This is a genomic window from Pontibacter brevis (assembly GCF_054779655.1).
In genome coordinates this window covers 57672-115342 of record NZ_BAAGXV010000032.1, presented here as the reverse complement: position 1 = coordinate 115342, position 57671 = coordinate 57672, and the positions used below count along the sequence as shown (strand labels likewise).

The window sequence follows — 57671 nt, the reverse complement described above, 5'->3', positions numbered from 1 at the left end:
CAAATCCTGAACGTGCCAATTTCCAGAGCTACTGGTTACAATGCACAGTGGATTAATGCCGGAGAGGTGGTAAACAGAGGTTTTGAGGTGTCTGCTTTTGGTAGACCAATCCAAACAGATGCTTTCTCCTGGACAATCAATGCTAACTGGACAAGAAACAGAAGTGAAGTAGTGGACCTTGGCCCAATCCAGAACTACCAGATTGCTTCCTTCCAGGGTGGTGTATCTCTGAACGCAGCTGAAGGTGAGCCATTTGGTATCATTAAAGGTGCTGGTTTTGTTTACAACGACCAGGGGCAGCGAGTAATAGGTGAAAACGGTTTGTATTTATCTAACAGAAACGCAAACACTAGTATTGGCGATATCAACCCAGACTGGGTTGGTGGTGTGTCTAACACTTTCAGATTTAAGGGTGTATCACTTAGCTTCCTGATCGACATGAAGAAAGGTGGCGATGTGTTCTCTCTTGATCAGCGTTATGGTGAGTACACTGGTATTCCTGACAACACGTCGTTCATCAACGACCTTGGCAACCCTGTACGTAACCCGATTGTGCGTAATGCAGATGGTACTTATGCCGCGAACAGTGGTGGTATGATATTGCCTGGTGTTAAAGAAGATGGTTCTCCAAACGATACCCGTGTAGAAGTGTTCTATGCCATGGGTTACAACAACCCTCCTGAGATGCACGTGTACGACGCCAGCTATGTGAAACTGAGAGAGGCTACATTAGGCTTCGCCCTGCCAGAGTCTGTGGTGTCTAAGCTAGGTGTATTCCAGGGTATCGACCTGTCAATCTACGGTAGAAACCTGTACATCTTCCACAAGAACACACCATATTCTGATCCGGAAGAAGGCTTGAGCGCCGGTACCCTTTCACTTGGTTACCAGAGTGGTGCATATCCTACAATGAGAAATGTAGGCTTTAACGTAAGAGCAAGATTTTAATTAAACATCATATGAAAAAGATATTTGCATTTTTGATTCTCGCCTTGGCCTTTGTCGGGTGTACAGATGACTGGGATGAGGATTTGAGAGACCCTAAAAACCCTACAGAGGTTCCTGCCGCTATGCTTTTTGCTAATGCGCAGCGTAACCTCGTAGACCAGATGGTTACACCTAACGTAAACTCGGGCATCTTCAGGCTGATATCTCAGCACTGGGCTAACACGACCTATCCTGAAGAAAGCCGCTATGACTTGGTTAGCCGTAACATACCGCAGAACTTCTGGTTCACGCTGTACCGTGATGTGTTAATGGACTTCAGAGAAGCCTCTACAATCATACAAGAAGATCAGGTGCTTAATGCCACTATGAAAGCTAACCAGTTAGCTGTGATTGAAGTGATGGAAGTGTACACGTGGGCTGTATTGGTAAATACATTCGGAGACATTCCTTACTCTCAGGCACTGAACCCAGACATCATCTATCCGACGTATGACGATGATGCTGCTATCTACAGCGACCTGTTTACAAGGCTGGATGCTGCTATTGCTACGTTGAACCAGGGTGCCGGTTCTGGAAGCTTCGGTGGCGCTGACCTGATCTATAATGGAAATGTTGCAAATTGGCTTAAGTTTGCCAATTCACTAAAGCTGAAACTGGCTATGACGGTAGCGGATGTAAATCCAGAGCGTGCCAGAACTGCTGCCAGCGAAGCTGCGTCCAATGTGTTCCAGTCAGCTGCTGATCAGGCTACATTCAGATATACAGCTACTACGCCAAACGTAAACCCTGTGTGGACGAACCTTGTGCAGAGTGGCCGTAATGACTTTGTGCCTGCCAACACGCTGGTAGATGTGATGAATGAACTGGATGATCCGCGCCGTGCCGCTTATTTTACGCAGCACAATGGTGCTTACGTGGGAGGTATCTATGGTAATAACAACACTTACGCGAACTTCTCTAAGGTTAATCCTACAATCACCGCTCCTGATTTTCCAGCCATACTACTTGGATACGATGAAGTAGAGTTCTATCTTGCAGAAGCCGCTGCGCGTGGTTTCATCGATGCAGCGCCTGCTGAACACTACAGAAGAGCTATTACTGCTTCTATGCAGCTTTGGAATGTGCCAGAAGCAGAGATTACGGCTTACCTAGCTCAGCCAGAAATTGTGTCCTTCATTGCAGCAATGTCAGTGCCTGGTACTTCTAACACCTTAACTGAGGCACAGCGTCAGGCACTGGGTGTGCAAAAGTGGATTGCGCTTTATGAGCGTCCGTTCCAAGCCTGGACAGAGTACCGTAGACTGGACTATCCGCAACTACAGGCGCCTGATGAGCAGTATAGACCGGCGTATTCAACTGTACCAGTGCGTTATCCTTATCCGCCAACTGAGCGTACGCTGAATCCAGAAAACGTTAATGCTGCAGCTTCAGCCATAGGTGGAGATGAGGCAACTACAAGAATCTTCTGGGACGTTAGGTAATTAGAACTGACAAATAGAAGAGTAGATTAATTAAGTATTAATCTACCTCATTTTAGAAAGGCCCCCGGTTTCCGGGGGCTTTTGTTTTTACAAGTTCTGTTACAGCAGAAAGAAAGCTTTTTAGTGTACACTTCTCAGGAAAGTGATAAGCATCAAGGTGTGGTGCTATATCACATTTTAGGTTATATGTGTCTTCTGTTATAAAGAATGCGTCTTTTGCTATCTTAAAAGTCTTGTTTGTACGAATTGTGATGTGGTAATATTCTAAAAATGTTTATATATTGAGAGAGTAGGCCTAAAGTCTCACGCTGCTCATGTTCAGAAAATTTTGCTGCTACCTGCTACCTGTACTAGTTGTTTTGCTGCCGGGCATCAAGTGCTTTGCTCAAGGCAAAACGCATACACTTGCAGGAGTGGTATCAGATCTGTCTGGTGTTCCTTTGGCTGGAGCTTACTTGCAGATCAACCCCGGCAGCAAGACAGTGGCTGCCGATGAGAAGGGGCATTTTAGCGTGCAACTGACAGAAGGCATTTACCAGGTTGAATGCCAGTATCTGGGTATGGAGGTGTTTTCCACAAAAGTTACGCTAAGCAAAAACACACAGCTGCGGCTTAGGTTAAAGCCCAGGACTACGAGCCTCAAACAGGTGGAAATATCTGCAAAGAGCTCGATGGATGTGAACTCCACCAACATGGGCAGTACCTACATGGACGCGAAGCTACTTTCCCGGATGCCTGCTCTGCTGGGTGAGGTGGACGTGATCAGGTCAGTAGCCAGCTTGCCGGGGGTGGTGAGCGCAGGAGAGGGAACAGGCGGCTTTTATGTGCGCGGCGGCAGCGCCGACCAGAATCTGGTGCTTTTAGATGATGTGCCGGTGTTTAATGCCTCACATTTGTTCGGATTCTTCTCCGTATATAATCCTGATGTGCTAAAAAGCTATACTTTGCATCGCAGTGGTATATCGGTGAGGTATGGCGGCCGCATCTCTTCTATACTGGATGTGGAAATGCAGGAGGGCAACAGCGAGGAAATACGCTATCAGGCCGGCATATCCCCTGTTTCGGCCAAATTCAGCCTGGAAGGGCCACTTAGCCCGAAGCTGACTGTAGTGCTGGCAGGCCGGGGCGCTTATCCTACTTACCTGTTAAGAATGTTTAAGAGCGAGAACATCAGGAACAGCGCGGCACATTTTTATGACGTTAACCTAAAAGCCAGTTATAAGGTTAGCGAGAATAGCAGCCTTGCCTTCTCGTCCTACCACAGTGCCGATGGCTTTAAATTTCCTTACGACACCACCTATAGCTGGACAAATACACTTGGCAGCCTGAAATGGAAGCAAGTATATGGCCAGAGCCTGAGCAGTACCATTACCCTCGCCAAAAGTATTTACGACAACAACACAGAGGGGACAGCCACCGGAGAGGAGTTTAACTTGAACTCAGGTGTAGATTTTACGCAGGCAAAAGCCGACTTTGGCTACTTCGGGCTTAAAAGCCACTCTTTTGACTTTGGCGGCGGAGTGTCTAATTATACTATCCAGCCCGGTAAGCTGGAACCTTATGGCACATCCAGCCTAAACCCCCGGACACTGCAGGAAGACAAGGGGGCAGAATACCACGGCTACGTTAACGACGAGATTCGCTTCAACGACAGGCCGTCTGTGTCGGTAGGCTTAAGATATTCTTATTTTGCCAAGCGAGGCCCCACTGATGTGTACCTGTATGAGAACGGGAGGCCGAGGAGCGAAACCTCTATCACAGACACGCTGGTGTATGGTGATAACACAACGGTGCAGTCGTATCAGGGCCTGGAGCCCCGTGCCGCTGTAAAATACTCTGTTGGTGCTAACAGTTCGCTGAAAGCCAGCTACAGCCGCATGCGGCAGTACATACAGTTGGTGTCGAACACGGCTGCTATCACTCCCGTGGATGTATGGAAGCTATCTAATAACTACCTGGAGCCCCAGGTGGCGGACCAGTGGTCGGTAAGCTATTTACATGTAGACCGGAACAATGCGTATGAGCTGAGTTGGGAGCTATACTACAAAGCACTCAGCAACCAGCTGGATTACAAAGATGGAGCTGTGCTGCTCCTAAACCCGGTTTTAAAGGCAGATATATTGTCGGGCGACGGGGTGGCCTATGGCTCGGAATGGCTGTTAAAGAAAAACACGGGCCGCCTGAGTGGCTGGCTAAGCCAGACTTATTCCCGGTCGTTCAGAAAGATTGACGGGGAAACGCCGGAGGAAACGATTAACGGCGGAGTGTGGTACCCATCAGATTATGACAAACCTCTTAACCTGAACATTTTCACAAATTATCAACTGTGGCCTAGGTGGACAGGCTCTGCTAACTTTACCTATACCACAGGCAGGCCCATGGCCGCATCAGACTCGTGGTACAGGTACTACGGCCATACCTTTGCGAACTACACCGGCAGAAACCAGCCACGGATGTCTGACTACCACCGGCTGGATGTTTCGCTGAACTACAATTTTAACGGAGGCAGGAAAGTAGAGTATACCGGGAGTGTCTCTGTGTACAACTTGTATTCCCGGAAAAACGCATACTCAGCCTTTTTCCGGGAATACTATGGCAGCATCCCCGGTGCATCCTGGGCATAAAGCATAAACTAAGGGTCTATCAGCATTCCCTCACTGAGGATGCCTATAATTTCTTCCGGATGATGGAGCAGCAAAGGCAAAGTACGGGTACCGTATTCGACCCGCCTCCTGCCCAGGTGAAAGGAAACATGTTCAACGTGGAAGATGAGGAGGAACAGGTGATCGGTTTTTTCGATGCCTCTGCTGTAAGTATGAAAGAGGTGATTATCCAGGCAGAGGATATCCAGTACCCCGTTCCTCCTTTCCAGTGGCCCGACGATTGCCGTACCATACCTGGCGCTACTACCGGGGTGCCGGCAGGCTGGTAACGTAAAGCTAAGTTACTTATAAATCAGAAACACCGCTGGTTGCTTGTGTATGTCCGGTAGCTTACCGTGCCACTGCTGTATTGTCTTGGTCTGGATGAACTCGTGCTCCGGTGAGGTAATGTTGGCGGCAATACACAGCCGTGTTTCCGGGTGTAGTATTTGTAATAGATCTTCCAGCAGTTTATTGTTGCGGTAAGGCGTTTCCATGAAAATCTGAGTCTGGTTACGTTGCTGCATCTCCTTTTCCAAGTTCCGCAGCGTCTGAATACGGTCCCGCTTCTCTATTGGCAGGTAGCCATGGAAGGCGAACTGCTGTCCGTTAAACCCACTGCCCATCAGGCTCAGTAAAATGGCGGAGGGGCCGGCAAAAGGCACTACTCTGACGTTCTTCTGGTGCGCGTGTTTTACCACCTCTGCGCCCGGATCGGCTATGCCGGGGCAACCGGCCTCCGAAATAATACCGGCATCTTTTCCTTCGTCTAATAAGGGTTTCAGCGATGCCTGCACCTGTGCCGGAGTGGCATCTTTATCTACCTGCACAAAAGTGAGTTGTTCTATCACCAGCTCCGGGCAAATGCTTTTCACGTAACGGCGGGCTGTGCGGAGGTTCTCCACTATAAAATACGTCAGGTGCTGCACCGTTTCCTTCACCTGCGGCGAAATTACCTGGTCAGCTGTGCCCTCAGCGAGGATGGTCGGGATTAAGTAGAGTGTGCCGGTCTTTTTCATGGTGCAAAAGTAGCGCTTAAGTTGCTAAATGTTGATTTTTAGATGTAACGCAGTATTTAAAAGAAAACTGCCACGGCTGTTTTGCGGTGGCAGTTTTTGTTATCATAGACTGGGTTTCACAGGCCCTCTCCGTGCGTAGAGAAGCTTTAAGAAAAAATCAGTCTGTACTCAGAAACCGGGTAACCAGGTCGTACACCTTATCTGGTGCCTGGGCGTGCACCCAATGTCCGGCCTCTGGTATGGTTTCTACCTCTACCAGCGTAAACAGGTGCTCAATACTGCCATATATATCTTCTGGCTGTATGTACCTCGACCTGCCGCCTTTGATGAAAAGGGTGCTCTTTTTGAAAGGCACGTCTGCCGTGATGCCGGCAGCTATATGTTCATAGTTCTTCTCAATGGCATCCAGGTTCATGCGCCAGGCAAAGGTGCTGTCTTCCGTGCGGTAGAGGTTTTTCATCAGGAAAAGCCGTACATCAGGTTCCGAGATATACTTTGCCAGTTGCTCGTCTATTTCGTTGCGGCTCGTAACACCTTCCAGGTTCACGGACTGCAAGGCCTCTATAATCTCATCGTGATGCGGAGGATAGGCTTTGGGGGCAATGTCAACTACAATCAGTTTCGTAAGGCGGGTGGGGTACTTCAGGGCAAATTTCATGGCTACCTTGCCTCCCATGGAATGTCCCATGATGGCTGGTGTCGAAATTTTTAAATCATCTATGAGGCGCAGCACATCATCGGCCATTACATCATAATTATGCTCCTCGTTGTGTGGTGAGCGTCCGTGGTTGCGCAGGTCTACCAGAAAGACATTGTAATGCTCCGCTAAACGCTTTGCCAGTGTTTGCCAGTTATCTAATGTGCCAAACAAACCGTGCAGAATAAGCAGCGGCTGCCCATGGCCCATTTCTTTATAGTGTAGTTTCATGTTCAAATTATCAGTTAACAATTAACAGCTTTTTCAGCTTACGGATGTACAGGCGAAGTTGATGAAAGTGGTACGGCTGAATCCTTATAATACCTTTATCAGCTTCTCCTCCGCTTCACGCTCTTTGAGTATGCCGAAAGGCTGCAGCTGCAATCCGAATTCCTTGAATACCTGCAGGACTTCTTCTTTTCCGGCCGGGTCTACGGCCACTAAGAGACCGCCGCTGGTTTGTGGATCACAGAGGAGGTGTTTCTGGTCTGGCGTAAGGTCGGCTATTTTGTGTCCGTAGCTGTCGAAGTTGCGGTGGGTACCACCGGGTATGGCTTTTTGTGCCATATACTCCAGCGCCTCCGGCAGCACAGGCACTTTATCAAAGTAGACTTCAGCAGATACACTGCTGCCTTCGCACATTTCAGAAAGGTGCCCTAGTAAACCAAAGCCGGTCACGTCGGTCATCGCTTTAACCGCCTCCAGCAGCCCCAGCGTTGCTCCTATCTTGTTCAGCTGCATCATGAGCTGTGGCGCAAGTTGCGCGTGCTCCGGCTTTAATATGCCCTTTTTCTGCGCTGTGGTAAGCATGCCCACGCCTAAAGGCTTCGTCAGGTACAGTTCGCAGCCTGCGGTGGCGGTGTCGTTTTGCTTCAGGTTTACGATATCTACCATGCCGGTTACTGCCAACCCAAAAATCGGCTCAGGGCTGTCGATGCTGTGCCCGCCCGCCAGGGGGATACCGGCTTCGTGGCAGATGCTGCGGCTGCCCTCTATCACGCGTTTAGCAACTTCCGGTGCCAGTTTATCTACCGGCCAGCCCAGTACCGCAATCGCCATCATAGGCGTGCCGCCCATGGCATACACATCCGAGATAGCATTGGCAGAGGCAATACGGCCGAAGTCGTAAGCATCATCCACAATTGGCATAAAGAAGTCGGTAGTACTGATGGTGGCACGGCCATTCCCAATATCATAGACAGCGGCATCATCGCGGGAGCTGTTGCCTACCAGCAGGTTCTTGTTCTCAGGGTAGCTGATGTCCGTGTGCAGGATAGTGTCAAGTACTTTAGGTGATATCTTGCAGCCACAGCCTGCGCCGTGGCTGTACTGGGTTAAGCGTATTTCTTGTTCAGGTGTATCTTTCATGGTTGAATTAAATTTTTCTGAAGGGCAAACTCCAGTACCCGTTGCGCATTTTCCTGTGGGTCGATGCTGTTTAAAGCTAGTGGCAGTACCTGCCGCTTATCAGCAAGCTGGTAGGTATACGCCTTGTCGTAATAAGTAAGGGCGATGTCTACCATTTTCTCCATATCGCCTGCAGTAATGGCTTCCAAAGCTTCTTTTGTGGCCAGACCTCCTAATCGTTTTTTTATCTTCAGGATGGAAGCCTCCAGCAAGGTTTTGTCGGTGCGGCAGTACTCTTCGGCCAGCTTCTGTACACGCAGGTGTTTGGATATTTCCAGCACAATAGTCGGCGCTTCCTGCATCCGGTCGAAGAGCGGTTTGGGCGTGACTACGCGGCCAATGGTGATACTTTCGTCCTCCAGCCAGAGTGTCTGCTGCTCGTTTACTTTTAACAGCTCCATACCCAGCAGATTCTCAAAATGCTCTGTGCTGGGTTGGGGTGGCATGCCGATGCTTCCAAAAGCGGAACCTTTGTGGTTAGCCAGCCCTTCCAGGTCTACAATTTGCTGGCCGAGTTGCTGCAGGTGGGGGAGAAGGTCTGTTTTTCCGCTACCGGTCAGGCCGCTGATTATCAGCAAAGGCCATGGCTTCCGGAACTGCTCCTGCATGAGGTGGCGGTAAGCTTTGTAGCCGCCCTGCAACAGGTGTACTTTAAAGCCGGAAAAATCAAGCAGCCAGGCCATTGCCCCGCTGCGCATGCCGCCGCGCCAGCAATGCACCAGCAGCTCTTTGTCCTGTGCCAGCTTACCAGCTTTCTGCACAAAAGCTGACATCTTGGGGCCGAACAGGTCCAGGCCCAGGAGCACTGCCGGGTCATGGCCCTGTTGCTTATAGGCTGTGCCGATAACAGCACGCTGAGAATCATCAAAAATAGGGAAAGAGTGCGCCTGCGGAATGTGCCCCACCTCGTATTCTTTAGGAGCGCGCACATCCAGCACCGGCAGCTGCGCTGCCTTCTGCATGAACTCTTCTATGGTTATCGTATTCACCATTTGTTACTTAAGCTGGCGAAGGTACAGCTGGATAGTATTCTCCAGCCCATAATAGAGTGCATCGCAGATAAGGGCATGGCCAATACTCACCTCTGCCAGTTCAGGCAGGTTATTTTTCAAATATTTCAGGTTGTCCAGATCCAGGTCGTGGCCGGCATTAATGCCGAGGCCAAGCTGCTGTGCTTTTAATGCTGCCTTTGTATAAGGGGCAATAGCCTGCTCCGGGTTAGCGTGGTAGCCCTTGGCGTAGGCTTCTGTATAAAGCTCTATCCTGTCTGTGTTAACCCGTGCGGCGCCTTCCACCATTCCCTCATCCGGATCAACAAAAATGGAAACGCGCATGCCGCTTTCCTGTAACTCTAATATGGTTTGGGTCAGAAAGTCCCTGTGCCGGATGGTGTCCCAGCCTGCGTTGGAGGTAATGGCATCGGGAGCATCAGGCACCAGTGTCACCTGGTCTGGCTTTACCTCCTTTACCAGTTTCAGAAAGTCTGGTGTTGGGTTGCCTTCTATGTTGAATTCTGTAGTCACCACTTCTTTCAGGTCATACACATCGCGGTAGCGGATATGGCGCTCGTCAGGGCGGGGATGCACCGTAATGCCTTGTGCCCCGAAGCGTTCACAATCTTTAGCTGCCTGTACAACATTTGGTCGGTCGCCGCCACGGGCATTCCGTAAAGTGGCTATTTTGTTTATATTTACACTCAGTTTGGTCATGGGTATAAGATTTTTTCTGACGGTGCGCTTAAGCACCTCTTTTCAAATGACTAAATTAAGCGAATTTTGTTTAAGATGCTTTAAATGGCGCTGCGCCTGGTAGCGTATACCCAGGCATTGGCGGTTTAAGCCGCTTTACTTAAAAGATAAAACACCAATAGAAAGAACTATGACATTAAAAGAACGCATCGACGCTGACATTAAGCAGGCCATGCTGGCGAAGGATAAGGCCCGCTTGCAGGCGCTAAGAAGTATAAAGTCGCAGATATTGCTGGCAGAAACGGAGAAAGGCGGCACAGAAGGCATCTCACAGGAAACAGAACTAAAGCTTTTGACAAAGGCTGCCAAGCAGCGCCGTGAATCAGCAGAGTTGTATGCCAAGCAGGGCCGCGCAGATTTAGAAGAAGTGGAGTTGACAGAACTGGCTGTGATAGAGCAGTACCTGCCACAACAGCTGGATGAAGGCGACCTGCGCACGCGCCTTCTGGAAATTATATACCGTGTTGGTGCCACCGGGCCATCAGACATGGGCAGGGTAATGGGCGTGGCCTCTAAAGAGCTGGCCGGTCAGGCAGACGGACGGGCTATTTCAAGTGCGGTTGGTGACCTGCTTAACAATACTGATTTTTAATGATTCCATCACCAGTGCCACATTGCAGGTGGCGCTGGTGATGGGGTATATACATTGTAGTGCTGCTAGTAGGAATATTTTTTGAAGTGGCATACAGAGAAGCATCATGCTGCCTTTTGTCACGGTAACAGCTGGTCTGGTTTATGTTGGATTCTAATATAAACCGCATTCCGGCTTTTTCTGTCTTGGCCATATTGCCAATGGCTTCATTTCTGGCATCTAATATCTTGTATCGTAATGAGCACATTTGATTTTTTTCTGGCTATTCCCATTGCCTATGGCGCGTTTCAGGGTTTTCGGAAAGGCCTTTTGTTGGAGCTGGTGTCGTTGGTGGCGCTGGTGCTGGCTATACTGGGCGGCTTAAAGCTGCTGGACACCGCGCTGCCCATGATGGAAGGTGTAGTGGGAGATGCACATGGGCTGCTGCCCTACGTTACGTTCCTGATCGTGTTTGTGGGGATTATCCTGCTGATACACCTGGGAGGCTTACTGCTGAAAAAGGTAATCGACTTTACACCCTTTGGGTTCTTTGATAATTTTTTAGGAGGTATCCTGGGTGCGCTGAAGTGGTGTGTGGCGCTAAGCCTGCTGCTGTACGTATCTGATATGGCTGGTATCAGTGTTTCCGCTGACACGGCAACAGCCTCGATGGTATACCCGGTGGTGCTTAAAACTACGCCTTACGCACTCGATATTCTAAGTTATGTGCTTCCTTTCGTAAAAGCGCTCATCAGCTCACTTAAACACCATTTTTAGAAGTTAGAAAGTTAAAAAATTAAAGAGTTAAAAAGTTGAAGAATAAAAGTCGTTCTAAAGTTTACAGACTTCAGCCTCTACTGGAACTGAACTTTAAGTACCTAGAAATTTGTGTTCATGCTATTGCCCAATACACTTTCTAACCCTCTAACTTTTTAACTTCAACCATGCTCCTCCTGCTTGACAATTTTGACTCCTTTACCTATAACCTCGTAGACTATTTCGGGCAGCTGGGGGTAGAAGCTAAGGTAGTGCGGAATGATGTGCCATTGGAGGAGATACAAAAGTTACCCATAGAGGCCATTGTGCTTTCGCCGGGGCCCGGAGCACCAGGGACGGCCGGTAACTTGCCGGAGGTAGTACGCTATTACCACGAGCAGGTGCCTATGCTGGGAATCTGCCTGGGGCACCAGGCCCTGGGTGAATTCTTTGGGGCTACTCTGGAAAAAGGTATCCGGCCAATGCATGGGAAGGTATCGGAAATAGTCTGTGAATTGGATCCTATTTTTGAAGGGCTTCCACAGAAAGTGCCGGTAGTCAGGTATCATTCTCTCATATTGCGCCACACCCCGGAATGCATTGTTCCGTTGGCACATACACAGGATGGTGAGCTGATGGCGTTCCGGCACAGGGACCTGCCGCTTTATGCCTTGCAGTTTCACCCGGAGGCAGCTTTAACCACATATGGTTTGCACATGCTCCGAAATTGGCTTACTATTGCTAATATTGCACATTAAATTGATCGTATACCTCGGAAATACGTTTCTCTAAAAAGTTTTTAAAGTTACATGAATTTACAAGTCAGGCAAGAAGGCGATTTTCAATACATTGACGAAGGAGAAGGAGAAGTGCTACTGCTGTTGCATGGCCTGTTTGGTGCGCTAAGCAACTGGAATGGTGTCGTAGACTACTTCTCAAAGAACTACCGTGTGGTGATTCCGCTCATGCCTATATATGAAATGCCGCTGCACAAGGCTGGAGTATCAGGCCTGGTTTCGTTTGTAGAAGACTTTGTGAAGTTTAAGAAACTGAAAGAACTGACGGTGCTGGGGAATTCTCTCGGGGGGCACGTTGGCCTGGTTTACACGCTGAAAAACGCCGCCATGGTGCAGCGCCTTGTATTAACCGGCAGCTCCGGTTTGTTCGAAGACTCTATGGGAGGTTCTTTTCCGAAGCGTGGCAACTACCAATATGTACAGGAGCGTGTAGGCTATACGTTCTATGATCCAAAAACTGCCACAAAAGAACTGGTGGATGAGGTTTTCTCTATTACGAACAGCAATGCAAAATGCCTGCGTATTATTTCTATCGCAAAATCAGCGCAGCGACATAATATGGCCAAAGATGTCACAAACATTAAGGTGCCAACGTTGTTAATCTGGGGACTGAACGATACAATTACTCCTCCGCTTGTAGGGCATGAGTTTAACAGGCTCATCGAGAATTCAGAATTATATTTCATTGATAAGTGCGGACATGCTCCAATGATGGAACATCCGGAGAAGTTTAACAGTATCTTAGAAAGGTATTTAATTAAAACACCTATAACCGCGACAGCTACATGATTGCAGAAGAACTCATCAACCAAATGATCCCGCCGCTGAAGCTCTACGATACCGTAGACAAAGCTTTGCGTTGGATGGATGAGTTCCGCGTGAATGAACTGCCCGTGGTGAGCAACCGCAAATACATGGGGCTGGCCACAGAGTTGAGCCTGATTGAACTGCACGACCGCAACCAGGCCCTGAAAGAACTGGAACTGGAGTACCAGGATGTGCACGTGATGCAGCGCCAGCACTTTTATGATGTGATGGAGGCGGCTATTAAAAACCGGATACAGGTGGTGCCCGTGCTCGATGATGATCAGGAATACATGGGCATTATCACGATAAATGATACTTTAGCAGCGTTTGGACAAATGTCGGCGTTGCAGGGGCAGGGAAGTATTCTGGTGCTCTCTATGCCAGAGCGCGACTACTCGCTTAGCCAGATCAGCCGCCTGATTGAAGAGGAAAACACCAAAATCCTGAGTGCCTACGTGTCGCCGGATGAGATGGATCCTTACCAGATAAAGCTTACCCTGAAGCTGAATACCACCGATCTTTCCCGGATTATAGCCACTCTGGAGCGTTTCGAGTACCGAATAACGGCTCAGTTCAACGATAACAGCACAGATAACGACGTAGGGCGCGACAGGTTAGACATGCTGCTCAAATACCTCGATATTTAATCTGGCGCGGTGATGCAGCTGCGTTTCCTCTTTCTTTTTCTTTTTTTGTGGATAAGTGTGGCCACACAGGCCCAAACCTGCGAGGATCCCCAGCTGGTAATAGCAGGTATTACGCTTGCTGGCAATGAAGTAACTAAAAAGCAGGTCATGCTGCAGGAACTCACTTTTGCTCCCGGCGATACAATGCGCGCCGATGAGTTGGAGCAACTGCTGGAGGCAAACCGGAAGCGCTTGTTTAACCTGCGACTGTTTCATTATGTAAACTATAAGTACACCTGCAATCATGGCTTGGTGCAGGTGCAGTACGAAGTACAGGAGCGCTTCTATCTTTACCCTGTTCTGATTTTCGATTTTGCGGACCGTAATTTTAATGCCTGGCTGGAGAAAAAGGACTGGGGCCGCATAGATTATGGCGCCAGTCTGGTGCGCCGCAACTTCAGGGGCCGAAACGAAGACGTGCGGGTGCGGGTGCAGCGGGGCTTCAACAAGCGACTGGAGTTTTCTTACCGTATGCCTTACATCAGCCGCAGGCATAACCTGGGTGCTGAGTTTAGTGTGGCAGACTATAGAAGCCGTACCATCAGCTATACCAACCAAAACAACAGGCAGTACTTTTATGAGCAGGAGGAGGGGTTGCCAATAAAGCGCTCCTCGCTTTCTGTGGGGCTGATGCACCGGCAAAATGTACAGCGGCAGGAGGGGGTGCGGTTGTCGTACCTGAAAGAAGGCATCTCTGACTCAGTGGTTCGCCTGAACCCGGAGTACTATCACAGGGCAGGAGACGAGCGGCAGTATCTGCGGCTAGAACTCTACAAAGTAACCAACCTGCGTAATAATTTTGTATACCCCCTTTCCGGGAGTTATTTTGAGGCCGGTGTGGCACAAAGCTTTTTCTTAAGGCAGTCAGGAGCACCTTTTACCATGTTGCGTACAAAATACGTGAGTTACAACAGGTTTGCGGACAAATATTCCTACATGGTGGGGGCGGAGGGGCAGTTGCGGCTGTCATCTGATTATGCCTTTGCAGACAACCTTGCTCTCGGCTTCAGGTCACTTGTGAGGGGTTACGAGCTTTATGTGGTGGGAGGGCAGCATTATGGCCTTTTTAAACAGAGTTTAACAAGAGAGCTGCTTCATATTGAAAGCATAAAACTTAAATTTATCCGGAACCCTAAGTTTAATAACATACCTTTGTCTTTGTACCTTAACGCTTTTACAGATGCCGGCTATGTGGTGGATAGGGTATTTCAGGAGAGCAACCCACTAACAAACCGCCTGCTACTGGGCGGAGGTATGGGCGTGCACCTGGTTACCTTCTATGATATTGTGTTGCGGCTGGAGTATTCTGTTAACAGGGAAGGAGGTAAGGGTTTTTACTTCAGCACAGGGTTCCCCTTTTAACCTACAACGATGAGAATAGCTATACTTGGAAAACCTTTTAGTGATACCATCGCACCTTTTATCCAGATGCTCTTCGATGAGTTGCAGCGGCGGAAAGCTGATTTGTTGCTGGTGGAACACTTCCACCTGTTTCTTAAAAACACCCTGAACCTGCCTACCGGTATTCAAACCTTTAGCAGGGGCGACAAACTCGAGGACGTGGATGTGGTGCTCAGCATTGGAGGCGACGGCACTCTGCTCGATACAGTAACGTATGTGGGAGAGCAGCAGATCCCGATCCTGGGTATCAATACAGGGCGTTTGGGTTTTCTGGCTACCATACCATACGATAGCATAAATGTTGCACTGGATGCGCTTTACAAAGGGCACTACACCCTCGACGACAGAGCTTTGATACGAGTGGATTCTGACCAGGAAGTGTTTGACGGTATCAACTTTGGGCTGAATGAGTTTAGTGTACTAAAACGAGACACCTCATCCATGATAGTGGTACACACGTACATAGATGGAGAGTACCTGAACTCGTATTGGGCTGATGGTTTAGTGGTCGCAACACCAACAGGTTCCACAGGGTATTCCCTTAGCTGCGGAGGGCCCTTGGTGCTCCCCCAGACCAACAATTTCGTGATCTCACCCGTATGTCCACATAACCTCAATGTTCGGCCCATGATAGTGTCAGACAGGAGTGTGATATCTTTTGAAGTGGAAGGACGCAGCAGTGCTTATCTTGCTTCGTTGGATTCACGTTCTACTGCTGTTGACATGAATGTACAGTTAGCGGTGCGGCGTGAGAACTTCTCAGCCCGGCTTGTAAAGCTCCATCATGTCAACTTTCTCTCGACGCTGCGCAGTAAACTCAATTGGGGGTTAGATAAAAGGAATAATATTATGAAGTAATATTAAATATATTTAATATAAATTTACTTAATTCAGTTTTATCCTTATTTTTGTTACACCCCAGGTTGGTAAACATCAACCTGAGGCAGAGTGATAAAGCTGATACCATACTTTAGATTTCGATTACTATGAAGAGATTATGTACTCTTGTGCTTTTGCTTGTTTTTACGCTTACCCTTGTTGCCATTGATGCCGAAGCACAGCGTTTTACACAACGTAAGCGGTACGCTTCTGTGGGTTTAACGTTGGGCGCTACGAACTATTTCGGTGACATTGTGCCGGAGCCGGATTTTACAAGCTTTCGCTTCAAGTCTACAAGGCCCAATGTTGGCATCAGCTATACTTACCGCTACTTTCCCCGTGTGTCCTTCAGAGGGGCTTTCCATTGGGGGCGCATTATGGGCGATGACAGGTTAAGTGCTTCTTTGGACGAAGGTGAGAACGCGGGCCGTTTCATGAGAAACCTTTCGTTCAGAAATGACATCAAGGAATTAAGTGCCGTTGCCATCATCGACCTGTTCGAGAACCGCCAGACATATCGACGCCGTCCGGACTTTGTGCCTTACGGATTTTTTGGCGTAGCTGTTTTTCATCATAACCCGAAAGCATACTATGAGAATGGGTCGCGTGAAGGCTTATCTCCAGCGGACGATATTCCGACCGGATGGTACGAATTACAGCCTTTAGGTACCGAAGGACAGTATGCCCTGAATGGCGAGAATTATCCAGACCCATATAGCCGGGTGCAAATCGCTATTCCATTTGGTTTGGGTGTGCGCTACAAGCTCGACAGAAACTGGGACTTGAACATTGAGATAGGCTGGAGAAAGACCTTTACTGATTACCTGGATGATTCCAGCGGATCTTTTGCCAATAAGTCCGATATCCTGAACGGTGGCGGCGAAAACCCGGTGGCAGCAACTATCCTGCATGACAGGAGCGGTGAGTCCGGTTTTAACACTATTCCGGACCCAAGTGGTACACCTTATAGAATTGTGCCGGGTTTTGGTACTGCTAAAAACAATAAGCGGGGCAACGCCTCAGACGATGATTGGTATATCACCACAGGCATTACGCTGAATTATATTTTAACACCTCGTATCAGAAGTCCGAAGTTTAGATAATATATTTGGGGACGCTTCGTTGCTCAACTAAACCCGGCTAATAATTACATGGCATTACATAATTTTAAAGGCGCACTCCTTATTTGTCTTATACTGCAAATAGGGAGTGCTTTTTTTGGCTACGCTTCTTATGCACAAAGCAAGGATCCTGTTACTACCTCAGAGATTGGAGTAGGTATCGGGGGGGCAAATTATAAAGGAGAACTCTCCCCTAACTACCGTGTGCTTAACAACCAACCTGCACTCACCGTATTTTACCGTCGTGATATGTCGAACGCCATTACGCTTCGAGGCGGGTTAATGGGAAGTCATCGCATTGTAGACAGCAACACCTTTACTGATGAATCCTATGCGGATGACCGTCCCTACCATGCGTACCGGCAGGCAGAGCTCCGCCTCAGCCTGTTAGAGCTATCAGGAGTAATGGAGTATAACTTCCTTGACTATTACGACCCTAAGATGAAGCCGCGCATTTCTCCCTACCTCTTTATCGGGGTGGCAGGCCTGGTTTACAATACAAAGCTTTACTCCGATGAACACACAAAAGGCCGTAGCGAGGAAGGGAATGTGCTGAATCAGCCTTTCGACACGAGAATTGCCGTTTCTGTTCCTTTCGGATTGGGGATAAAGTATGCCCTGAGTAAGCACTGGAACCTGGGTCTGGAGTTCGGCGCGCGTAAGCTTTTTACAGATAATATTGACTCCCTCACAAAGGATGAACCAGCCCACCTGGCTAACCCCTACGACAACGATTGGTACTACTACAACGGTGTCAGCATCTCCTATACATTCTACCGCAACAACTGCCCTCCCGTTTACAAGAAAAAGCCCGGTCTCTTAGATTAAGTTGCAATGTGTCACAAAATTATGATGCTTTTTGTAACTTGCGAGGAAAACGGGTTTTAATGAATCTTAAGGAGAACGTAAACTTAGGCAATTTACCAAGGCATATAGCCGTTATCATGGACGGTAACGGGCGTTGGGCAAAGCAAAGAGGGGGGCTGCGGATATTTGGCCATCAGAATGCTATCAAAGCAGTGCGCGACACTGTGGAAGGTGCAGCTGAACTGGGGGTAGAGTATCTTACCCTCTATGCTTTTTCCACAGAGAACTGGTCACGTCCTAAGGCAGAAGTAACTGCCCTGATGACGCTGCTGGTGTCTACCATTCGCAAAGAAACCGCTACCCTCAATAAAAATAACATTCGCCTGCAAACGATAGGCAACACAGCTAGTTTGCCACAGGCTTGCCAGCGCGAGTTGTTGGAGGCCATAGAGCTTACCAAACAAAACACGCGCATGACGCTGGTGCTTGCCCTCAGCTACAGTGGCCGTTGGGACATTACACAGGCCATGCAGAAAATAGCTGGAGAAGTGGCGGAGGGTAAATTACAGACCAGCGAAGTAAATGAAACTACTGTGGCTGAGCATTTATCTACGGCAGGAATGCCTGACCCTGAGTTGCTTATCCGCACCAGCGGGGAACAACGTATCAGCAATTTTCTGTTGTGGCAGTTAGCTTATACTGAACTTTACATTACAGAGTTGCTTTGGCCTGATTTCAGGAAAGAGAAACTTTATGAGGCAATAATATCTTATCAGAACCGTGAGCGACGCTTCGGTAAGACAAGTGAACAAATTATAAAGTGATAAAAACACTAATGACAAGATTTATCTGGGTGCTCGTATTTATGCTTTTGGCAGGTACGGCCACTTCTCAAGTATTAAATAACCCTGCTCAAACATCTCCCCTTGATTATTCCGAGCCAAAGCAATACCGCATTGGGGGCGTTGAGATAAGTGGGGCCAAGTTCTTAGAGCCTGTAGCGCTGCTTTCTGTTATAGGCCTGAAGGAGGGAGATGAGATTACAGTACCTGGGGAAGATATCAGCCGCGCCATCCAGAAATTGTGGCAGCAAGGCATCCTGGGTGATGTGGAAGTGCTCGCCCGCACAGAAGGAGACCTGATTTACCTCACCTTTGACCTGAAAGAGCGACCACGTTTGTCTGAATACCGTTTTTCAGGCATAGGTAAGTCTCAGGCAGAGGCCCTCCGTGATAAAGTGCCGTTGCAGAGAGGTAAAATTGTTACGGATGCGGTTTTGAACAGCACCCGCAATGTTATCCGCAACTATTACCTTGAAAAAAGCTTCCTGAATGCGAAGATAAATATTACGCAGCGTCCTGACCCGACACTGCCTAACAGTGTGATGCTGAACATTCATGTTGACAAAGGCAACAAAGTAAAGATTGCTGAAATCAACTTTGAGGGCAACGAGGCATTCGCTGACAAAAAACTGCGCCGCCAGCTTAAGAAGACCAAAGAGAAGAAGTGGTATAAAATCTTCACCTCTTCTAAGTATAACCGCACCGAATACGAAAACGACAAGCAACTCCTGCTCGACTTCTATAGCAAAGAAGGCTACCGTGATGCAACCATTGTTTCAGATACTGTGTACCGCATCAGCGATGACAGGCTCGGTATCCGCATTACAGTAGAGGAAGGGCAGCAGTATTACTACCGTAATATCACCTGGAATGGTAACTACATCTACGACGATGCTTACCTGTCGCGGGTACTAGGCATCTCGAAAGGGGATGTGTATAACAAGCAGGAACTGGACAAGCGCCTGAACTACAACCCGGCAGGTATTGATGTGTCTGCTCTGTACCAGAACGACGGCTACCTGTTCTTTAACATCGACCCGGTAGAAGTACGCGTGGAAGGTGACTCGATTGACATTGAGATGCGCGTAACGGAAGGCCCACAGGCAACTATCAACAAGATAACCATCACAGGCAACGACAAAACCAGTGACCATGTGATTCTGCGCGAAATACGCACGCTGCCGGGCCAGAAGTACAGCCGCGACGACCTGATTAGAACGCGAAATGAACTGGCTGCCTTAGGTTACTTTGACCCGGAAACTATTGGTCTGAACCCGGTTCCAAACCCGGCAGAAGGTACAGTAGATATTAATTACAGTGTTGTAGAGCGCCCGAACGACCAGATAAGCCTTTCAGGCGGATGGGGTGGTCCGATTGGTGCCGTAGGTACGGTAGGCCTTACCCTGAACAATTTCTCTACCCGTAAGATGTTCAACCTGTCTGAGTGGAGGCCAGTGCCAACAGGCGATGGGCAGCGATTATCGCTGAACGTGCAGGCAAACGGTAGATATTACCAGTCCTACTCACTTTCTTTCACGGAACCATGGTTGGGTGGCCGCAAGGCGAACTCTCTAACAGCCAGTTTATTTAAAACGATAAGAAGATTCCCTGGTGCGGAGGTAGAAAGCCGCCTGAATGTAGACGGTGCAGCTCTGAGCTTGGGTAGAAGGTTGAATTGGCCGGATAACTTTTTCTACATGAACCATTCCCTGTCTTACAACCGCTACGATGTGAGTAACTACAATATCGGTGGTCTGACAAATGGTTTATCCAACAGTATTTCGCTTACCAACACCTTAGGGCGCTCCAGCATTGACAATCCTACTTTCCCTAGAAGAGGATCTTCGTTTACGCTGAGCGTTAACATGACGCCACCTTACTCGCAAATTGCAGAGAATATAGACCCTACAGAGTACATTGAATTTCATAAATGGATGTTTGATGCCTCTTACTTCATAAACTTGGCAGGGAATTTGGTATTGAATACACGAGCACATTTCGGATTCCTTGGTAGCTATAGCCAGGATAAAGAGCTTGGGCCGTTTGAGCGATTTAAGTTAGGTGGAGCCGGTTTAGGTGGAGGTAATATTTTTGTGGGAACAGAGTACATCGGCTTACGTGGTTATGATGACGAAAGAGTTGTCAACACAAACGAGACAGCACTGCTGAATGCTGGTGGTATAGCTTATAACAAGTTTGTGTTTGAAGCGCGTCAGTTGATTTCACCTAACCCAGCTGCAACGATTTATGGTTTGGCGTTTTTGGAGGCAGGTAACAACTTTGGTTCTTATGCGCAATACAATCCATTTAAGCTTTATCGTTCAGTGGGTGTAGGTGCTAGGATTTTTATGTCGGCCTTCGGATTGCTTGGGTTTGACTATGCCTGGAGACTAGATGATTTGCCAGCTGGAGTTGGGGATCCAAGCAAGCGGGGCATGTTCCACTTTATTATTGGACAGCAGATACGTTAATCCAAAGGAATTAGTATGAGAAAGTTTTTGTTCGTCTTTGTAGCAGGCTTTTTATTAGCGTCAGTTTCGCATGCACAGAAGATTGGCTATATTGACTCAAACTTTATCCTGAGTAAAATGCCTGCTTTTAATAAAGTGCAGCAGGAAATGGACAAATACGCCGCTGCCTGGCAAAAAGAAGTAGAACTGTTGCAGCAGGAATCAGACAAGCTGAAGCAGGATTATAAAGCGGAAGAAGTGCTGCTTACAGAGCAGATGAAGAAAAAGAGGCAGGCTGAAATAACCAAAAAAGATAATGAGCTGCGTGACTATCAGCGAAAGGTTTTTGGATATGAAGGCATGATGTTTAAGCGCCGGCAGGAGTTGATGCGGCCGGTACAGGACGAAGTGTTCACAGCTGTCGAAAAAGTATCGAAGTCGAAAGGTGTTCAGATAATGTTTGATAAATCAGGCGATTTAGTGATGATTTATACAAACCCGGTACACGACTATACAGAGTATGTATTAGAGGAGCTAGGCTTAGCATCAGACAGAAAAAACCAGCCGGGCCAGACACCGGCAAACAGTATTGTAGACGATCCGGCTAACTTACCGGATGTAGGTACTGAGGAACAACAGGAAACGCAGCCTGCTGTAAAAGGAAATAAAAAGAAGTCTAACAACTAACTAAAACTAACATATTACTAATTTTCCAACCAATGATGAACAAGATTAAAACATTAGTAGCAGCGTTCTTACTGATAAGCTTTGCGTCTTTCGCACAGACCAGCGACCAGCCGCTTAAAATTGGTTATACAAATGTAGAATACATCCTGCTACAGATGCCTGAAAGCAAGCAAATCGAGTCTGAGCTGAAAACACACAGCACACAGCTTGAAAATCAGCTTAAGACAAAGTATGCTGAATACGAGACAAAGCTGCAGGCTTATGAGAAAAGTGCCGCAACAATGGATAAAGTAGTGCGCGACGACAAAGAGAAAGAGTTGATGAACCTGAACAGCTCTATCCAGGAGTTTCAGCGCAGTGCGCAGGCCTCTTTACAGCAAAAGGAGAAGTCTCTGGTAGATCCTGTAATCGCTAAGATTGACAAAGCTATCAAAGACGTAGCAAAAGAGAATGGCTATACTTACGTTATCAGCAACCAGGCATTACTTGCTGGTCCGGAAGATGGCGACATTTCTCCAATTGTTCTAAAGAAGTTAGGTGTTGATCCTGCTAAAGCGCAGCAGACGCCAGAGCCAGCTGCGACAAAGCCAGCTGCCACTACTACTCCAGCTAAAACGAACACAGCAAAGAAGAAGAACAAATAAATTTAACTTCTTTAATAAGTACAGGAAAGCCGATGTGTATACTTCGGCTTTCTTTTTTTGTTTGAACCTTTCGTATACCTGATTCACGTGATAGATTATACTGAAACAGAAGAGAATGCAGAAGACTCGGACGAGCTCTATGAGCATCACCGCATTGTAGTGGACAAGGGGCAGGCACTGCTGCGCCTGGACAAGTTCCTGATGGACCGCCTGCCCAACGTAACCCGCAATAAGTTACAAGGTGCTATTCGCTCTGAGTCGGTGCAGGTAAACCAGAAGCCGGTTAAGGTCAGCTACAAGGTAAAGCCACAGGATGTTATAACCATTACCCTGGCAGAGCCGCCGCGTGATACCGATGTAGTACCGGAGAATATTCCGCTGGACATTATGTACGAGGATGAGGAGTTGCTACTGGTGAATAAGCCGGCAGGAATGGTGGTACATCCCGCTTATAACAACTGGACCGGCACGCTTGTAAACGCATTAACCTATTACCTCCAGAACCTGCCTACATCCCGAAACGGAGAAGGGAGGCCGGGACTTGTCCACCGCATCGATAAAGATACTTCAGGCCTGCTGGTCATTGCCAAGACAGACTACAGTATGGCTTACCTGGCAAAACAGTTTTTTGACCATAGCATTGAGCGTACCTACTATGCATTAGTCTGGGGGGTTCCCAAAGATAATCAAGGTACTGTTACAGGCCATGTAGGACGCAGTGCCAAGGATAGGAAGGTAATGGCTGTTTACCCTGAAGGAGACTATGGCAAACATGCTGTAACACATTATAAGGTGCTGCGCAGCTTTAAGTATGTATCGTTGGTACAATGCAACCTGGAAACAGGGAGGACGCACCAGATACGGGCGCATATGAAGTACATAGGCCATCCTCTTTTTTCAGATGCCATGTATGGTGGCGATAAGATTCTGAGCGGCTCCCCAACTGGTACCTATAAATCATTTGTAGAAAATGCTTTCAAGGTAATGCCAAGGCAGGCCTTGCATGCCAAGTCCCTTGGTTTCAAACATCCTGCTACCAAGCAAATGATGCAGTTTGAAACGGAGCTACCTGAGGATTTCGCTGCCGTACTGGCTAAATGGGAGTTGTACGAAGGGCAGTAAGTTCTTTTGTATTCCACATCTTTTGAGCCATTTGACCTTCCCGCCTCGTGCTGCGAATTTGAAGCTGCCGGGGAAGGACACCTCTTTGGCTCATGTGTGCGGTGCTGAGTTAGCTCAGCACCGCAGCAACTACAGGGCTCTTAACAGAAAAGCTTTAAACTATCTTTCTTTCAAGTTGTAATTAATGGTTGTCATAAATGGCTAACCATGAATTGTGATACGGCATAATTGGGGTTTAATTTTTCTGGAAAGCTAGGTCAATTTGGGAAGAATTGTAGAGCGGCGTATGCATAGCACAAAGTCTAAAATGGTATAAGAGGCCTGTGCTTTTGACAGATACTTACTTCTTCTGGCCTTGTTTGTGGGTTTGCCCATCTCGCTTACACCTTTGTGTGCGCCTGCTTTTTTCTCTGTCTTCTGTTTCCATTTTTAACTGATTCAGCTAATTAATTTCAGGACGGGACATAAAACAAAAAAGCCTGCTCAAGTTGAGCAGGCTTTTTTGTTTTTGCTAACGGTTATTACTTTTTCTTCGCGCTTTTCCCAATTTCATTAAGAGCGGCTTCTGCCTGAGGGTTAGCAGGGTCTAAGGTTTTCACTTCCTGCCAATACTTGATAGCATTATCTCTTTCACCTTTCAGGTAGTAGTAGTAACCTAGGTAAGAGTTAGCCTCAATCAGGTCTCTCTTATACTTATCTTTATCTTCACCGGCAATTTTGATGAACTCCTCGTAATGAGGTCTCGCCAAACCTTGTTCAGTTTCTGGGTCCTGGCTGGCCTGCGCCCGCGCTCTCCACAAGTGGCCGTAAGCATAGGTAGGGTTAGCTTCCGTTACCTTACCATAGGTCTCATCAGCCTTCTTGAAGAACTCATTTGCAGCGGCTCTATCGTTTGCTGCTGCTTTTTCTTCACCGGCCATCATATAGATGTTACCCATGTAGTAATAGTCTGCGTTGCTAGGTTCTACGTTCGCACGCTTTCTCTCGTAAACCTCGATAGCCTTGTCGTACTGGTTGTTTTTTGCATACGCATTAGCCAACTCAGCATATAATTCTACATTTGCATTATTCATTTGCAGCGCTTTCTCGAGGTTATCAATAGCTTTCTGCGACTGGTTATTCTTGTTCAGAATTCGGCCATAGTATTCATAGTCCTCGGCGATCAACTTGCTCTGGTCCACCTTCTGCATATACTCCTCTATTGCCTGCAGCGCTTTTTCTGGCTGGCCTAACTCCATGTAAGAGTAAGCTCTTAAACGGTTCATTACCGTGTTATTTGGCTGCTTCTGCAGTACCTGCTCTGCTTCCTGCAAAGCTTTATCGTAGTTCTTGGTCAGGAACAGGAAAGAAGCATACTTAGCACGGGTTTCCGGAGTATCTTCTGCCATATCTACATATTTTTGGAAGGTAGAAAGGGCCTTGTCGTACTGACCAGCGAAATAATATAGTTCACCAAGGTCGCCGTAAGCAGGAGCGAAGTTAGGGTCAATTTCAATTGCCTTCTTAAATGCTTCTTCTGCTTCGTTGTAGTTACGTGAGCTGGTATATAACTGTCCCCTTCTCAGGTAGGCAGTTGCATACTTATCATCCAACTGGATAGCCCTGTCATAGCTACTCATAGCCTCGCCACCTTTTTTAAGCTTTAGGTAAGCATCTCCTAAAATAACGTTGGCTAGAGCATTATTACGGTCACGCTCCAATGCTTGCTTTAGATAATCAATGCCTTTGTTGATTTCTGCTTCAGTAGCATTTGGTGCATTTACGTAAGCATCGCCTACCATAGCAAGAACATAAGCGTCTTTCTTACCTCTACCGCTGAGGGCCTGGTTGAACTCCTGCTCAGCTTTTGCTTTGTTACCCTGCTGTAAGGCAAGTTTACCAAGACCTACGTGGTTAATATAAGACCGTTTGTTATTGGCAATACCCTGGTTAAAGTAGTAAGCTGCCGAGTCTGTATTCCCAGTTCTCAAATAGATATCACCAAGAGCAAAATGAGCTCTGTCTGCTGCATTCTTGTCTCCTAGTTGTCTCTTATAGATAGATTTTGCTTCTTCGTAACGTTCCAGGTCAACTGCTCTTCTACCAGCATCTCCTGTTTGCGCGAAAGCTGCTGTAGCAGGAAAAGCAGCCGCCATAAGGGCAATATACTTCCAGTTTTTTGTCATCAGTATTAAAGTTTAGTTGTTTGTTGCTGTTTAATTATCAATTTCTATGCCGTTTCTACTGGTTCCCTAATCCAATTACCCGTACTGGCATAGTGGCAGGAACAAGTCCTGATTTCAATATAAGGCGTTGTCCCTGGTCTCCTCCAAGGAATGATGCAAATCCTGTGCCAAGGCCTGTACGGCCCTCAGTACTAATCACGTACAGGTAACGTCGAAGAGGGTAAACCTGTTGTGCTATGTATGCCTGATATGGCTGATAAAAGCTTTCTGTTGTTAAAGGAGCTGGATCTTCGCTTATGCCTACTACTTTTATTCTTTTCAGGAAGCCGATAGCTGTTGAATCATCAAGGTCGCTGATCCAGTTCACACCGATTACGCCCAATGCATTTTCGTTTTGTGCCACATAGTCAATCAAAGCCTCATGTGAGTTGGCGGCGAAAGTGTTCTGTGGGAGCTTACCGTCTGTTATCAGCGAATCGCGTACATAGCGAGCAGTGCTTGAGTTGTTATTATCAAATACTATCGTGATTTCACCTGATTTAGTACCCCTTTCAATTTCATTCCAGTTCTTCACCCGCCCGTTAAAGATGTCTTTTACCTCATCTAATGTTAGCAGTGAGTCCGGGTTGTTTGGATTGGTGATAAGTGCAACGGCATCAACGGCTATGCGGGTAGTGCGCGGAATACGTTTCTTCTGCTCTATTGCTGCCACTTCTTCACGTGTCAGTTCCCTTGAAAGTATGGCTATTCTGGTGGTATCGTTCACCAGGTCTTTTACGACTTCGCCTTCTGGCTTATAAGCAGCCTCAATATCGGCACGGTTATAAATACCCTCAAATGTGTTTACCTGCGATTCTATAATAGGCTGGAAAGACTCATCTACACTTATGTTTGTGTAGCCTGAGGTTGGTGTACTTAACGTAGTATCAGAAGAATTACCACAAGAGAATAACCCAGCCACACTCGCTGTTAGTAGGATAGTATATGCTTTAATCTTCATATCTGTTGTTTCTGTTCCGTGTTGAGTTCTGATATACCCTTACAAATCTCACAATTCCATATAATATCAAGATCGCACCTAAAAAGTATCTCACCTCAACGCCAATACTCCGGTTTAGGTTTTCCGCGGCAAACAAGATAAACAGGCCGAGCGCAACGTAGACCAGTGTCATCAATAGGCCAAAGATGCGGGCAAATTTACTATAAAAGCTTCTTGGTGGTTTGTTATCGTCTCCTTTTGGTCTCAGCATGTTTTACGTTCCTGTAGTCGTGCTTATTATTTAACCCATAAAAATAAATCAATTGCATATAAAAAGAAAGCAGAAGCTAACAAAACTCCACTTGTTGCTTCTGCATCTTCTCTGTTTTTTGCTGCTTACTGTATGCTAAACCTTATTGGTAAAGTATATCTTACAGGTACAGTTCTTCCGTTCTGCTTTCCGGGCTTCCAGTGTGGCATGCTGTTTATAACGCGCAGCGCTTCTTCTTCAGTTCCGTACCCTAAGCCCTTCACAATCTCTGCTTTAGTAATGGCACCATCCTGCGCTACAACAAATGTTACCACGACTATACCCTCTATTCCTGCACGCTGCGCCTCGCCAGGATACCGCATCTTTTTGCTCAGATAGGCAAAAAGTGCTTTGTCTCCCCCAATAAACTCCGGCATGTCTTCCACGTGTATAAATTCGGCAGGTTCTTCTATTGTCTCTCCTGTTCCGGTTCCTGCTGTTGGCATTTCATCTATAGTTGTAGACGGTGTTTCAGGAATGTCTCCCTCTATGGTATTCTTACCTATATTTACCTTACTCAGTATATCCTGATCGGGCATTGGCGAAGTTTTTACCTCCTCATTGTCTTCTACAACTTTGGGAGTGACAAATCTTTCTGTCTTTACCTGTTTCTCTTGTTCTGCTGCTACAGGTGCCACTTCCTCTTTAGGCAACTCTGGCGGTTTTGGCAGGTTTGGTATTTCTATAACAAAGGGCTCGTTAATATCATAGGTGGGCTTTACATATGTAACCTGTTCAGAAAAAAAGATGCTTTCCACTAGCGGACCGACCAGTGCCCCTAAAAATATAGCTGTTGCTATTATGGCTGCAAGTGTCATGTGCTTGCTGTAGACCCGGCGCAATACATAGGCGCCATACGCCTGATTTCTTCCCTCGAACACAACGTTGTTAAAGGTCGTGCTTAAAAAATAGCTCTTTTTCATGGGCTGCTGGTTTTAGGTTAAAGTTTATATTCTTAATCGCATATGTCTCTTTCGTTCTGTTTCTTTATTTTCTTTAGATAATATACGTTTTATATTTTAAATAGTATGCATGTCGACTATTTATTCTGCAGACACAAAAAAAGCCCAGTCAGAAATGACTGGGCTTCTTCTTAAGCTTATATGCTTATTTAATTGTATAACGAACCGGAAGGGTATAGCGCACTGGTACAGTTCTACCATTTTGCTTACCTGGTGTCCACTTCGGCATTGACTTCACAACGCGCACAGCTTCTTCGTCAGTTCCTCCTCCAAGTTTCTTGATAACTTCGATTTCGGAAATCTCTCCTGTTCTGCTTACTACGAAAGAAAGTACAACGATACCTTCAATTCCGGCACGCTGTGCAGCAGCAGGGTAACGGATGTTCTTACCTAAGTACTTAAGCATTTCACTCTCTCCACCTGGGAAAGTTGGCATCTGCTCAACATACGTGTAAGGCTTTTCCTCTACAACTTCTGCTACCACATCGCTGGTACCGTCTATCTCGCCAAGGTCTACTGGAGCATCTGGGTCTCCTTCTACTGTTTCTATACCCGCGTCTACCTCTTCTAGTACCTCCACATCAGGTATTTCTTCTTCTTCCGCTACTTCGTTATCACGCTTCACTACCGGTGGCGTGTATTTTACTGTAGCACGCACTGGTGGTGGCGGTGGTGGAAGATCTGGTGGTGGCGGCGGCGGCGGCGGCGGCGTAGCCTCATCTATTGGTGGCGGTGGAGCCAGGTCTACTTCTGTTACAATACGCTCAACCACTACTTCCTCTTCTTCGCCCTCTATCATCTTCGCTATCAGTGGTAAACTGACAAAAAGAAGGAATAGAGCTGTGGCAATGATAGCGGCTTTCGTGATATGATTGTTGTACAGTTTTCGAAGTAGGTAGGCACCGTATGCTTTATTTCGTCCTTCAAAGACGATATCGTCAAGCGATGCTTTAGCTGCTAAGTTACTGTCCATATCTTATTGTTGTATAATATTTTGTTGAGCTAATAATTCTTTGTCTGAATCTGCTATTTCAACCAGTGCAAACTTTCTAGTATCTGTAATCTTTAACTCATCCAGCACATCTACCACGTTTTTGTAGCGTGATGTTTCCATTGGTTTAATCATCACAGTCATCTTTTCGTTAGACTTCACCCGAGGCGACACTAACACTTTTCTGATGCCGTTTGCAGAATAATCAGAACGTTCTACTGTTGGATTATCTGCTGCAAGACCGAAGTAATAATATACTTCATCGTTCTCACCCAATATGATGGTCAAAGCGTTACTAGCCTTCAGTGCAATCTGCTCTTCCGGGTTATCCGGTTCCACAGGCATGTTAATTTCCATGGTCTGCGGTTTGCTGAAGGTTGTTGTAAGCATGAAGAAAGTAAGTAGAAGGAAGGCAAGGTCCACCATTGGTGTCATATCCAAATGAACGGACATTTTTTTGGCTCTTTTCTTACCTCCTTTACCGGAGTCAGCTTTTTCTTGTATTTCTGCCATTTCTTATCTCCTTTCTAATTATAAGTTATTTGGTCTTGCTTCCATATCAGTAATCAGGTTAAACCTGTTCACCTTTTTGTCTTGCAGGATATCAATAACTCGCTGAACTGTTGCATACTCAGAGTCTACATCTCCTTTGATGGCAATTACCACCTTCGGGTTAGTAAGTCGTGTCTGTAACACCCAGTCACCAAGCTCATTATTAGTTGAGTCAATTGGAATACCTGTTTGCTCTACGTTTTTACGTGCATTAGGCTCCATGGCTAAATAAGACTTCAACTGGTTAATCGGTACACCGAAGTTGGTTAACAGGGAGAAAGTTCTTTTCTCTTCTTCTGTGAAACCGATACCGTATTTACCTGCCATCTTATCCAGGAGTACTTCCTTTGTTTGCTGACCATCAACTCCGAAAAACACACGGTTGTTACTACCAATCGTTAATGTAATTACGTTAGTTTCAGGCAGTTTGATTTCCGAAACAGAAGAAGGAGTATCTACAACCACCGACTCCTCAGGAGCAAACTTTGTTGTTAGCATAAAGAAAGTAACCAGCAAGAAGGCTAAGTCCACCATTGGCGTCATGTCCAATGAGGGTTTCGTTCTTTTTACTTTTACTTTAGGCATATTTTATTTTTTGATACTGTTTAACTATACAGTTTGTGTTTTCACAGGAGCTGTGTCATGCTGAGCTGCAAACGTAGAGATGATGCTGAAACCGGCTTCATCAATGCTATAAGTAAGCTCATCGATTTTGCTTGTAAAGTAGTTATAAGCAACGATTGCAAGGGCAGAACCTGTAATACCAAGTGCTGTGTTAATCAAGGCCTCAGAGATACCGTTTGCAAGACCTACCGCATCTGGTGCACCACCTTGTGCAAGGGCCGCGAACGCTTTAATCATACCAAGTACTGTACCAATCAAACCAACCAGTGTAGAGATAGAGGCGATTGTAGAGATGATCACCAGGTTTTTCTCAAGCATTGGAAGTTCCAGTGAAGTAGACTCCTCAATTTCTTTCTGAATAGCAGCGATTTTCTCAGCTTTCAGCAATTCAGGCTCGTTCAGCATTTCTTTATACTTCAACAGACCTGACTTTACTACGTTTGCTACAGAACCTTTTTGTGCGTCGCAGGCAGCAATAGCGCCATTGATATCACGCTGGTTAAGCTTAGCAGAAATAGTTCTCACGAAACCAGCTACACTCTTGTTACCTTTTGCTTTGCTGATTGTAAGGGCACGCTCAATAGCGAAAATGAATACCATCAGTACTAGTGACATCAGGATAGGTACTACCCAGCCACCTTTGTAAACAATACCTAAATAATTGCCTGGAAGTGGATGGCTTTCAGGGTCACCACCTTCGAAGTTAGCAGGGTTACCTAATACAAACATATAGATAAGCACACATACTATAATAGATAGCGGAATAACAATTGTTGCGAAAATGCCACCTACCGGACTTGCTTTTTTCTCAACGTTAGCATTCTTGCTCGCTACTGCAGTCTTTTTTTCCATTTTTTTAAAAGTTTAAAGTTTAGCTGTTTGTGTTGTAATTAATTGTTTGTGTAATGTGAAATGTAATTCTTTTGCTTTTAGTTCTTTATTGAATTCGCAATTTCTGCTTTTTCTCAATTTTTCAAACTATCAGAGCGCTTATTATTTGTAAAAAGTATCAGGTTCTGCCTCTTCAGCACCCTAATTTAAGCTTTTCTCATTTGAAATTCCTAATCTTAACCTCTCTTCTATCAGAAAAAAATAAACCCGGCTTTAAATCATTAAAGTATAAACATCAATAAAATAAAGCAACTTATCTTTTGTTTATGCTGCTGATTAATACCGCGGGGCAGCACAAATCAACTGTCCTTTTAAAGCATAACTCGCTGTTAATGGGGTGGTTATGCTTTAGAGTAACAACGCTTTGCTAGAAAATGGTTGCATGTGCAGCAACTAACTTAAGCAAAATTGTTTTGATTGATAGCCTTTTTATTGAAAAAAGTGGGTTAAACATACTAAATGTTTTCGATAAATAGTATGCATGCCTAACGTGTTTTTGCTTTGTTCCAGTAAAAATCCATCTCCGTCAGGGTCATGTCCTGAAGCCTTTTCCCATCTTTGGCTGCTTCTGTCTCCATGAACCGGAACCGGTCTATGAACTTCAGGTTTGTGCGCTCTAATGCTTCTTCAGGGTTAATGCCGGCAAAGCGGGCAAAGTTTATGAGCGAGAACAGCAAGTCTCCGAATTCGGCGTTTGCTTTTTCTTGGTCGATTGTAGCGGTGTCTGCTACATTGAACTCCTCTTCGAACTCATTTAGTTCCTCCTGCACCTTCTCCCACACCTGCGACTTATCATCCCAGTCAAAACCAGCGCCGCGTGCTTTCTCCTGAATACGCATCGCCTTTACTAGTGCAGGCAACGAGGAGGGTACGCCACCTAGCACGGATTTGTTCCCTTCTTTTAGCTTGAGTTTTTCCCAGTTTTGCTTTACTTCCTCTTCTGTGTCGGCTTTGGTGTCGCCGTAGATGTGCGGATGCCTGAAAATGAGTTTGTCACATTGTGCGTTCAGAACGTCAGCTATATCGAAGGCATTGTGTTCAGAAGCAATTTTCGCATAAAAAACCATGTGCAGCATCACGTCGCCCAACTCTTTCTTTATTTCCTGCATGTCGGCTCTCAGAATGGCGTCTGAAAGTTCGTAGGTTTCTTCTATAGTGAGGTGTCGAAGGCTTTCAAGTGTTTGTTTTTTGTCCCAGGGGCATTTTTCACGCAGATCATCCATCACATCGAGCAGGCGGTTAAAGGCCTGCAATTGTCTGCCTCGTGGGCTATCGTCAAAATTCATCTTATCCATAAAGGCAAATATAATAAAAACAATGGCAAGCAGCCTGAACAGCCACGGGAGGCAGGTTGTCAGCGTATATGCTGACGAAAAATTCTGAAAGTATAAGTTAATTACTACTTTTGCCTACGAAAAAATTATTGGACAAGTGGCTTTAATAAAATCAATTTCAGGAATACGTGGAACGATAGGGGGGCAGGCAGGTGAAGGACTTACGCCTGTTGACATCGTAAAATTCGCTGCCGCTTTCGGTACATGGGTGCTTCAAACCAACGGCATAAGCAAAATTATAGTTGGTCGGGACGCCCGCCTCTCCGGCGATATGGTGAACAAGCTGGTTTGTGCTACCCTGCAGGGGCTTGGTATTGATGTAGTAGACGTAGGGCTTTCCACGACACCTACTGTAGAAATGATGGTGCCGGCTAAAAAAGCAGGCGGTGGCATTATACTCACAGCCAGCCATAACCCCAAACAGTGGAATGCGCTGAAGCTGCTAAACCAGAAAGGGGAATTTATCTCTGATGAGGAGGGTAAACTGGTGTTGGAGATTGCAGAAAAGGAGTCGTTTAACTTTGCACAGGTAAATGACCTGGGCAAGTACAAGCAAACCGACACCGCTCTCAAGAAGCACATTAAAGCTATTCTGGAGTTGCCACTGGTAGATGTGGAAGCCATAAAAGCCAAGAACTTTAGCGTGGTAGTTGATGCCGTGAACTCAAGTGGGGGCTTTGCGGTGCCCATGTTGCTGGAAGCCTTAGGCTTAAAGAAAATAGAGAAGCTGTTCTGCGAGCCGGACGGAAATTTTGCCCATAACCCGGAGCCGCTGCCAGAAAACCTTCGGGAGATTTCCAAGATAATTGAAAAGGGTAAGTTTGACCTGGGTATTGTAGTAGACCCGGATGTAGACCGCCTTGCGCTTATAAACGAAGACGGCAGCATGTTTGGAGAGGAGTACACGCTGGTGGCTGTAGCTGATTACGTGCTCAAAAACCAGAAGGGCAATACTGTGTCTAACCTGTCCTCTACCCGTGCACTGCGTGATGTTACAGAAAAAGCCGGTGGCACATACTATGCCGCTGCCGTGGGAGAAGTAAACGTCGTGAACATGATGAAGGAGCAAAATGCTATCATTGGTGGCGAAGGCAACGGCGGTATCATCTACCCTGAGCTGCACTATGGCCGCGATGCCCTCGTTGGGATTGCATTGTTCCTGTCGCATTTAGCTAAGTCAGGCAGTAGCATGACGCGCCTGCGTGCTTCATACCCGAACTACTACATCTCCAAAAATAAGATTGAACTGACGCCGGAAGTGGATGTGGATAAAGTACTGCGCCAGATGCAGGAGCGTTATGCCAAACAACCTGTCAACACCATTGACGGCGTGAAAATAGAGTTTGGAAAGGAGTGGGTGCACCTGCGCAAATCAAATACCGAGCCTATCATCCGTATCTATGCAGAGTCAGACAGCAACGCGACAGCAGAGCACCTGGCGAATAAAATTATTGCAGATATCAAAGAGATTATATCTGAGAAAGCATAGGCGCATGTGTTGTAGTCCTCTTTATAAAGCATAAGAATCAAATTTGCGCCAGCGGAGACAGGTGATTCCTTCTGCTGGCGCAACTTTTTTTTATGCTAAAACAGTTCAGAAAGAACAGATTCAGAATTCTTTAACTTATCTCTATGCGTGTTTATTTAGATAATGCAGCCACCACTCCACTGGACAAAGAGGTTTTTGATGCTATGGCTCCTTACATGCTGGAGCATTTTGGCAACCCGTCTTCTATCCACTCGCACGGGCGTGAGGTGAGGTCGGCTATCGAGAAAGCACGAAGAACAGTGGCCACTTTGCTGAATACTTCTCCCGCGGAGATTTTCTTTACTTCAGGGGGCACGGAGGCCGATAATATGGCCATCCTCAGCACAGTTCGCTCGCTGGGCATCAAGCATGCTGTTTCCACAAGGCTGGAACACCACGCCGTGCTGCACACCATGGAGTTGCTGGAGAAGGAGGGAGTGCTGGTAAGCTACCTGCGCCACGATGAGCGCGGTAACCTGGACCTGGAGCATCTGGAGGCATTATTGGTTAGTCAGCCGCAGACGCTGGTATCGGTGATGCACGCTAACAACGAAATTGGCAACCTGAACAATGTGGAAGAAATAGGGCGTATCTGCAAAAGGTACAATGCCATCTTTCATTCTGATACCGTGCAGACAATGGGCCACTACAAGCACGACCTGCAGACCTTGGGCGCTAACTTTATTGTGGGGTCGGCACACAAGTTCCATGGCCCAAAAGGGGTAGGGTTCTTATATGTGGATGCCGGTGTGAAGATTCAGCCGCTCATTCAGGGTGGGGCGCAGGAGCGCAACATGCGGGGTGGTACTGAGAACGTGTACGGCATCATTGGCCTGGCGAAAGCCTTAGAGATTGCCTGCCGCGATATGGAGGAACACCAACGCCACATACAAGGCCTGAAGGACAGGATGATTTACAAGCTGAAAGAGCAGGTGAAGGATGTGAGCTTCAACGGCATGTCAGAGTTTGGAGATAAAAGCCTGTATACAGTGCTGAACGTAAGTTTGCCTGCTTCTGACATCAACGAGATGCTACTTTTTAGCTTGGATATCAACAAAATCTCCGTTTCCGGGGGCAGTGCCTGCAGTAGTGGAGCCAATACCGGGTCTCATGTGCTGCGTGCCCTGGACTGTGATCCGGAGCGTGGCTCTGTCCGCTTCTCCTTTAGCAAGTTTAACACGCCGGAAGAAATTGATTACGCCGCCGAGACACTGGCTAAGATGTACAGGAAGACTCCGGCTTAATAGCACAGGCTGTTGCAATCCATAAAAAGGCTTTGGCAGAAATACCGGAGCCTTTCTTTGTTTCAAAATCAAAAGTAAAAAGACAGATGAAAAGTATAGGTGTTTTCTGCGGAGCGAATCATGGGCAGGGAGAGGTATACCAAAAGGCAGCTGCCACCTTAGGAAGTATGATGGCAGCGCAAAACATAGCCTTGGTGTTCGGAGGTGGTAAAGTAGGCCTGATGGGAACTATCGCCGATGCTGTGTTGGCGGGCGGTGGACAGGCCATCGGCGTGATACCGCAGAGCCTTGTGGACAGGGAAGTCGCGCATGCTGGTTTGTCGGAGCTACACGTGGTGCAGACCATGCACGAGCGAAAAGCTTTGATGGCAGCCCGTTCAGATGCTTTTATAGCCATGCCAGGTGGCTTCGGTACATTGGACGAAGTAAACGAGATTATCACATGGAACCAGCTAGGCATCATCCGTAAGCCTGTTGCCTTTTACAACGTGAATGGCTACTTCAATAAGTTTATGGAGATGGTTGACCACGGCGTAACAGAAGGCTTCATCAAAGAAGTTTACCGCGACAGCCTGATAGTAGAGGCAGATGCGGAGATCTTGCTCCGGAGGATTACAAGTTACGCGAATGCTGTCTCAGACGATCAGGTAGATTTTAAGCGTATCTAGATCAGGATTTGCAGGATGTGTGAATGACCATAAAAAAGAAGGGCCGCTGCAAGTACGCAGCGGCCCTTCTTTTTATTTCCTGCAGAAATTGTCTTCAAATCTCCAGACTCCAGATCATTTTAATGCTGCAGCACCATTTCCTTTACAGCCTCTACCCACATGGGTTCGGAGTTCAGACTTTCTACCAGCTGCCATTTCTCACCGCCGGCTTCCAGGAACATCTCCCTGAATTCTTCGCCGACTTCTATGGTTGTCTCCAGGCAGTCTGCTACGAAGGCGGGGCTATAAGCCAGCACTTTCTTGATACCTTTGGCAGGGAGATCTTTCAGTATAAAATCGGTGTAAGGCGTCAGCCACGGGTCTTTGCCCAGGCGCGATTGGAATGCCACCATGTATTGGTCCTCACGCAGACCCAGTTCAGCTGCCAGCAACCTGGAGGTAGCATAGCAGGAGGCGCGGTAGCAGTACTTGTTCCGCTTGTTATAGGTATTGCAGCAGGCACCCAACTGGCAGTAGCCCTTGTCGCTGCCCTTCAGTACATGCCGCTCCGGCACACCGTGGTAGCTGAACACTACAAAGTCGTAGTTGTCTTGGGCCATGTGTCGCTTACCTAGTTCAGCAAAAGACTTAATAAAGCCCGAGTCGTCGCAGAAGCTGGAAATAAAGCTGATGTTTGGGATAACCCACCAGTCCTTTACAATTTCCATAATCTTGTCCTGCACAGAGCCTGTAGAGGCAGAGGCATACTGCGGGAACAGCGGCAACACGATAATGCGATCTACGCTTTGCTCGCGCAGTTCTTCTAGCGCTGAATTAATGCTAGGGCTTTGGTAGCGCATCCCGAAGGCCACATGATAGCGATCTCCGAGAGAAGCCTGCAGCTTTTGCTGGAGGTCCCGGCCATGGTAAAGCAGGGGAGAGCCCCTTTCCGTCCAGAGTTCCTTGTAAACCTTTGCTGACTTTGGCGCTCTGAACGGGGCAATGATGCCATTGATCAGGGCATAACGCGCAACGGGATTTATATCAATCACGCGTTTGTCCAGCAGGAACTCACGCAGGTATTTTCTTACATCAGGAGTGCTAGGACTGTCCGGTGTACCAAGGTTCACCAGCAGAACGCCTATTTTACCAGTGGCTTTCTTACTCATTTATCTTCAATGCTTTTCAAATACAAAGATACGAAGTATAATCCTTTTGTTTTTATCTAAAGCTTCTATGGGACATAGAGGGGTGTTCAGAGAGTAAAAGCAGCAGGTTCCGGAAATGTTTTCAAAGGATTGGAATTACTTAAACTTTCCAAGCCTGCCAATCCCTTGCAGCGTGCGCAGCCCCTGCTGAACGGTGTTAGACAGAGCAGGAATTGTGCACGCTGCAAGGTCGTGGTTCTTCTTCATTCACAATTATTTATACTTTGCGCCGCCGTCTCGTAAAAAAGAAGTACTTTTGCAACCTCAAATTTTAGCGTATGGCCGAAACATCACATAAAGCTGGTTTTGTAAGTATCGTGGGCAAGCCGAACGTGGGCAAATCTACGTTGATGAACGCGTTGGTGGGGGAGAAACTCTCTATCATCACGTCTAAAGCGCAAACCACGCGGCACCGTATTATGGGTATTCTGAACGGCGATGATTTCCAGATTGTGTATTCCGACACTCCTGGAATCATAAAACCGCAGTATGCCCTGCATGAGTCTATGATGAGTTTCGTGCGTACCTCGCTCGAAGATGCCGATGTCATCCTGTTTGTAACGGACATTTATGAGAAGCACGACGAGGACGATGTCATCAAGCGCCTGCAGCATGCGGAGGTGCCTATCCTGCTCCTCATCAACAAGATTGACCAGTCTACGGAAGAAGAGGTAAACGATAAGGTGGCTTACTGGCAGGAGAAGATGCAGCCAACAGAGATACTTCCTATTTCGGCATTGCATGGGTTTGGGTTGGAGCATCTGTTCTCACGCCTGCTGCATTACCTTCCGGAACACCCGGCTTATTTTCCGAAAGATGAACTGACGGACAAGCCGGAGCGTTTCTTTGTGTCGGAGATGATCCGGGAGAAAATTTTCCTCAACTATAAAAAAGAAATCCCCTACAGCTGCGAGGTAGTGGTAGAGGAGTTCAAAGAGGAAGAGGACATTATCCGCATCCGGGCCGAAATCAGTGTGGAGCGCCGCAGCCAGAAAGGCATTGTGATCGGCAACAAAGGCGAGGCACTGAAGAAAGTGGGCACACAGGCCCGCATCGACATGGAGCAGTTTTTCCAGAAAAAGATTTTCCTTGATTTGTATGTGCGCGTGAACGAAAACTGGCGAACCGACCAAAAGCTGCTTCGGCGCTTCGGCTACAGCGAGTAAGTAGGCGCACAGCATAAAGCTTCGGGGCACGGTGCTCCGGGGGCACTTTAACTATTTTATTTTTATTTCGATGTCATCAAACATCATTGCAATTGTAGGCCGCCCCAACGTGGGCAAGTCTACCCTTTTTAACCGCCTGATTGGCCAGCGCAAAGCTATTATGGACAATGAGAGCGGTGTTACAAGAGACAGAAGCTACGGCCACGGCGAGTGGACGGGCAAGTATTTTACCGTAATCGATACCGGAGGCTATGTACATGGCTCTGAAGACATTTTTGAAGAAGAGATAAACAAGCAGGTGGAGCTGGCCATTAAAGAGGCCGACGTTATCCTGTTTATGGTGGATGTAGATGCTGGCCTGACCAGCCTGGATGAGGAGTTCGCCAACGTGTTGCGCCGCACCGACAAGCCCATCTACATTGTAGCCAACAAAGCAGACACTACTGCCCGTGCCCACCAGATGAGCGAGTTCTATTCATTAGGAGTAGGCGAGGAGATTTACCCGATATCGTCACAGAACGGCTCCGGCACCGGCGACCTGCTGGACGTGGTGGTGAAGCATTTTGAAGACGAAGGCGTAGAGGATCCGGATGCCGGTATTCCAAAGCTGGCCGTATTAGGCCGCCCGAACGTAGGTAAGTCTTCATTTGTGAACCTGCTGCTGGGTGAGGACAGGAACATTGTTACCGACCAGGCCGGCACTACCCGCGATGCCATCCATTCGCGCTACAATGCCTTTGGCAGAGAGTTTATCATTGTAGACACTGCCGGTCTGCGCCGCAAGAGCAAAGTAAGCGAAGACATTGAGTTTTACTCTGTGATGCGCTCCGTGCGTGCCTTAGAGGATGCAGATGTGTGTATCGTAATGCTGGATGCCACGCGAGGTATTGAGTCGCAGGACGTGAATATTATTACGCTGGCCGAGAAGAACCGCAAAGGCATTGTGATACTGGTGAACAAGTGGGACCTGGTAGAAAAAGAAACAAACACTACAAAGGAGTTTGAGGAGGAGATACTGAAGCGCATCGCGCCTATCAAGTATATTCCGGTCATCTTTACTTCGGTGGTTACGAAGCAGCGTATCCTGAAGGCGGTGGAGAAGGCGATGGAGGTATATGAGAACAAGACGCAGAAAGTACCTACGTCTAAGCTCAACGACCTGCTGCTGCCGGATATCGAGCGCAACTCGCCGCCAGCCATCAAAGGCAAGTTTGTGAAGATTAAGTACGTCACACAACTGCCGACGCATAATCCTACGTTTGCGTTCTTCTGTAACTTACCGCAGTACATCAAAGACCCGTACAAGCGCTACCTGGAGAACAGCATCCGCAAGCACTTCGGGTTTGAAGGTGTTCCTATCAACTTAGTATTCCGGAAGAAGTAATTCTGGCAGGACTGGAGAAACTGGAGGCGCAGACATAATATGTCTGCGCCTTTTTGCTTTTTAACACATGGCGGTTCACTTGTATGCCTTGTTACAGAGTTAGCGATATACCCCCTGACTTGCACCTCTTATCTTGTGCTCATACTGATGCTTAGCCATAAAACCGAAAAGGCACCCTGAGGAGGTGCCTTTTCGGTTTTAGTATATTTTATAAACTATATCTAAATAATGACGTATTCGTTGGCATGTCACTCGTACAACAGGTGATTTGTGCTGCATAAGCAGCACCTGAAACAGATTCATGAATATCAATGCTTATGAAAAAGATAGTAGTTGCATTTGCCATGGCCGGTGCTCTTGGCTTCAGTTCCTGTAGCTCACCCTCTGAAGAGGGAGTGCAGGACAGAGATGAAAGAGTAGAGGAAATGGAAGACAGGGCTGAGGAAAGAGCCGACAAAATGGAAGAATTGGCGGAGGAAGAGTATGATACTTCTGCTGTTATTGAATAGGTGAAGATAATGCAGAACCTATTGCTTAAAAGTAAGTATTACATGTGAAATCAATTTAAAAATGTATCAATATGAAAAAGCCAATTTTTATGCTGCTGGCAGCTGGTTTATTTACCTTTGCTTCCTGTGAGTCTACTTCAGAAAACAGAACAGAAGAGCGAACTGAGGAAGTAGGAGAGAACATCGAAGAGGGCGCGGAAGAAGTAGGAGACGAAGTTGAAGAGGGTGCCGAGAGAGTAGAGAATGAAGTTGAAAACCATTAGTAGATAGAGAGTTGAAAACCATTAGTAGATAGAGAATACATCAAAACAAAGGGGCATGCAGTAGTGCATGCCCCTTTGTTTTTCCAGGCGGTGGCAACTCAAGGTCCCAGCCTTTTCTGAATCATACCGTTTACCAGGGTATACAAGCGCTTGGGTGTAAAGGTGCGCCATGGTATATCATCCAGTGTGCCTCCATAGTTAATGTAGTAGTCTAGGTTATAGTTTCTCATCTCGCTCATTACAAATTCCTGGAATCCGAGCGCCGCAATCCAGCCATCTTCAATGTCCTCAAACCACTCCTCATAATACGAGTCGTCGGAACCATGAAAGTTAAACACATTCTCTCCTATAATGATGAACCGGTGGATGCCCTCGTTTATGAGCGGGTCGATGATGTTGCGCTTTAACTGCATGATGTCGTTGTGGAGCGCATCATTCCATTCCCCGATAAACTCGATGATGGCAAAGCCTAAGTCGTAATCGGCATACAGTATCTTCAGGAAGAGCGTCTCAGATTCTATGTCATCCCATTGCGGATGGATGTAGTATCCGTAAATAGTGTTGGTATAATGTGTGAGGCTGTTTTCGGCACCGAACAGCGGTGAGCGCGGATCTTCGGCAGCAGAGTATTTGTCTAGCCAGTTATAAAATGGTTCTATGGTATGCATAAGATTCAAGCGTAATGGGTGGGGCCAGTACAACAGCCGTTGCTTCGTGTACTAGGAAGGTTGCTGCAAAGTTGAGGCTTTTCCTCCTCTTTTACAGCCCTCTGAACCCCGGAACACAGAATTAGCCAAAAAAGTCTTTCGTTATTATATTTGATAATGTAATTTACTGATACAGGAACTGTTTCAGGATAGTGTGCGATATAGAAAATTTGTACGTTATACTTTTGGTTCCCTTAACTGACTTCAAGCTTTATGTTTCCGAGTACACCCCAAACAAAACTACTGTTGCTACCCACTCATTTTTATCGGACAGCCCTTTTTTTATTGCTGGTGCTTTGCCTGCAGGCATGCGCCTCCTCCGGAGGGCAGAAAAGTGAAGATGTGCCGGATTATGTACAGGTGTACCACCCGGTGATTAACGTAGCGGAATTAAGTATTGTAGAAGGAAATTATAAAGAAGCACTGACGGCCTATAAGCAGGCTTTTGCTTCTGTGCCCGCACCCTTCGCCCGCGATTACTACAATGCGGCCGTGGTTGCTGTAAAGCTTGATGATGAGAAGCAGGCCTTTAACTTCCTGGAGCAATTAGTAGCCAAAGGAGTGAGTTTGCCTTACCTGGAGCGTCAGCAAGTGTTCGATACGTTGCGGACAACATCCAGGTGGAAAAAGTTTGAGAAGAAATACCCTAAGCGGCGAAAGAGATATGAACAGGCTGCAAATCTTGACCTGCGTGCGGACCTGGATGAGCTTTATGCCCGCGACCAGTACTTTCGGCAGGCAAAAGGAGGCCTGCGTGTGCATGGCGACACCATCCGCCAGATTGAGATAGACAATGTAACAAACCTCCTGAACTGGATCAACGACTATGGGTACCCGGGAGAGACACTGATTGGAGTAGCAGACACCCTAGAAGAGCTGCCCCGCTTCAGCATTGTGATTCAGCGGCAGACGGCAGCCCGCAACGGCTATAACTTTAAAGGTATACTGGCAAACGCGGTGAAAGAGGGACGTATAGCCCCGCAGGCCGTGGCCTATTTACTGGACCAGCAGGCAGGGAAGACCGTGTACGGCTCGAAGGCTTTTGCAAAGATTATTTGTACAAAATGCAAAAAAGACAAGAACCACAAAAAGATACAGAGCCTCCTGGTGGAGAACATGAGTGAGGATGACCTGATACAGATAGATAAAAGACGCAAACAATTGGGGCTGGAGCCACTGCATGATTACAAAAGGAAGGTGTTGTACAATGCAGACAATGATCAGTTTAGACTGAATTACAGCTGGTCAGTGGTAAATTATGTTGTGCCAAGCAACGAGGCTGCTGATGTGTTATTAGAGCGCTTAACAGTAGCTGGAGAATAATGCAAGAGCGGCTGCCGGAGAATCATTCCTCCGGCAGCCGCTCTTGCATTAGCTTCAAAGTTTATTTGGCGGGACTATCGCTACCCCGAAAGGCCTCCATAGCGGCGCGTACGCTGCCGTACTTCTTAAGCAATGCGCCAGCCTCTGTGTTCTTGAGGTTGAGCTCTTCCATTAACATACGGATGCCCCTGTCTACCAACTTGTGGTTAGAAAGCTGCATGTCCACCATTTTATTGCCCTGCACACGACCCAGTTTAACCATGGTGGCAGTGGTCAGCATATTCAGGACCAGCTTCTGCGCTGTGCCGGCCTTCATACGGGTGCTGCCTGTCACAAATTCCGGTCCTGTGATTACCTCTACCGGGTAATCTGCTTCAGCGGCTACTGCACTGCCTGCATTGCAGACAATACAGCCTGTCGCAATGCCATGTCTGCGGCAAGTGTTAAGTCCCCCGATAACGTAAGGCGTCCTGCCGGAGGCGGCAATTCCCACCACAATGTCCTTTTGGCTGATGTTATAAGCCTGCAGGTCTTCCCACGCCTGCTCCTGGTCGTCTTCTGCAAACTCTACTGCCTTGCGAATGGCGCTGTCGCCGCCCGCTATCAGGCCAACCACCATGCCATGGGGCACTCCATAGGTGGGAGGGCATTCGGAGGCATCCACAACACCCAGGCGCCCGCTGGTCCCGGCGCCAATGTAAAAAAGCCTGCCGCCCTGCTGCAGCCGTTCGGCAGTAGCCCGTACCAGTGCCTCTACTTGCGGAATTGCTTTTGCTACGGCCTGAGGCACAGTCTGGTCTTCACGGTTAATGTTCTCCAACAGTTCCCGCACACTCATCTGCTCAAGACTGTCGTAATTGGATGCTGATTCGGTAGTAGACAATTTCTTTAGGTTAAATTAAGTGTTAAATAATGAGGGGCAGAAGTATACCAGGAGCCCTGTGGACATTCTTCTATACAGGTTATACGTTCTGCGAAAGCAGCTCCCGGTGGTAGGCAATCAGGCCTTCGCTGGGGCTTGTAATAATGGTGCCGATACGTACGCCATACTTCTTTGCCACCTGGTGCAGCGTGTCAGAGAAGTGGAAAGCCACAGAGCCCACAAAGTTTACAGGTACCTCGGTATAGCCTTTGTACTTGCAGACATGGCGCTCAAAGAACTCGTCGAAGTTCTGGTAAATCATGGCATGAATTACAGGGTCCTTGCGCTTTTCGTGCATGAATTTGGCAAAGCTGGCGAGGTAAGCGCTTGGCATGTCAGTTCTGTACAAAGCATCCAGGATGCTGTTTTTTGTAAGGCTATAGCGGTTTTTCAGCGAGAGTGCCAGTTCCTCAGGTAACTCACGGTACATGTAGGCCCGGAGGAGCATTTTTCCTAAATTCGCTCCGCTTCCTTCATCACCTATCAGGTAGCCCAGCGAGGGAATATTATCTGATATGTTTTTGCCATCGTACAGGCAGGAGTTAGAGCCGGTGCCCAATATACAGGCCACTCCCGGTTGGTGTCCGCAAAGAGCGCGGGCGGCGGCAAGCAGATCGTGGTCTATAGAGGCCTCGCTATCGGGGAATGCCTTTTTCAAAGCCTCCTCTACCCGCAGGTTCTGCTCTGGAGAACTGCATCCGGCCCCATAGAAGAATATCTGGCTGGGGTTTTTCTCTCTCAGGTGCGGAAGCAGCTCCGCTGCAAATATGTTGTAAATCTGAGCAGACTCTAAATACTGTGGATTGATACCTGCAGTGTATATATTTTCATAGACACCTGTAGCATCCATCATGCGCCAGTCTGTTTTGGTAGAGCCGCTATCAGCTATTAATATCATATTATTTTAAGTTTATTCCGTTTAGAAATATTTTCCCGGTTTGCCCACTTTCTTACCGGAGCTTTATTGCTTTCCTGTTCTGTGGATAGAGTTCTTTATAAGACCAACAGCCTCAAACTTGTCAAAGACGTTGGCATTATGCGGGGCATCTTTCAACTCTTCTGTCAGGTCCTGCCCGGCCCAGTGCTCGTAATGCCTGCCGTTGCGCCACAACCTGGATTTCCGGACATCATAAATCACACCCTTGTAAGCTACCCATATATCCTCCCGGTCTTGTCCGTTTCGCAAGGCCAGTTGCTGCAAGGTATACTCTGGTAGAATCATACTATCCAATCCTTGCCTGGGTCAGCACCCACCGGTTAGGCACCTCGCCCTCAATGGCCTGCAGGTAATCTTCATAGCTGCAGGGTATAATACGGCTGCTTTTTTCGCTGCTGAGAGGTTCCACCTCCAGCCACCACTTCTCACCGCTCCTGCTTTTATAAAAGATCATGCGGTCAGGGTTGTCGTTGTTAAAGGCAACGGCATACTTGGTAAATTGTTTGCTGGTAAAATCCAGCTCGTTTTTGCGGTGGTAAAATCCTTCTATAAAGTACCAGATCATCGTTGCGACGGTCATGGCTGTCAATCCGCGTTCGTCCAGCTCCGGATCAAACTCATAAATACCCAGCGAAGTTAAGTTGTCGTTCAGGCCGGCATACCAGCAGAGCTGGCAAGCCTCCTCTCCCGTAAGCCCAAAAGGGTTAGGCGGTGCATACCCGGGGGCATCCTGATGGCGGATAGCGGAAATATCGAAGGTAAGCAGATCTGCCAAGCGTATGACAGGTTCCATTTCCTGCACCCCACGGTGTACTTCACCTACGCGGTAGGCTTCAAAATGCAGCTTCTCCAGTGTTGCCATCACTTCTTGCTCTACCAGGTAAGACTGGTACCCAATCTGCCCCAGGCTGAAGAGATAGTTAGGTTCGTGCATCAGGATCTGGCGCAGCTGCTTTTTGTTGGGTGTGGCGGCTACATCCTGGGTCATGTCCACGCTGCTGTCTACGGTCACCATATTCACTACGCGGTCCAGATGCTCATAGCCGAGGTACTGGCCATATTCCAGGTCATGTGAGCCACCAATAATAACAGGAACAGTGTTATGCGAAATCAACACCTCAACTATTTCCTTAAGCCGTAGGTATGTATCTTCGAGGGTGATGCCGGGGCGCAGGTTGCCCAGGTCAACAATCCGGCAGCGACCCGTCCCCTTGCTCAGGCTGTAAAGGCGCTGCCGTACAGCCCGGGCTGGCGAGTCGGCCGCTGTTGCAAGTGGCGCATCCTCATTGCGGCCTCTGCTTTCGTTTACTCCGAGTATGGCAATGTCGGCACTTCGCCAGTCAGGAGATTTACTTACAAAGCGACTGATGTAGGCGCCTAGCGTGCGGGGCTTGTTTAATGTGGCATACACATCCTCGTTCAGCGGCTCGAAAAAGATAGACAGGTTCATAGAATTAATCTGGAAGAGTCAAAAGTACTTAAATTTTGGTTTTTACACAGAAGGCTTTACCCGCAATAGAAGCCAAAATTAGCTGTATAAATATAAGTTATTGTAAATATTTCTGTCTCTGGCAGTGGCAGACTTAGAAAAAATAATTAAAATGCATAAAGGATACAACAAGAAAGGTGATTACATACTTTCCGTTGTACGGCACGTAATTTTTTAAAGCACAGATTCGACTAACAGACACATCGTATGAATATTACCCGAACATTAGACCTTCTGCCTTACCAGTTGCAGCACTTTCCGCAGCCTGATTGCCTTGCTGCCAAAGTGAACGGCACATGGCAAAAGTACAGCACGCAGGATGTGCAGGACTATGCAAATAAAGTGAGTTTAGGCTTGCTGAAAATGGGTATAGGAAAGGGGGATAAGGTCGCTATTATCTCCTTCAACCGGCCGGAGTGGGTGCTGGTTGATTTTGGTATACAGCAAATAGGCGCTATCAGCGTGCCGCTCTACCCAACTATTACCACAGAGGACTATCGCTATATCCTGAATGATGCCGATGTCAAAGCAATTTTTGTTGCTGACAATACGCTCTATAACAGGGTGACAGCAGCTACAGAGGGCATGGAAGGTATCAAAGAAATCTATACGTTTGATAATGTGCAAGGCGCCAGGCAATGGACAGAGGTAGTAGAGATGGGCACCGGCAGCGATGTGCAGCAACTGGAACCCTTGAAGGCTGCTGTGCAACCAGAGGATATACTGACCATCATCTATACCTCCGGTACCACCGGTAATCCGAAGGGCGTTATGCTGACGCACAGCAACCTGGTGAGCAACGTGCTGGGCGTTATGCCTATTGTACCGGTAAACCACACGCACCGGGCGCTGAGCTTTCTGCCGCTTTGCCACGTTTTTGAGCGGATGTTGCTGTACCTGTATTTCAGAATAGGTATCTCTATTTACTATGCTGAAAGCATTGAGAGAGTAGCTGACAACCTAAAAGAGGTGAAGCCGCACATCTTTACCACTGTTCCGCGCCTGCTGGAGAAGGTGTATGACCGGATTGTGGCCACAGGCATGGAGTTAACTGGTGTCAAGCGCAAGCTTTTCTTCTGGGCCCTGGAGCTTGGCCTGAAGTACGACACGCAGAAGGACAATGGCTGGTTCTACAACCAGCAACTGGCACTGGCAAACAAGCTTATCTTTAGCAAATGGCGTGAAGCGCTGGGAGGCAACGTAATTGCCATTGTTTCGGGTGGTGCCGCCCTGCAGCCGCGCCTGGCCCGGGTGTTCTGGGCGGCCAACATGCGGATAATGGAAGGCTATGGCCTAACAGAGACCTCTCCGGTAATTGCAGTGAACCGCTTTGAGCCTGAAAATAACATGATCGGTACGGTAGGTATGACCATTGATGGCGTGGAGGTGAAGATTGCCGAGGAAGACGGCGAGGTGCTGACCCGCGGTCCGCACGTTATGAAAGGCTATTACAAGAAGCCGGAACTGACAGATGAAGTGATTGACAAAGACGGCTGGTTCCACACCGGTGATATCGGTACGCTGGTAGAGGGCAAGTACCTGAAAATTACAGACCGTAAAAAAGAGATATTCAAGACTTCAGGTGGCAAGTATGTAGCGCCACAGCCAATAGAGAACAAGCTGAAGGAGTCGGTGGTGATTGAGCAGGCAATGGTAGTAGGAGCCGGGCAGAAATATGCCGCTGCGCTTATTGTGCCGTCGTTCCTGGGGCTGCAGGACTGGTGTTCGCATAAAGGAATTCAGTATACCTCTGATGCGGAGATGGTGTCTCACCCTGAGGTGCTGGAGAAGTACAGGCGGGAGGTAGCTAAGACTAACGAATCGCTGGCCCAATACGAAACCATCAAGAAGTTTAAGCTGGTGCCTAAGATGTGGACGGTTGAAAGCGGTGAACTAACGCCAACGCTGAAGGTGAAGCGTAAAGCAATCACCGATAACTACCAAAGCCTGATTGATAGCATGTATTAACACATAGGCACAGTCTTCTGTACCTGCAAAAAACAGTGGCTGATATGAAGAAGCAAACACATCGCTTAATGCGTTGCAGTTCTGTTTCGCGTAGTTAGCACTTATATGAACTGAAATCCCCGCCTGCCACGGCGGGGATTTTTTGTTGCCTCTTTTTTTCGAACCAATGCCTATATATTCCGCTGCGCTTCATGCATATCGGAAAAACTTCCGTATTAAATTTTATGCATGCAGCTAAATTTTTACCTGAATTAGTATGCAAGCATAACATTTTTTTATATATTTGGTATACACCATTCATCATACATGAAGCCGGAAGAAACTGTAGACTACAACTTTAAGGTGTGCTGGCATGCTATCTCGCGTATGTATAATACCGAGGCAGCCAAAAGCGGAATCACCACATCCATTGGGTTTGTGTTGCTTAACATAGATCAGCAACAAGGCACACCTGCTACTAAAATTGCTCCATTGCTAGGCCTGGAGGCCCGCAGCCTGACCCGTATTCTCAAGAGCATGGAAGATGACAACTTAATTTATAAGGTGTCTGATGCGCGTGATAAGCGACTGGTGCGCATTTTCCTGACGGAGAAAGGCTTGGAGAAAAAAGAAATCTCACGCCAGACGGTAAAGCAGTTCAACAATAGGGTGCGCCAGGAAATACCGCAGGAAGAACTGGATGTGTTTTTTAAGGTATGCGCCCAGGTGCAGCAGATGATAGAAAATAAAGTGATTTTTTAATCCATAGACAACTATAGCCATTCTATGAAAAGAATAATAAAGAAGGTAGCGGTACTTGGCTCCGGCGTAATGGGTTCCCGGATTGCCTGCCACTTCGCCAACATCGGCGTAAAGGTGCTGCTGCTGGACATCGTTCCTAAAGAACTGACGGCGGATGAGGAGAAAAAAGGCTTGACGCTGGAGAACAAGAATGTGCGCAACCGCATTGTAAACAGTTCTTTGCAGGCAGCCGTTAATTCAAACCCGTCGCCGTTGTACCGCAAGTCTGATGCCCGCCTGATTCAGACTGGTAATTTTGAAGACAACATGAAGGATATTGCCACGGCCGACTGGACCATAGAAGTGGTGGTGGAGAACCTGAAAATCAAGAAAATCGTGTACGACCAGGTGGAGCAGCACCGCAAGCCGGGCACACTCATCTCCTCCAACACATCCGGTATCCCGATTCACCTGATGCTGGAAGGCCGCTCTGATGACTTTAAAAAACACTTCTGCGGCACGCACTTCTTTAACCCGCCCCGCTACCTCAAATTGCTCGAGATTATTCCAACACCGGAAACAGACAGAAAGGTAGTAGATTTCCTGATGCACTACGGCGACCTGTACCTGGGCAAGACTACAGTGCTGGCCAAAGACACGCCGGCTTTCATAGCCAACCGCGTGGGTATCTACGGCATCATGCAAACACTCAAGGCTATGGAGAAAACAGGGCTGACCATTGATGAGGTAGACAAAATCACAGGACCAATTGTCGGGCGGCCAAAGTCAGCTACTTTCCGAACACTGGATGTAGTGGGTCTGGATACCACCGTGAACGTAGCCAATGGGCTGTACCAGGCAGGGGAGAAGGACGAGTCCAGAGACCTGTTCAAAATTCCGGACTATGTGCAGAAGATGGTGGAGAACAAGTGGCTGGGAGACAAAACCGGCCAGGGCTTCTATAAAAAGACCAAAGACGCCAAAGGCAAAACCGAAATCCTCACGCTGGACCTGAACACCATGGAGTACGGGCCAAAGCAGAAGATGAAGTTCCAGAGCCTGGAGGCGCTGAAGCCTGTGGAGGATTTGCGCAAGCGTATCCAGGTTTTCTCCAGGCAAACCGACAAGGCCGCCCAGTTCTTCAGCGAGACGCTGTTTGGCCTGTTCCAGTATGTGAGCAACCGTATCCCGGAAATTTCTGACGAACTGTACCGCATCGATGATGCCCTGCGTGCCGGCTTTGGCTGGGAACTTGGACCGTTCGAATACTGGGACGCCATCGGTGCCCGCGAAGGCGTGCAGCGTATGATTGAGGCTGGATACGAGCCGGCGCCTTGGGTAGAAGAGATGCTGAACCAGAAGAAGGAGTCCTTCTACATTGTGGAGAACGGCACCCGCCGCTACTACGACATCGAAACCAAAGAATACAAAGCCATACCTGGTGCCGAGAATTTTATTATACTGAATAACCTGCGCGGCAGCAAAACTGTGTGGAAAAACAGCGGCGTATCGCTGATAGATTTGGGTGATGGTATCCTCAACGTGGAGTTCCACACCAAAATGAACACCATTGGCGGCGATGTGGTGGCTGGCCTGCACAAGGGAGTAGACATTGCGGAGAAGGAATTCAGGGGCATGGTGGTTGGCAACGAGGCAGCCAATTTCTCGGCAGGAGCTAACGTGGCGCTCATTTACATGTATGCCCTGGAGCAGGAGTATGATGAGATTAACTTCATGATAAAGCAGTTCCAGGATGCTATGATGCGCATGCGCTACTCGGCTATACCAGTGGTGGGTGCGCCGCACGGCCTGACGCTGGGCGGCGGCTGCGAACTGAACCTGCACTGCGACCACGTGCAGGCAGCTGCTGAGACTTACATGGGCTTGGTGGAGTTTGGCGTTGGCCTGATACCAGGCGGTGGCGGTACAAAAGAGATGACCCTGCGTGCGGCCGATATGTATGCCGAGGGCGACATCGAGTACAACGACCTGAAGAACGTGTTCCTGACTATCGGTATGGCCAAAGTATCTACCTCAGCAAAAGAGGCGATAGATTTAGGCTACATGCGCAGGGGCGACGGCATTACCATCAACAGCAACCGCCTGATTGCCGATGCCAAAGCGCAGGCTATCCTGCTGGCGGAAGAAGGATATACCCAGCCGGTGCAGCGAACCAACATCAAAGTACAGGGCAGAGGCGCGCTGGGTATGTTCCTGACAGGAGCCAATGCCATGTACACGGGCCGCTACATGTCAGCGCACGACCTGAAGATTTCGCAGAAACTGGCTTATGTGATGTGCGGTGGCGATTTGTCTGCCCCAACCGAGGTGAGCGAGCAATACCTGCTGGACCTGGAGCGCGAAGCCTTCCTGTCACTTACAGGCGAGCGCAAAACGCTGGAGCGTATCCAGAGCATCCTGACCACAGGCAAACCGCTGAGAAATTAAGATTAAATGGTTTTATGCTGGTGCCTTAAAAAGGTACGAGCTGCAAGCTCGCACCAGCGGACAATAAACAACCATATAACAATTTAGCAATCAAGAGATATGAACAATGCATATATCGTAGCCGGATTTCGTAGCGCGGTGGGCAAAGCGCCCCGTGGTGTTTTCCGGTTTACCAGACCCGATGACCTTGCTGCTAATGTCATCAAGCACTTAATGAGTACGGTACCTGCTCTGGACCCGGAGCGTGTGGACGATCTGATTGTGGGGAATGCCGTGCCGGAAGCGGAGCAGGGCTTGCAGATTGGACGTATGATTTCGCTGCTGTCGCTGCCGATGTCGGTGAGTGGCATGACCGTGAACCGTTACTGCGGCTCCGGCCTGGAAACCATTGCCATTGCAGCGAACCGTATTTCGGCGGGCATGGCCGACTGCATCATAGCGGGTGGTACCGAATCGATGTCGATGGTGCCGACTGCTGGCTGGAAGACAGTGCCGAACTATAAAATAGCGAGCAAAAACCCGGACTGGTACCTGAGTATGGGCTTAACAGCCGAAGCCGTGGCGAATGATTACAAGGTTTCACGTGAAGACCAGGATGAGTTTGCTTTAAAGTCGCATCAGAAGGCGCTGAACGCGATAGAGAAAGGCTACTTTAAAGAGCAGATCGTGCCAATAACGGTAGAAGAGACTTACCTGGACGAAAACGGGAAAAAGAAAACCCGCACCTATGTAGTAGATACAGACGAAGGGCCTCGTGCCGACACCTCTTTAGAGGCGCTTGCGAGACTGAAGCCGGTTTTTGCGGCAGGCGGTACAGTTACAGCTGGTAACTCCTCCCAGACATCAGACGGTGCTGCCTTCGTGATTGTAATGAGCGAGCGCATGGTGAAGGAACTGAACCTGGAGCCCATCGCCCGCCTGATAAGCTACGCCACAGGGGGTGTTGATCCGCGCATCATGGGTATGGGCCCGATTGCCGCCGTTCCGAAAGCCCTGAAGCAGGCAGGCATGACGCTGAATGATATTGACCTGATCGAGATGAACGAAGCCTTTGCTGCGCAGTCTATCGCCGTGATGCGCCACTTGGATTTTGACCCGGACAAACTAAACGTGAGCGGCGGTGCCATCGCATTAGGTCACCCGCTCGGCTGTTCCGGTGCCAAACTCAGCGTGCAGCAGTTCTCCGAGCTTCGCCGCTTAGGCAAGAAGTACGGCATTGTAACTGCCTGCGTAGGCGGCGGGCAGGGCGTTGCGGGAGTTTATGAGCTTTTAAAATAGACACAAGACACAGGACGTAAGACATAAGATTTTTTGCATGCACAATTTTAAGGAGTTGATTATTTGGAAGGAGGCAATGGATTTAGCGAAGTCCATTTATCAAACAACTTCCTTATTTCCTGCAAATGAAAAATATGGTCTTACATCTCAGGTTAACAGGTCAGTAGTTTCTATACCTTAAATATTGCCGAAGGAGCAGGGAGAGGCTCAGATAAAGAGTTTAACCAATTCCTGAATATTGCTTTAGGGTCTGCATTTGAGCTTGAAACACAGTTGCTTTTAGCTCAGTCTTTAGGGTTTATTGACGAGAGCAGGTTAAATGCACTATTGGAACAGCTTCGCAAGATTCAAAGAATGATTGACGGGTTTAAGAAAAAATTAAGTAAACGAGAATAGGAGCAAGTCTTGTGTCTTGTGTCTTATGTCTTATGTCCAAAAACATAAAAGACAAGAAAATGGCAAATACAACAGAAAACAACGCTGCCGTCATTCAGGGCGGCGAGTTCCTGATAAAGGAAACTAATCCGCAGGATGTGTTCATTCCTGCTGAATTCAATGAAGAGCAGCGCATGATGGCCCAAACTTGTAAGGACTTTGTGCGCGATGAAGTGTATCCGTTGCTCGACCGACTGGATAACCACGAGGAAGGCCTGATGGAGAACCTGATGAAAAAGGCAGGAGAGCTAGGGCTGTTTGCGGTATCCATCCCGGAGCAGTACGGCGGCCTGAACATGGACTTCAACACAGCCTTGCTGGTAACAGAGTCAGTAGGAGGTGGGCATTCATTCCCGGTTGCTTTCGCGGCACATACAGGTATCGGTACGCTGCCAATTCTGTACTTCGGTACAGAAGAGCAGAAGCAGAAGTACATCCCGAGACTGGTGAGCGGCGAGTGGACATCGGCTTACTGCCTGACAGAGCCAGGCTCTGGCTCTGACGCACTGGCGGCTAAAACCAAGGCTGTGCTGAACGAAGCCGGTACACATTATATCCTGAACGGCCAGAAAATGTGGATCACGAATGCTGGCTTTGCCGATGTGTTTGTAGTATTCGCGCAGATAGACGGCGATAAGTTTACGGGCTTTATTGTAGAGCGTGGTTTCAAAGGTGTGAGCCTGGGCAATGAGGAGCACAAAATGGGTATCAAAGGTTCTTCAACCCGTCAGGTGTTCTTCGAAGACTGCGAGGTTCCGAAAGAAAACGTTCTGGGCGAAATAGGGAAAGGACACTTGATAGCTTTCAACATCCTCAACATAGGCCGTATCAAGTTGTGCGCGGCTACACTTGGTGCTGCCAAGCATGTGGCTGACCTGTCGGTGAAGTACGCTAACGAGCGCCACCAGTTCAAGCTGCCTATTTCCAAGTTCGGTGCTATCCGCTATAAGCTGGCGGAGCAGGCTATCCGCATCTATGCCGTGGAATCTGCCCTTTACCGTTGTGGTATGGACATATATAGAAAAGAGCAGGAACTGATGGCAGGGGGTGCCAACGAGAACGAGGCCCTGATGGGAGCTGCCCGTGAGTTTGCCGTGGAGTGTGCCATCCTGAAGGTGGAAGGATCCGAAGTGCTGGATTACGTGGTAGACGAAGGCGTGCAGATATACGGTGGCTACGGCTTCTCAGCGGATTACCCAATGGACCGTGCTTACCGCGATTCCCGCATTAACCGAATCTTTGAAGGGACCAACGAAATCAACCGCATGCTGACGGTAGACATGATCCTGAAGAAAGCCATGAAAGGCGAACTGGACCTGATGGGTCCTGCGCAGGCAGTGCAGCAGGAGCTGATGGAAATACCTGATTTTGGTGCAGAAGAGGAGCAAGGGCTGTTCACAGCAGAGCACAAAGCCATCCGAAACCTAAAGAAAGCCATCTTGCTGACAGCCGGTACGGCAGTGCAGAAGTACATGAACTCGCTGGCGAAGGAGCAGGAAGTACTGATGAACATCGCCGACATGGCCATCAAGACTTACGTGGCAGAGTCAACACTGCTGCGCGTGGAGAAGCTGGTGAGCCAGAAAGGGGAGGAGGCTGCAGCCAACGAAACAGATATTGTGCGTGTGGTGGTTAACGATGCCGTTGATACTGCCTTTAAGGCAGGTAAAGAGGCTATTGCCGCTATGGCTGAAGGAGATGAACAGCGCCTGCTATTCATGGGCCTGAAGCGCTTTACTAAGAAGGACCTGTACAATACTAAAGAAGCCCGCCGCCGCATAGCAGCCGCTATGATAGAGGCAAACGAGTTCGTTTACTAACCTGACATTTTGATATTGGAAAGGCTATCACTGCTGGTGGTAGCCTTTTTATTTTTTGTAGTATAATTCGTGTGTTATAAGAATATCTGAGAAAATATTTTTCTGATATTTGACATTCGAAAGTCTAACTCCCGTACTGTGTGGATAAGCACCCTGAGTATTGAATAAAACTATGAATGTAACATGTTTAATTCCTTTCTTTAATGAGAGGGAGCGCATTGCACATGTGCTGAAGGTTATAACACGAATTCGCCGGATTGGGCAGATTCTGTGTGTGGATGATGGGTCAACAGATGGTACAGCAGATTATATCAAAGCAAACTGGCCCCAGGTGCAGGTCGTGCAGTTACAGCAGAACCAAGGCAAGGCGGCCGCTATAAAGTACGCCCTTAAGTATGTGAAGCATGAACTGATTCTGATGATGGACGCCGACCTCCAGGAACTTAGGGTAGAGGAAATAGAAGCTGCCATCGAGGCTTTCCACGCGCAACCGGCTATTGATATGATCATCCTGCGCCGTATTAATTCTCCGTGGTTTGTGCGGTGGTACCGCAGCGATATCCTGCTGTCTGGCGAGCGCCTCATCAAAAAGTCAGATTTAGAGCAGGTAATGAAACTGGGGATACAGCGGTACCAGCTAGAAGTAGGTATAAACCGCTATATGCTGCGGCACAAGAAAGTAGTACGTTGGATGCCTTGGTCTGCCATGAACACCTATAAAGTAGACAAGTTGGGTGTGCTGGACGGCTCTAAAAAGGAATTTAAGATGTACGTAGAGATCGTCTCTTTTGTAGGGTTCTCGCACATGCTGCTGCAGCTGGCTTCTTTCACCAAAAAGCTCCAGCACAAGCAGCACATAGGTAAAAACACTGCTAAGTCAAAATCAACTTATACGCCGGACTTCCAGGATATAAAAACCTACTTTAGCTGAATTCGGCTTAGTCTCAGGTTCTCTGCTCTTTGGCTTGGTCGCGCTACTGCTACTATCTGTTTGTCGCTGAGCCAGGCAGTGAAGTCTTTCACGTAAGCCAGGTCTTTGTCATTTGCGATGTTCAGTCCAACAGCTTTGGGAGCGCTGGCCTTTCCTGATTTTGCATCGACCTGCCGAAGGTACAAATCGTTTTTCCCCTTAAGTTCTTCCAGTGTGAGTAAGTGCAGGGTATTGCCACTGAGATAAGCATTATATGATATGCTGGAGAAAGCCTCGTCGGCAGGTGCCTGCTGGTGCTTCATCAGCACTGCATTCCAGTCTTTGGTCATGTACTCATCGTACGAAAACAGGTGTAGTTCTTTGGCAAAGAAAGGAGCATCTTTTCCTCCCTCTGTATACTTCTTCTCGGCCATCACGATGAGCTGCTGCTCCGGCGACAGGAACAGGTCCGACAGGTAAATGTCCTCCAGGCGGCTGGGCTTGTTGCCGCTGCTCTTGTCCAGTGAATTTACCTGCGAAAGGTAGTCAGCCGTAAATTTGAACTCCTCCGCAAACACCATGTCCTCCGCCTCAAAATCAAATTTTACTGCCTTCAGGCTGTGATATTGGCCTTTAGGTTCTTCAGCAGTTATGACTGCACCGTAAAGTGTACCGTTAGGCATCAGCTTAAACTTAGAATCCAGTATGTAAACCGTCGTTCCACTAAATACGCCTCCTACCAGCACCGACATCACCTGAACTTCATCGCTGCCAGGCGTGTATCGCCTTGCGGTCAGGCGTTTCATCTTATCTGAGATAAGGTTAATGTATTGCTCTCCGCTGTTGCCGACCTGCACATCTGCCGAGAGGATGTTATAGATGTCCTGCAGGTTATACCGGGTGTCTTCAATCTTTTGCAGCTTATCATCATACAAGGTACCACTGATGTCCTGTATCTGGTAGGTGCTGTTGGTATGGTAGCGGTAGGCCAGCAGTTTAGTGCCGTCGGCCGAGGTGGCTACACTTGCCCGGCGGCTTTTAGCCGGGGCTTTCAGCAACAGGGCGCTTTCCTGCTTTTTGCCTGTGCGCAAATCAATGCGGTGCCCGTACAGCTGTTGCACTCCCTGGCCATTGTCTGCACGGTGTGTTACCACTGTAGCGGCCTCCTGGCTTGCTGCGAACGCTTCTATGGTTTCAGAGTTTGCCAGCTTTACCTCTGCCGCCCACTGCTTCTTTAGGTTTGCACCATACTTTTCTACTGTGTATGCATCTGCCGCGCTTCGGCTCAGAATAACAAACTCATCGGTGCCTACAGGAATTGTTTTGTGGGGCACGCGCTGGCTATAGCGTTCTTTGCTCTGGTCAGGCAGGTAGGAAAAGGCTACAGACGGTTTTCTTCTGAACTGGGCATTTGTTTGCATAGGTTGCCATAGCAGAGCCAGGAGCAGAAGCGGAAGTATGATAAGCTTTTTCACGGGCAAAATAAGGGTAAAGTAAATTTTGGGTTAGGAACTGTTGCTCAATATAGCACAAAGCTATTGTTTCTCGTGGAACGATGCCCACAATACAATTCGTGCGCATCCTAATAAATAAAGATATAAACGAAATGACAGTTTGTGCGCCAGGTACTGTATTATTTTGGGCAGCATAAATGATTTGCCTTTAGAGGAAACTAATACCTGCGCCTGCTGAGCCTTAGCTGATGCGGCTCCAGTTCACGGTGTTAGCACTAAGCGACTGTATATGCTGCCGGATGTTCTGGTTCTGGGGCTGCTCCAGCTGTGGATCAGCTTGCAGCACGCGCTGTGCCGCAGTCCGCGCCTCCTGCAGAATAGGAGCATCTTTGGTTAGGTCAGAGATAAGCAGGTCCAGTACACCACTCTGCTGCGTGCCCATCAGGTCGCCGGGGCCACGCAGTTTCAGGTCAATGTCGGCAATCTCAAAACCGTTGTTGGTGCGCACCATAGTTTCGAGGCGTGTTTTGCTGTCCTTGCTGAGCTTGTAGCCTGTCATCAGGATGCAATAACTCTGCTCGGCACCCCGGCCCACACGGCCACGCAGCTGGTGCAGCTGCGACAGGCCAAAGCGCTCGGCACTCTCTATCACCATTACAGAGGCATTGGGTACGTTTACGCCTACCTCAATCACCGTGGTAGCCACCATAATGTGCGTTTCGTGCTTCACGAACTGCTGCATCTCGTAGTCCTTGTCCTGCGCCTTCATCTTGCCGTGCACCATACTTACTTTGTACTCCGGGAAGGCACGTTTCACGCTCTCGTAGCCATCCATCAGGTCCTTGTAGTTCTCCATCTGCTCCGACTCTTCTATGAGCGGGTACACGATGTAAATCTGCCGGCCCAACTTTATCTGTTCCCGGATAAACTGGAACACGCGTAGCCGGTGCGAGTCGAAGCGGTGTACCGTTACAATCTCTTTACGCCCTGC

The 57671-nt window shown here is 47.9% G+C and carries 53 protein-coding genes and 1 pseudogene (2 of these 54 cut by a window edge); 33 read left to right on the top strand and 21 right to left on the bottom strand.

The features are described 5' to 3' along the window. The 4 genes from ACYVB1_RS11110 to ACYVB1_RS11095 all read left to right on the top strand — a co-directional run. Window positions 1-948, top strand: the 3' end of a protein-coding gene (locus ACYVB1_RS11110) for a SusC/RagA family TonB-linked outer membrane protein (RefSeq protein WP_460923647.1). Its footprint begins 2295 nt before the window's first position; the window shows 948 of its 3243 coding nt (coding positions 2296-3243); the start codon falls outside the window, past its left edge; its stop codon occupies window positions 946-948. 11 nt (window positions 949-959) lie between these two features. Then, the gene (locus ACYVB1_RS11105) at window positions 960-2429 is read left to right on the top strand and encodes a SusD/RagB family nutrient-binding outer membrane lipoprotein (RefSeq protein WP_460923646.1); all 1470 of its coding nucleotides are present in this window, start codon (window positions 960-962) and stop codon (window positions 2427-2429) included. A gap of 314 nt (window positions 2430-2743) precedes the next feature. Beyond that, the gene (locus ACYVB1_RS11100; protein WP_460923645.1) at window positions 2744-5053 is read left to right on the top strand and encodes a TonB-dependent receptor; all 2310 of its coding nucleotides are present in this window, start codon (window positions 2744-2746) and stop codon (window positions 5051-5053) included. After that, on the top strand, window positions 4996-5361 hold the full coding sequence (locus ACYVB1_RS11095) for a DUF4249 family protein (protein WP_460923684.1): 366 nt from the start codon (window positions 4996-4998) through the stop codon (window positions 5359-5361). The genes ACYVB1_RS11100 and ACYVB1_RS11095 overlap by 58 nt, the downstream gene beginning before the upstream one ends. Before the next feature lie 12 nt (window positions 5362-5373). On the opposite strand, the gene ACYVB1_RS11090 is transcribed toward ACYVB1_RS11095, so the two are convergent. From ACYVB1_RS11090 to ACYVB1_RS11070, 5 genes are all read right to left on the bottom strand, one after another. Continuing rightward, window positions 5374-6090, bottom strand: a complete 717-nt coding sequence (locus ACYVB1_RS11090) for an SAM-dependent methyltransferase (RefSeq protein WP_460923644.1) — start codon at window positions 6088-6090, stop codon at window positions 5374-5376. 157 nt (window positions 6091-6247) lie between these two features. Then, window positions 6248-7018: an alpha/beta fold hydrolase gene (locus tag ACYVB1_RS11085; protein ID WP_460923643.1), complete on the bottom strand. Its 771-nt coding sequence runs from the start codon at window positions 7016-7018 to the stop codon at window positions 6248-6250. Between the two features lie 84 nt (window positions 7019-7102). After that, window positions 7103-8155, bottom strand: a complete 1053-nt coding sequence (selD, locus tag ACYVB1_RS11080) for a selenide, water dikinase SelD (RefSeq protein ID WP_460923642.1) — start codon at window positions 8153-8155, stop codon at window positions 7103-7105. Then, window positions 8152-9186: a tRNA 2-selenouridine(34) synthase MnmH gene (gene mnmH, locus ACYVB1_RS11075; protein WP_460923641.1), complete on the bottom strand. Its 1035-nt coding sequence runs from the start codon at window positions 9184-9186 to the stop codon at window positions 8152-8154. The genes selD and mnmH overlap by 4 nt, the downstream gene beginning before the upstream one ends. A 3-nt stretch (window positions 9187-9189) precedes the next feature. Further along, complete coding sequence (locus tag ACYVB1_RS11070; RefSeq protein WP_460923640.1) at window positions 9190-9903, bottom strand: pyridoxine 5'-phosphate synthase; 714 nt, start codon at window positions 9901-9903, stop codon at window positions 9190-9192. A 169-nt stretch (window positions 9904-10072) separates the two neighbouring features. On the opposite strand from ACYVB1_RS11070, the gene ACYVB1_RS11065 reads away from it, so the two are divergent. The 14 genes from ACYVB1_RS11065 (at window position 10073) to ACYVB1_RS11000 (ending at window position 23512) form a co-directional block, all read left to right on the top strand. Next, a complete protein-coding gene (locus ACYVB1_RS11065) occupies window positions 10073-10534 on the top strand; it encodes a GatB/YqeY domain-containing protein (protein ID WP_460923639.1) in 462 nt (153 codons plus the stop codon). Between the two features lie 237 nt (window positions 10535-10771). Beyond that, entirely contained in the window at window positions 10772-11290 is a 519-nt protein-coding gene (locus ACYVB1_RS11060; RefSeq protein WP_460923638.1) for a CvpA family protein, read from the top strand. Window positions 11291-11457: 167 nt separating this feature from the next. Next, on the top strand, window positions 11458-12027 hold the full coding sequence (locus ACYVB1_RS11055) for an anthranilate synthase component II (RefSeq protein WP_460923637.1): 570 nt from the start codon (window positions 11458-11460) through the stop codon (window positions 12025-12027). A 51-nt stretch (window positions 12028-12078) separates the two neighbouring features. After that, entirely contained in the window at window positions 12079-12855 is a 777-nt protein-coding gene (locus ACYVB1_RS11050; RefSeq protein ID WP_460923636.1) for an alpha/beta fold hydrolase, read from the top strand. After that, the gene (locus tag ACYVB1_RS11045; RefSeq protein ID WP_460923635.1) at window positions 12852-13520 is read left to right on the top strand and encodes a CBS domain-containing protein; all 669 of its coding nucleotides are present in this window, start codon (window positions 12852-12854) and stop codon (window positions 13518-13520) included. The genes ACYVB1_RS11050 and ACYVB1_RS11045 overlap by 4 nt, the downstream gene beginning before the upstream one ends. A gap of 12 nt (window positions 13521-13532) precedes the next feature. Continuing rightward, window positions 13533-14921, top strand: a complete 1389-nt coding sequence (locus tag ACYVB1_RS11040) for a BamA/TamA family outer membrane protein (RefSeq protein WP_460923634.1) — start codon at window positions 13533-13535, stop codon at window positions 14919-14921. A 9-nt stretch (window positions 14922-14930) separates the two neighbouring features. After that, window positions 14931-15818 carry an NAD kinase gene (locus ACYVB1_RS11035; protein ID WP_460923633.1) on the top strand — a complete coding sequence of 296 codons (888 nt, stop codon included), beginning with the start codon at window positions 14931-14933 and terminating at the stop codon, window positions 15816-15818. A 128-nt stretch (window positions 15819-15946) separates the two neighbouring features. Next, window positions 15947-16942: a DUF6089 family protein gene (locus ACYVB1_RS11030; RefSeq protein ID WP_460923632.1), complete on the top strand. Its 996-nt coding sequence runs from the start codon at window positions 15947-15949 to the stop codon at window positions 16940-16942. A 48-nt stretch (window positions 16943-16990) separates the two neighbouring features. Further along, window positions 16991-17788 (top strand): type IX secretion system protein PorG, encoded by a 798-nt coding sequence (porG, locus tag ACYVB1_RS11025; RefSeq protein ID WP_460923631.1) that lies wholly within the window; start codon window positions 16991-16993, stop codon window positions 17786-17788. Between the two features lie 59 nt (window positions 17789-17847). Beyond that, window positions 17848-18591 carry an isoprenyl transferase gene (locus tag ACYVB1_RS11020; protein WP_460923630.1) on the top strand — a complete coding sequence of 248 codons (744 nt, stop codon included), beginning with the start codon at window positions 17848-17850 and terminating at the stop codon, window positions 18589-18591. An 11-nt stretch (window positions 18592-18602) separates the two neighbouring features. Beyond that, window positions 18603-21080 carry an outer membrane protein assembly factor BamA gene (gene bamA, locus ACYVB1_RS11015; protein ID WP_460923629.1) on the top strand — a complete coding sequence of 826 codons (2478 nt, stop codon included), beginning with the start codon at window positions 18603-18605 and terminating at the stop codon, window positions 21078-21080. 15 nt (window positions 21081-21095) lie between these two features. Beyond that, a complete protein-coding gene (locus ACYVB1_RS11010; protein ID WP_460923628.1) occupies window positions 21096-21746 on the top strand; it encodes an OmpH/Skp family outer membrane protein in 651 nt (216 codons plus the stop codon). A gap of 32 nt (window positions 21747-21778) precedes the next feature. Beyond that, entirely contained in the window at window positions 21779-22390 is a 612-nt protein-coding gene (locus ACYVB1_RS11005; RefSeq protein WP_460923627.1) for an OmpH/Skp family outer membrane protein, read from the top strand. 87 nt (window positions 22391-22477) lie between these two features. Next, entirely contained in the window at window positions 22478-23512 is a 1035-nt protein-coding gene (locus ACYVB1_RS11000; protein ID WP_460923626.1) for an RluA family pseudouridine synthase, read from the top strand. A gap of 521 nt (window positions 23513-24033) precedes the next feature. On the opposite strand, the gene ACYVB1_RS10995 is transcribed toward ACYVB1_RS11000, so the two are convergent. The 8 genes from ACYVB1_RS10995 to mazG form a co-directional block, all read right to left on the bottom strand. After that, window positions 24034-25677 carry a tetratricopeptide repeat protein gene (locus ACYVB1_RS10995; RefSeq protein WP_460923625.1) on the bottom strand — a complete coding sequence of 548 codons (1644 nt, stop codon included), beginning with the start codon at window positions 25675-25677 and terminating at the stop codon, window positions 24034-24036. A gap of 55 nt (window positions 25678-25732) precedes the next feature. Then, complete coding sequence (locus ACYVB1_RS10990; protein ID WP_460923624.1) at window positions 25733-26677, bottom strand: PstS family phosphate ABC transporter substrate-binding protein; 945 nt, start codon at window positions 26675-26677, stop codon at window positions 25733-25735. 375 nt (window positions 26678-27052) lie between these two features. After that, entirely contained in the window at window positions 27053-27889 is an 837-nt protein-coding gene (locus tag ACYVB1_RS10985) for an energy transducer TonB (protein ID WP_460923623.1), read from the bottom strand. Window positions 27890-28073: 184 nt separating this feature from the next. Next, a complete protein-coding gene (locus ACYVB1_RS10980; protein ID WP_460923622.1) occupies window positions 28074-28901 on the bottom strand; it encodes an energy transducer TonB in 828 nt (275 codons plus the stop codon). Window positions 28902-28904: 3 nt separating this feature from the next. Continuing rightward, window positions 28905-29432: an ExbD/TolR family protein gene (locus tag ACYVB1_RS10975; RefSeq protein WP_460923621.1), complete on the bottom strand. Its 528-nt coding sequence runs from the start codon at window positions 29430-29432 to the stop codon at window positions 28905-28907. Between the two features lie 18 nt (window positions 29433-29450). Beyond that, on the bottom strand, window positions 29451-30056 hold the full coding sequence (locus ACYVB1_RS10970) for an ExbD/TolR family protein (RefSeq protein WP_460923620.1): 606 nt from the start codon (window positions 30054-30056) through the stop codon (window positions 29451-29453). A gap of 24 nt (window positions 30057-30080) precedes the next feature. Beyond that, window positions 30081-30947, bottom strand: a complete 867-nt coding sequence (locus ACYVB1_RS10965; RefSeq protein ID WP_460923619.1) for a MotA/TolQ/ExbB proton channel family protein — start codon at window positions 30945-30947, stop codon at window positions 30081-30083. A gap of 524 nt (window positions 30948-31471) precedes the next feature. After that, complete coding sequence (gene mazG, locus ACYVB1_RS10960; protein WP_460923618.1) at window positions 31472-32281, bottom strand: nucleoside triphosphate pyrophosphohydrolase; 810 nt, start codon at window positions 32279-32281, stop codon at window positions 31472-31474. 136 nt (window positions 32282-32417) lie between these two features. Between mazG and glmM the strand changes: the two genes are divergently transcribed. From glmM to ACYVB1_RS10945, 3 genes are all read left to right on the top strand, one after another. Beyond that, window positions 32418-33809 (top strand): phosphoglucosamine mutase, encoded by a 1392-nt coding sequence (gene glmM, locus ACYVB1_RS10955; RefSeq protein ID WP_460923617.1) that lies wholly within the window; start codon window positions 32418-32420, stop codon window positions 33807-33809. 143 nt (window positions 33810-33952) lie between these two features. After that, on the top strand, window positions 33953-35092 hold the full coding sequence (locus tag ACYVB1_RS10950) for a cysteine desulfurase family protein (RefSeq protein WP_460923616.1): 1140 nt from the start codon (window positions 33953-33955) through the stop codon (window positions 35090-35092). 86 nt (window positions 35093-35178) lie between these two features. Beyond that, window positions 35179-35760: an LOG family protein gene (locus ACYVB1_RS10945; protein WP_460923615.1), complete on the top strand. Its 582-nt coding sequence runs from the start codon at window positions 35179-35181 to the stop codon at window positions 35758-35760. 119 nt (window positions 35761-35879) lie between these two features. Here the strand turns inward: ACYVB1_RS10945 and hemH are convergent, their stop codons facing one another. Continuing rightward, entirely contained in the window at window positions 35880-36908 is a 1029-nt protein-coding gene (gene hemH / locus ACYVB1_RS10940; protein WP_460923614.1) for a ferrochelatase, read from the bottom strand. Between the two features lie 317 nt (window positions 36909-37225). Between hemH and era the strand changes: the two genes are divergently transcribed. From era to ACYVB1_RS10920, 4 genes are all read left to right on the top strand, one after another. Beyond that, window positions 37226-38113: a GTPase Era gene (gene era / locus ACYVB1_RS10935; protein ID WP_460923613.1), complete on the top strand. Its 888-nt coding sequence runs from the start codon at window positions 37226-37228 to the stop codon at window positions 38111-38113. A gap of 70 nt (window positions 38114-38183) precedes the next feature. Next, complete coding sequence (gene der / locus ACYVB1_RS10930; RefSeq protein ID WP_460923612.1) at window positions 38184-39497, top strand: ribosome biogenesis GTPase Der; 1314 nt, start codon at window positions 38184-38186, stop codon at window positions 39495-39497. A gap of 317 nt (window positions 39498-39814) precedes the next feature. Continuing rightward, complete coding sequence (locus ACYVB1_RS10925) at window positions 39815-40006, top strand: hypothetical protein (RefSeq protein ID WP_460923611.1); 192 nt, start codon at window positions 39815-39817, stop codon at window positions 40004-40006. Window positions 40007-40077: 71 nt separating this feature from the next. Then, a complete protein-coding gene (locus ACYVB1_RS10920) occupies window positions 40078-40269 on the top strand; it encodes a hypothetical protein (protein WP_460923610.1) in 192 nt (63 codons plus the stop codon). 98 nt (window positions 40270-40367) lie between these two features. Here ACYVB1_RS10920 and ACYVB1_RS10915 read toward each other — a convergent pair whose 3' ends face one another. Further along, on the bottom strand, window positions 40368-40937 hold the full coding sequence (locus tag ACYVB1_RS10915; protein ID WP_460923609.1) for a hypothetical protein: 570 nt from the start codon (window positions 40935-40937) through the stop codon (window positions 40368-40370). A gap of 252 nt (window positions 40938-41189) precedes the next feature. Between ACYVB1_RS10915 and ACYVB1_RS10910 the strand changes: the two genes are divergently transcribed. Continuing rightward, window positions 41190-42299 (top strand): tetratricopeptide repeat protein, encoded by a 1110-nt coding sequence (locus ACYVB1_RS10910; RefSeq protein WP_460923608.1) that lies wholly within the window; start codon window positions 41190-41192, stop codon window positions 42297-42299. Between the two features lie 61 nt (window positions 42300-42360). Here the strand turns inward: ACYVB1_RS10910 and murQ are convergent, their stop codons facing one another. The 4 genes from murQ to ACYVB1_RS10890 all read right to left on the bottom strand — a co-directional run bounded on the left by murQ (window position 42361) and on the right by ACYVB1_RS10890 (window position 45608). Then, complete coding sequence (gene murQ, locus ACYVB1_RS10905; RefSeq protein ID WP_460923607.1) at window positions 42361-43182, bottom strand: N-acetylmuramic acid 6-phosphate etherase; 822 nt, start codon at window positions 43180-43182, stop codon at window positions 42361-42363. A gap of 79 nt (window positions 43183-43261) precedes the next feature. Then, entirely contained in the window at window positions 43262-44119 is an 858-nt protein-coding gene (locus ACYVB1_RS10900; RefSeq protein WP_460923606.1) for a hypothetical protein, read from the bottom strand. Window positions 44120-44182: 63 nt separating this feature from the next. After that, window positions 44183-44443, bottom strand: a complete 261-nt coding sequence (locus tag ACYVB1_RS10895; protein ID WP_460923605.1) for a cytochrome b5 domain-containing protein — start codon at window positions 44441-44443, stop codon at window positions 44183-44185. Between the two features lies 1 nt (window position 44444). Further along, window positions 44445-45608 carry a formimidoylglutamase gene (locus ACYVB1_RS10890; RefSeq protein ID WP_460923604.1) on the bottom strand — a complete coding sequence of 388 codons (1164 nt, stop codon included), beginning with the start codon at window positions 45606-45608 and terminating at the stop codon, window positions 44445-44447. A 246-nt stretch (window positions 45609-45854) separates the two neighbouring features. Between ACYVB1_RS10890 and ACYVB1_RS10885 the strand changes: the two genes are divergently transcribed. From ACYVB1_RS10885 to ACYVB1_RS10855, 7 genes and pseudogenes are all read left to right on the top strand, one after another. Next, window positions 45855-47615 carry an AMP-dependent synthetase/ligase gene (locus ACYVB1_RS10885; protein ID WP_460923603.1) on the top strand — a complete coding sequence of 587 codons (1761 nt, stop codon included), beginning with the start codon at window positions 45855-45857 and terminating at the stop codon, window positions 47613-47615. Window positions 47616-47921: 306 nt separating this feature from the next. Continuing rightward, a complete protein-coding gene (locus tag ACYVB1_RS10880; RefSeq protein WP_460923602.1) occupies window positions 47922-48356 on the top strand; it encodes a MarR family winged helix-turn-helix transcriptional regulator in 435 nt (144 codons plus the stop codon). Window positions 48357-48380: 24 nt separating this feature from the next. After that, window positions 48381-50783, top strand: a complete 2403-nt coding sequence (locus tag ACYVB1_RS10875; RefSeq protein WP_460923601.1) for a 3-hydroxyacyl-CoA dehydrogenase/enoyl-CoA hydratase family protein — start codon at window positions 48381-48383, stop codon at window positions 50781-50783. A gap of 99 nt (window positions 50784-50882) precedes the next feature. Next, the gene (locus ACYVB1_RS10870; RefSeq protein ID WP_460923600.1) at window positions 50883-52061 is read left to right on the top strand and encodes an acetyl-CoA C-acyltransferase; all 1179 of its coding nucleotides are present in this window, start codon (window positions 50883-50885) and stop codon (window positions 52059-52061) included. A 37-nt stretch (window positions 52062-52098) separates the two neighbouring features. After that, window positions 52099-52457: pseudogene (locus ACYVB1_RS10865) on the top strand (four helix bundle protein). A 59-nt stretch (window positions 52458-52516) separates the two neighbouring features. Then, window positions 52517-54316, top strand: coding sequence for an acyl-CoA dehydrogenase family protein (locus ACYVB1_RS10860; protein WP_460923599.1), 1800 nt, complete (start codon window positions 52517-52519; stop codon window positions 54314-54316). Window positions 54317-54488: 172 nt separating this feature from the next. Then, window positions 54489-55247, top strand: a complete 759-nt coding sequence (locus tag ACYVB1_RS10855; RefSeq protein WP_460923598.1) for a glycosyltransferase family 2 protein — start codon at window positions 54489-54491, stop codon at window positions 55245-55247. Here ACYVB1_RS10855 and ACYVB1_RS10850 read toward each other — a convergent pair. Further along, window positions 55235-56647, bottom strand: coding sequence for a hypothetical protein (locus ACYVB1_RS10850; RefSeq protein ID WP_460923597.1), 1413 nt, complete (start codon window positions 56645-56647; stop codon window positions 55235-55237). The genes ACYVB1_RS10855 and ACYVB1_RS10850 overlap by 13 nt on opposite strands. Before the next feature lie 274 nt (window positions 56648-56921). After that, window positions 56922-57671: the 3' end of an ATP-dependent DNA helicase RecG gene (recG, locus tag ACYVB1_RS10845; RefSeq protein WP_460923683.1), read on the bottom strand. Its footprint extends 1350 nt past the window's final position; only the last 750 of its 2100 coding nucleotides appear in the window; its start codon lies beyond the right edge, outside the window; it ends in the stop codon at window positions 56922-56924.

What these genes read in the sequence shown, in the direction of transcription:
- ACYVB1_RS10945 (WP_460923615.1), top strand. Translation starts at nt 35,179, where the DNA reads ATGAAAAGTATAGGTGTTTTCTGCGGAGCGAATCATGGGCAGGGAGAG.
- ACYVB1_RS11035 (WP_460923633.1), top strand. Translation starts at nt 14,931, where the DNA reads ATGAGAATAGCTATACTTGGAAAACCTTTTAGTGATACCATCGCACCT.
- mazG (WP_460923618.1), bottom strand. Translation starts at nt 32,281, where the DNA reads ATGGATAAGATGAATTTTGACGATAGCCCACGAGGCAGACAATTGCAG.
- ACYVB1_RS10950 (WP_460923616.1), top strand. Translation starts at nt 33,953, where the DNA reads ATGCGTGTTTATTTAGATAATGCAGCCACCACTCCACTGGACAAAGAG.
- ACYVB1_RS10900 (WP_460923606.1), bottom strand. Translation starts at nt 44,119, where the DNA reads ATGATATTAATAGCTGATAGCGGCTCTACCAAAACAGACTGGCGCATG.
- ACYVB1_RS10880 (WP_460923602.1), top strand. Translation starts at nt 47,922, where the DNA reads ATGAAGCCGGAAGAAACTGTAGACTACAACTTTAAGGTGTGCTGGCAT.
- ACYVB1_RS11085 (WP_460923643.1), bottom strand. Translation starts at nt 7,018, where the DNA reads ATGAAACTACACTATAAAGAAATGGGCCATGGGCAGCCGCTGCTTATT.
- bamA (WP_460923629.1), top strand. Translation starts at nt 18,603, where the DNA reads ATGACAAGATTTATCTGGGTGCTCGTATTTATGCTTTTGGCAGGTACG.
- ACYVB1_RS11060 (WP_460923638.1), top strand. Translation starts at nt 10,772, where the DNA reads ATGAGCACATTTGATTTTTTTCTGGCTATTCCCATTGCCTATGGCGCG.
- ACYVB1_RS10975 (WP_460923621.1), bottom strand. Translation starts at nt 29,432, where the DNA reads ATGGCAGAAATACAAGAAAAAGCTGACTCCGGTAAAGGAGGTAAGAAA.
- ACYVB1_RS10925 (WP_460923611.1), top strand. Translation starts at nt 39,815, where the DNA reads ATGAAAAAGATAGTAGTTGCATTTGCCATGGCCGGTGCTCTTGGCTTC.
- der (WP_460923612.1), top strand. Translation starts at nt 38,184, where the DNA reads ATGTCATCAAACATCATTGCAATTGTAGGCCGCCCCAACGTGGGCAAG.
- ACYVB1_RS11005 (WP_460923627.1), top strand. Translation starts at nt 21,779, where the DNA reads ATGATGAACAAGATTAAAACATTAGTAGCAGCGTTCTTACTGATAAGC.
- ACYVB1_RS10920 (WP_460923610.1), top strand. Translation starts at nt 40,078, where the DNA reads ATGAAAAAGCCAATTTTTATGCTGCTGGCAGCTGGTTTATTTACCTTT.
- ACYVB1_RS11040 (WP_460923634.1), top strand. Translation starts at nt 13,533, where the DNA reads ATGCAGCTGCGTTTCCTCTTTCTTTTTCTTTTTTTGTGGATAAGTGTG.
- ACYVB1_RS10860 (WP_460923599.1), top strand. Translation starts at nt 52,517, where the DNA reads ATGGCAAATACAACAGAAAACAACGCTGCCGTCATTCAGGGCGGCGAG.
- ACYVB1_RS11055 (WP_460923637.1), top strand. Translation starts at nt 11,458, where the DNA reads ATGCTCCTCCTGCTTGACAATTTTGACTCCTTTACCTATAACCTCGTA.
- ACYVB1_RS11105 (WP_460923646.1), top strand. Translation starts at nt 960, where the DNA reads ATGAAAAAGATATTTGCATTTTTGATTCTCGCCTTGGCCTTTGTCGGG.
- ACYVB1_RS10915 (WP_460923609.1), bottom strand. Translation starts at nt 40,937, where the DNA reads ATGCATACCATAGAACCATTTTATAACTGGCTAGACAAATACTCTGCT.
- ACYVB1_RS10970 (WP_460923620.1), bottom strand. Translation starts at nt 30,056, where the DNA reads ATGCCTAAAGTAAAAGTAAAAAGAACGAAACCCTCATTGGACATGACG.
- ACYVB1_RS11065 (WP_460923639.1), top strand. Translation starts at nt 10,073, where the DNA reads ATGACATTAAAAGAACGCATCGACGCTGACATTAAGCAGGCCATGCTG.
- ACYVB1_RS10980 (WP_460923622.1), bottom strand. Translation starts at nt 28,901, where the DNA reads ATGGACAGTAACTTAGCAGCTAAAGCATCGCTTGACGATATCGTCTTT.
- ACYVB1_RS11100 (WP_460923645.1), top strand. Translation starts at nt 2,744, where the DNA reads ATGTTCAGAAAATTTTGCTGCTACCTGCTACCTGTACTAGTTGTTTTG.
- ACYVB1_RS10965 (WP_460923619.1), bottom strand. Translation starts at nt 30,947, where the DNA reads ATGGAAAAAAAGACTGCAGTAGCGAGCAAGAATGCTAACGTTGAGAAA.
- era (WP_460923613.1), top strand. Translation starts at nt 37,226, where the DNA reads ATGGCCGAAACATCACATAAAGCTGGTTTTGTAAGTATCGTGGGCAAG.
- ACYVB1_RS10885 (WP_460923603.1), top strand. Translation starts at nt 45,855, where the DNA reads ATGAATATTACCCGAACATTAGACCTTCTGCCTTACCAGTTGCAGCAC.
- ACYVB1_RS10870 (WP_460923600.1), top strand. Translation starts at nt 50,883, where the DNA reads ATGAACAATGCATATATCGTAGCCGGATTTCGTAGCGCGGTGGGCAAA.
- ACYVB1_RS10855 (WP_460923598.1), top strand. Translation starts at nt 54,489, where the DNA reads ATGAATGTAACATGTTTAATTCCTTTCTTTAATGAGAGGGAGCGCATT.
- mnmH (WP_460923641.1), bottom strand. Translation starts at nt 9,186, where the DNA reads ATGGTGAATACGATAACCATAGAAGAGTTCATGCAGAAGGCAGCGCAG.
- ACYVB1_RS10985 (WP_460923623.1), bottom strand. Translation starts at nt 27,889, where the DNA reads ATGAAAAAGAGCTATTTTTTAAGCACGACCTTTAACAACGTTGTGTTC.
- ACYVB1_RS11045 (WP_460923635.1), top strand. Translation starts at nt 12,852, where the DNA reads ATGATTGCAGAAGAACTCATCAACCAAATGATCCCGCCGCTGAAGCTC.
- ACYVB1_RS10910 (WP_460923608.1), top strand. Translation starts at nt 41,190, where the DNA reads ATGTTTCCGAGTACACCCCAAACAAAACTACTGTTGCTACCCACTCAT.
- ACYVB1_RS10995 (WP_460923625.1), bottom strand. Translation starts at nt 25,677, where the DNA reads ATGACAAAAAACTGGAAGTATATTGCCCTTATGGCGGCTGCTTTTCCT.
- ACYVB1_RS11020 (WP_460923630.1), top strand. Translation starts at nt 17,848, where the DNA reads ATGAATCTTAAGGAGAACGTAAACTTAGGCAATTTACCAAGGCATATA.
- ACYVB1_RS11030 (WP_460923632.1), top strand. Translation starts at nt 15,947, where the DNA reads ATGAAGAGATTATGTACTCTTGTGCTTTTGCTTGTTTTTACGCTTACC.
- ACYVB1_RS11070 (WP_460923640.1), bottom strand. Translation starts at nt 9,903, where the DNA reads ATGACCAAACTGAGTGTAAATATAAACAAAATAGCCACTTTACGGAAT.
- ACYVB1_RS10990 (WP_460923624.1), bottom strand. Translation starts at nt 26,677, where the DNA reads ATGAAGATTAAAGCATATACTATCCTACTAACAGCGAGTGTGGCTGGG.
- ACYVB1_RS11010 (WP_460923628.1), top strand. Translation starts at nt 21,096, where the DNA reads ATGAGAAAGTTTTTGTTCGTCTTTGTAGCAGGCTTTTTATTAGCGTCA.
- selD (WP_460923642.1), bottom strand. Translation starts at nt 8,155, where the DNA reads ATGAAAGATACACCTGAACAAGAAATACGCTTAACCCAGTACAGCCAC.
- ACYVB1_RS10850 (WP_460923597.1), bottom strand. Translation starts at nt 56,647, where the DNA reads ATGCAAACAAATGCCCAGTTCAGAAGAAAACCGTCTGTAGCCTTTTCC.
- hemH (WP_460923614.1), bottom strand. Translation starts at nt 36,908, where the DNA reads ATGAGTAAGAAAGCCACTGGTAAAATAGGCGTTCTGCTGGTGAACCTT.
- ACYVB1_RS11050 (WP_460923636.1), top strand. Translation starts at nt 12,079, where the DNA reads ATGAATTTACAAGTCAGGCAAGAAGGCGATTTTCAATACATTGACGAA.
- ACYVB1_RS11090 (WP_460923644.1), bottom strand. Translation starts at nt 6,090, where the DNA reads ATGAAAAAGACCGGCACACTCTACTTAATCCCGACCATCCTCGCTGAG.
- ACYVB1_RS10875 (WP_460923601.1), top strand. Translation starts at nt 48,381, where the DNA reads ATGAAAAGAATAATAAAGAAGGTAGCGGTACTTGGCTCCGGCGTAATG.
- ACYVB1_RS10895 (WP_460923605.1), bottom strand. Translation starts at nt 44,443, where the DNA reads ATGATTCTACCAGAGTATACCTTGCAGCAACTGGCCTTGCGAAACGGA.
- porG (WP_460923631.1), top strand. Translation starts at nt 16,991, where the DNA reads ATGGCATTACATAATTTTAAAGGCGCACTCCTTATTTGTCTTATACTG.
- ACYVB1_RS10890 (WP_460923604.1), bottom strand. Translation starts at nt 45,608, where the DNA reads ATGAACCTGTCTATCTTTTTCGAGCCGCTGAACGAGGATGTGTATGCC.